Source organism: Micromonospora sp. CNZ296 (assembly GCF_007827635.1).
In genome coordinates this window covers 1-43,050 of sequence record NZ_VISW01000034.1, presented here as the reverse complement: position 1 = coordinate 43,050, position 43,050 = coordinate 1, and the positions used below count along the sequence as shown (strand labels likewise).

Annotated in this window: 46 protein-coding genes and 1 pseudogene; 18 read left to right on the top strand and 29 right to left on the bottom strand. The window is 68.8% G+C overall.

Translation table 11 applies throughout. The annotated features are described in order from the left end of the window. Positions 1–323, top strand: a 323-nt coding sequence (locus FB455_RS32495; RefSeq protein ID WP_486481630.1) for a nucleotide disphospho-sugar-binding domain-containing protein, incomplete at its 5' end; no start/stop codon positions are given. A gap of 43 nt (positions 324–366) precedes the next feature. Here the strand turns inward: FB455_RS32495 and FB455_RS32490 are convergent. Beyond that, positions 367–1,584: a class I SAM-dependent methyltransferase gene (locus FB455_RS32490; RefSeq protein WP_013287160.1), complete on the bottom strand. Its 1,218-nt coding sequence runs from the start codon at positions 1,582–1,584 to the stop codon at positions 367–369. Positions 1,585–1,648: 64 nt separating this feature from the next. Continuing rightward, positions 1,649–2,854 (bottom strand): aromatic ring-hydroxylating oxygenase subunit alpha, encoded by a 1,206-nt coding sequence (locus FB455_RS32485; protein ID WP_036311887.1) that lies wholly within the window; start codon positions 2,852–2,854, stop codon positions 1,649–1,651. Positions 2,855–3,058: 204 nt separating this feature from the next. Here FB455_RS32485 and FB455_RS32480 point away from each other — a divergent pair, with 204 nt between their 5' ends. After that, complete coding sequence (locus tag FB455_RS32480; protein WP_232236803.1) at positions 3,059–3,820, top strand: phytanoyl-CoA dioxygenase family protein; 762 nt, start codon at positions 3,059–3,061, stop codon at positions 3,818–3,820. Here FB455_RS32480 and FB455_RS32475 read toward each other — a convergent pair. The 7 genes from FB455_RS32475 to FB455_RS32445 all read right to left on the bottom strand — a co-directional run bounded on the left by FB455_RS32475 (position 3,810) and on the right by FB455_RS32445 (position 9,989). Continuing rightward, positions 3,810–4,550 carry an NAD-dependent epimerase/dehydratase family protein gene (locus FB455_RS32475; RefSeq protein ID WP_030275177.1) on the bottom strand — a complete coding sequence of 247 codons (741 nt, stop codon included), beginning with the start codon at positions 4,548–4,550 and terminating at the stop codon, positions 3,810–3,812. The two genes, FB455_RS32480 and FB455_RS32475, sit on opposite strands and share 11 nt — an antisense overlap. 14 nt (positions 4,551–4,564) lie before the next feature. Continuing rightward, on the bottom strand, positions 4,565–4,834 hold the full coding sequence (locus tag FB455_RS32470) for an acyl carrier protein (protein WP_030275178.1): 270 nt from the start codon (positions 4,832–4,834) through the stop codon (positions 4,565–4,567). Then, a complete protein-coding gene (locus FB455_RS32465) occupies positions 4,834–6,045 on the bottom strand; it encodes a ketosynthase chain-length factor (RefSeq protein WP_030275180.1) in 1,212 nt (403 codons plus the stop codon). The genes FB455_RS32470 and FB455_RS32465 overlap by 1 nt, the downstream gene beginning before the upstream one ends. Beyond that, positions 6,042–7,313, bottom strand: a complete 1,272-nt coding sequence (locus FB455_RS32460) for a beta-ketoacyl-[acyl-carrier-protein] synthase family protein (protein WP_145755727.1) — start codon at positions 7,311–7,313, stop codon at positions 6,042–6,044. The genes FB455_RS32465 and FB455_RS32460 overlap by 4 nt, the downstream gene beginning before the upstream one ends. Positions 7,314–7,423: 110 nt before the next feature. Next, complete coding sequence (locus FB455_RS32455) at positions 7,424–8,686, bottom strand: activator-dependent family glycosyltransferase (protein WP_145755726.1); 1,263 nt, start codon at positions 8,684–8,686, stop codon at positions 7,424–7,426. 54 nt (positions 8,687–8,740) lie between these two features. Then, a complete protein-coding gene (locus FB455_RS32450; protein ID WP_145755725.1) occupies positions 8,741–9,481 on the bottom strand; it encodes an SDR family NAD(P)-dependent oxidoreductase in 741 nt (246 codons plus the stop codon). Between the two features lie 67 nt (positions 9,482–9,548). Next, positions 9,549–9,989 carry a nuclear transport factor 2 family protein gene (locus tag FB455_RS32445; RefSeq protein WP_145755724.1) on the bottom strand — a complete coding sequence of 147 codons (441 nt, stop codon included), beginning with the start codon at positions 9,987–9,989 and terminating at the stop codon, positions 9,549–9,551. 153 nt (positions 9,990–10,142) lie between these two features. Here FB455_RS32445 and FB455_RS32440 point away from each other — a divergent pair, with 153 nt between their 5' ends. Both FB455_RS32440 and rfbA read left to right on the top strand, forming a co-directional pair. Further along, positions 10,143–10,922 carry a cyclase family protein gene (locus tag FB455_RS32440; RefSeq protein ID WP_145755723.1) on the top strand — a complete coding sequence of 260 codons (780 nt, stop codon included), beginning with the start codon at positions 10,143–10,145 and terminating at the stop codon, positions 10,920–10,922. Positions 10,923–10,938: 16 nt separating this feature from the next. Further along, positions 10,939–11,811, top strand: a complete 873-nt coding sequence (rfbA, locus tag FB455_RS32435; protein ID WP_013287171.1) for a glucose-1-phosphate thymidylyltransferase RfbA — start codon at positions 10,939–10,941, stop codon at positions 11,809–11,811. A gap of 58 nt (positions 11,812–11,869) precedes the next feature. Here rfbA and rfbB read toward each other — a convergent pair whose 3' ends face one another. Then, positions 11,870–12,859, bottom strand: a complete 990-nt coding sequence (gene rfbB, locus FB455_RS32430) for a dTDP-glucose 4,6-dehydratase (RefSeq protein WP_013287172.1) — start codon at positions 12,857–12,859, stop codon at positions 11,870–11,872. A gap of 142 nt (positions 12,860–13,001) precedes the next feature. Between rfbB and metK the strand changes: the two genes are divergently transcribed. Together metK and FB455_RS32420 are read left to right on the top strand one after the other, a co-directional pair. Continuing rightward, positions 13,002–14,192 carry a methionine adenosyltransferase gene (metK, locus tag FB455_RS32425; RefSeq protein ID WP_114920778.1) on the top strand — a complete coding sequence of 397 codons (1,191 nt, stop codon included), beginning with the start codon at positions 13,002–13,004 and terminating at the stop codon, positions 14,190–14,192. 49 nt (positions 14,193–14,241) lie between these two features. Further along, complete coding sequence (locus FB455_RS32420; protein WP_047892984.1) at positions 14,242–14,898, top strand: response regulator; 657 nt, start codon at positions 14,242–14,244, stop codon at positions 14,896–14,898. A gap of 129 nt (positions 14,899–15,027) precedes the next feature. On the opposite strand, the gene FB455_RS32415 is transcribed toward FB455_RS32420, so the two are convergent. The 9 genes from FB455_RS32415 to FB455_RS32375 all read right to left on the bottom strand — a co-directional run bounded on the left by FB455_RS32415 (position 15,028) and on the right by FB455_RS32375 (position 22,793). After that, entirely contained in the window at positions 15,028–15,591 is a 564-nt protein-coding gene (locus FB455_RS32415; RefSeq protein ID WP_030275190.1) for a dihydrofolate reductase family protein, read from the bottom strand. 43 nt (positions 15,592–15,634) lie between these two features. Beyond that, positions 15,635–15,904, bottom strand: a complete 270-nt coding sequence (locus FB455_RS32410) for a helix-turn-helix domain-containing protein (protein ID WP_232236806.1) — start codon at positions 15,902–15,904, stop codon at positions 15,635–15,637. Between the two features lie 419 nt (positions 15,905–16,323). Further along, positions 16,324–17,070, bottom strand: a complete 747-nt coding sequence (locus FB455_RS34480) for a hypothetical protein (RefSeq protein ID WP_030275191.1) — start codon at positions 17,068–17,070, stop codon at positions 16,324–16,326. Between the two features lie 151 nt (positions 17,071–17,221). Continuing rightward, a complete protein-coding gene (locus FB455_RS32400; protein ID WP_486481629.1) occupies positions 17,222–17,647 on the bottom strand; it encodes an HAD domain-containing protein in 426 nt (141 codons plus the stop codon). Positions 17,648–17,688: 41 nt separating this feature from the next. Beyond that, the gene (locus tag FB455_RS32395) at positions 17,689–18,693 is read right to left on the bottom strand and encodes an IS3 family transposase (protein ID WP_145755722.1); all 1,005 of its coding nucleotides are present in this window, start codon (positions 18,691–18,693) and stop codon (positions 17,689–17,691) included. Beyond that, on the bottom strand, positions 18,690–19,103 hold the full coding sequence (locus tag FB455_RS32390; RefSeq protein WP_013285038.1) for a transposase: 414 nt from the start codon (positions 19,101–19,103) through the stop codon (positions 18,690–18,692). The genes FB455_RS32395 and FB455_RS32390 overlap by 4 nt, the downstream gene beginning before the upstream one ends. Positions 19,104–19,160: 57 nt before the next feature. Continuing rightward, positions 19,161–19,439, bottom strand: a complete 279-nt coding sequence (locus FB455_RS32385) for a hypothetical protein (protein WP_486481628.1) — start codon at positions 19,437–19,439, stop codon at positions 19,161–19,163. A 300-nt stretch (positions 19,440–19,739) separates the two neighbouring features. Next, positions 19,740–21,113, bottom strand: coding sequence for a DUF4303 domain-containing protein (locus tag FB455_RS32380; RefSeq protein ID WP_145755720.1), 1,374 nt, complete (start codon positions 21,111–21,113; stop codon positions 19,740–19,742). A gap of 363 nt (positions 21,114–21,476) precedes the next feature. Beyond that, positions 21,477–22,793 (bottom strand): DUF808 domain-containing protein, encoded by a 1,317-nt coding sequence (locus FB455_RS32375; RefSeq protein WP_255367934.1) that lies wholly within the window; start codon positions 22,791–22,793, stop codon positions 21,477–21,479. Here FB455_RS32375 and FB455_RS32370 point away from each other — a divergent pair. Further along, on the top strand, positions 22,759–23,205 hold the full coding sequence (locus FB455_RS32370; RefSeq protein WP_030275198.1) for a hypothetical protein: 447 nt from the start codon (positions 22,759–22,761) through the stop codon (positions 23,203–23,205). The genes FB455_RS32375 and FB455_RS32370 overlap by 35 nt on opposite strands. Before the next feature lie 133 nt (positions 23,206–23,338). Next, positions 23,339–23,662, top strand: coding sequence for a pentapeptide repeat-containing protein (locus FB455_RS32365; protein ID WP_049794834.1), 324 nt, complete (start codon positions 23,339–23,341; stop codon positions 23,660–23,662). 213 nt (positions 23,663–23,875) lie between these two features. Here FB455_RS32365 and FB455_RS32360 read toward each other — a convergent pair whose 3' ends face one another. From FB455_RS32360 to FB455_RS35005, 8 genes and pseudogenes are all read right to left on the bottom strand, one after another. Beyond that, on the bottom strand, positions 23,876–24,214 hold the full coding sequence (locus tag FB455_RS32360; RefSeq protein WP_013287181.1) for a hypothetical protein: 339 nt from the start codon (positions 24,212–24,214) through the stop codon (positions 23,876–23,878). A 92-nt stretch (positions 24,215–24,306) separates the two neighbouring features. Beyond that, positions 24,307–25,302: a hypothetical protein gene (locus tag FB455_RS32355; RefSeq protein ID WP_013287182.1), complete on the bottom strand. Its 996-nt coding sequence runs from the start codon at positions 25,300–25,302 to the stop codon at positions 24,307–24,309. Between the two features lie 96 nt (positions 25,303–25,398). Continuing rightward, complete coding sequence (locus FB455_RS32350; RefSeq protein WP_013287183.1) at positions 25,399–26,928, bottom strand: tetratricopeptide repeat protein; 1,530 nt, start codon at positions 26,926–26,928, stop codon at positions 25,399–25,401. 345 nt (positions 26,929–27,273) lie between these two features. Then, a pseudogene (locus tag FB455_RS34615) lies at positions 27,274–28,392 on the bottom strand (IS630 family transposase). A gap of 86 nt (positions 28,393–28,478) precedes the next feature. Continuing rightward, entirely contained in the window at positions 28,479–28,937 is a 459-nt protein-coding gene (locus FB455_RS32340; protein WP_013287184.1) for a DUF3592 domain-containing protein, read from the bottom strand. A 32-nt stretch (positions 28,938–28,969) separates the two neighbouring features. Further along, positions 28,970–29,611 carry a formylglycine-generating enzyme family protein gene (locus FB455_RS32335; RefSeq protein ID WP_357002107.1) on the bottom strand — a complete coding sequence of 214 codons (642 nt, stop codon included), beginning with the start codon at positions 29,609–29,611 and terminating at the stop codon, positions 28,970–28,972. A gap of 500 nt (positions 29,612–30,111) precedes the next feature. Next, complete coding sequence (locus FB455_RS32330) at positions 30,112–30,522, bottom strand: SMI1/KNR4 family protein (RefSeq protein ID WP_083395210.1); 411 nt, start codon at positions 30,520–30,522, stop codon at positions 30,112–30,114. A gap of 196 nt (positions 30,523–30,718) precedes the next feature. Next, complete coding sequence (locus FB455_RS35005) at positions 30,719–31,048, bottom strand: hypothetical protein (RefSeq protein ID WP_030275327.1); 330 nt, start codon at positions 31,046–31,048, stop codon at positions 30,719–30,721. A gap of 33 nt (positions 31,049–31,081) precedes the next feature. Here FB455_RS35005 and FB455_RS32320 point away from each other — a divergent pair, with 33 nt between their 5' ends. After that, positions 31,082–32,335, top strand: a complete 1,254-nt coding sequence (locus tag FB455_RS32320) for a hypothetical protein (RefSeq protein WP_145755719.1) — start codon at positions 31,082–31,084, stop codon at positions 32,333–32,335. 148 nt (positions 32,336–32,483) lie between these two features. Here FB455_RS32320 and FB455_RS32315 read toward each other — a convergent pair whose 3' ends face one another. Further along, positions 32,484–32,885: a hypothetical protein gene (locus FB455_RS32315; protein ID WP_145755718.1), complete on the bottom strand. Its 402-nt coding sequence runs from the start codon at positions 32,883–32,885 to the stop codon at positions 32,484–32,486. 377 nt (positions 32,886–33,262) lie between these two features. On the opposite strand from FB455_RS32315, the gene FB455_RS32310 reads away from it, so the two are divergent. The 9 genes from FB455_RS32310 to FB455_RS32270 all read left to right on the top strand — a co-directional run bounded on the left by FB455_RS32310 (position 33,263) and on the right by FB455_RS32270 (position 42,276). Continuing rightward, positions 33,263–33,631, top strand: coding sequence for a cyclic-phosphate processing receiver domain-containing protein (locus FB455_RS32310; RefSeq protein ID WP_069089543.1), 369 nt, complete (start codon positions 33,263–33,265; stop codon positions 33,629–33,631). Between the two features lie 212 nt (positions 33,632–33,843). Continuing rightward, on the top strand, positions 33,844–34,551 hold the full coding sequence (locus FB455_RS32305) for a GntR family transcriptional regulator (protein WP_013476197.1): 708 nt from the start codon (positions 33,844–33,846) through the stop codon (positions 34,549–34,551). A gap of 250 nt (positions 34,552–34,801) precedes the next feature. Then, the gene (locus FB455_RS32300; protein WP_013476196.1) at positions 34,802–35,692 is read left to right on the top strand and encodes a dihydrodipicolinate synthase family protein; all 891 of its coding nucleotides are present in this window, start codon (positions 34,802–34,804) and stop codon (positions 35,690–35,692) included. Continuing rightward, complete coding sequence (locus FB455_RS32295) at positions 35,692–36,693, top strand: proline racemase family protein (RefSeq protein WP_030275320.1); 1,002 nt, start codon at positions 35,692–35,694, stop codon at positions 36,691–36,693. Before FB455_RS32300 ends, FB455_RS32295 begins: the two co-directional genes overlap by 1 nt. Further along, on the top strand, positions 36,690–38,096 hold the full coding sequence (locus tag FB455_RS32290; RefSeq protein WP_013476194.1) for an aldehyde dehydrogenase family protein: 1,407 nt from the start codon (positions 36,690–36,692) through the stop codon (positions 38,094–38,096). Before FB455_RS32295 ends, FB455_RS32290 begins: the two co-directional genes overlap by 4 nt. Next, complete coding sequence (locus tag FB455_RS32285) at positions 38,093–39,508, top strand: aminopeptidase P family protein (protein WP_013476193.1); 1,416 nt, start codon at positions 38,093–38,095, stop codon at positions 39,506–39,508. The genes FB455_RS32290 and FB455_RS32285 overlap by 4 nt, the downstream gene beginning before the upstream one ends. Continuing rightward, the gene (locus FB455_RS32280) at positions 39,505–40,653 is read left to right on the top strand and encodes an NAD(P)/FAD-dependent oxidoreductase (protein WP_030275318.1); all 1,149 of its coding nucleotides are present in this window, start codon (positions 39,505–39,507) and stop codon (positions 40,651–40,653) included. The genes FB455_RS32285 and FB455_RS32280 overlap by 4 nt, the downstream gene beginning before the upstream one ends. Further along, positions 40,640–40,894: a (2Fe-2S)-binding protein gene (locus FB455_RS32275; RefSeq protein WP_013476191.1), complete on the top strand. Its 255-nt coding sequence runs from the start codon at positions 40,640–40,642 to the stop codon at positions 40,892–40,894. The genes FB455_RS32280 and FB455_RS32275 overlap by 14 nt, the downstream gene beginning before the upstream one ends. Beyond that, complete coding sequence (locus FB455_RS32270; protein ID WP_030275316.1) at positions 40,891–42,276, top strand: FAD/NAD(P)-dependent oxidoreductase; 1,386 nt, start codon at positions 40,891–40,893, stop codon at positions 42,274–42,276. Before FB455_RS32275 ends, FB455_RS32270 begins: the two co-directional genes overlap by 4 nt. A gap of 39 nt (positions 42,277–42,315) precedes the next feature. On the opposite strand, the gene FB455_RS32265 is transcribed toward FB455_RS32270, so the two are convergent. Then, positions 42,316–43,050: L-serine ammonia-lyase (locus FB455_RS32265; protein WP_145755717.1), on the bottom strand; the 735-nt coding region annotated here is incomplete at its 5' end.

Below are 43,050 nucleotides of genomic sequence, written 5' to 3'. Positions count from 1 at the left end.
TGCTCCTGCCCACCTGCGCCGCCATCATCCACCACGGCGGATCAGGCACCTCCCAGACCGCACTCATCCACGGCGTACCCCAGGTCATCGTGCCGTACAAGCTGTGGTGCAACGGCCCGCGGGCCGAACGCATGGAGCGTGCCGGGGTGGCGGTGTGCGGGGTCGCGGGACGGTCCGCGGCGAGCGAGGTGCGGGCGTTGATCCGATGCGTCCTCGACGAGCCGTCGTTCCGGGCCTGCGCCGGCGACCTGCGCCACGAGATGCTCGCCGCTTCGACGCCGGCAGAGCTGGTACCGGTGCTGCGGCGGCTCGCGCAGACCTGAACCGGCCGCCTCCCTGTCGGCGGCGGCCGGTTCACGGCCGGGCTCAGACCACCCGGACTTCCGGCACATACAGGATCCACTTGCCGCCGGCCTTCCGGAACTCCTGCTCCTTGGCGATGATCTCGTCGGCGTGGTTCCAGGCGAACAACAGCGCATAGTCGGGGTACGGGGCGGCGAACGCATCCCGCGACCGCACCGGGATGTGCGAACCGGGGGTCAGCCGGCCCTGCTTGTTCGGCGTCGTGTCGGAGATGAAGGAGATCAGGTCGGGTCCGATGCCGCAGTAGTTCGTCACCGTCGCGCTCTTCGCGGTCGCGCCGTAGCCGACCACCGTCTGGCCGTTGGCCTTCAACTGCCGCAGCAGCGTGGTCAGTTCCTCCCTGGCCTGCTCCACCCGGCCGACGAACTGCTTCAGCGTACCTTGCCCGGCGAGGTCACGGCCGTGCTCCTCGGCCACCAGCGCGGCGACCCGAGCGGAGGCTGGACGGGCGCCGCGCCGCGCAATCGTGTACCGCACTTCGCCGCCGTGCACTGGCAGCCGCTCGACGTCGACCAGTTCGAACCCGAACCGTGCCGCCATCGCCTGCACCGACACGGCCGAGAAAAAGTAGAAGTGCTCGTCGTAGATCTGGTCGAACGAGGTGCGGTCGACGATCTCGGCGAGGTACGGGTCCTCGAACACGAAGATGCCGTCGGGTGCCAGCAACTCGTCGACGCCGCGGAAGATCGAGTCGAGGTACGGGATGTGGCAGATGGTGTTCGCGGCGTAGATCACCTGCGCCGGCCCGGACGCGGCCCGGATCTGCTGTGCGGAGGACTCCTGGAAGAATTCGGTGGTCACCTGTACGCCGTAGGCGCGGGCGACCGCGGCGACGCTCTGCGAGGGCTCGACGCCCAGGTGCCGGATCCCGGCGTCGGCGATGACCTTCAGCATGACGCCGTCGTTGCAGCCCAACTCGACCAGAAACGCGTCGTCGCCGGTCAGCTCGGTGTCGATGAAGTGCTTGGCGGTCTGCTCGAAGTGCTTGCGCATGGTGGCCGAGCCCGACGACAGGTACGGGTAGTGCCCGTTGAACATCAGGTGCCGCGGAACCTCCTCGATCAGCTGCACCATCGAGCACTGCCCGCACACCCCGACGGCCAGGCGGAAGAAGAACTCGTCGCCGACGTAGTCCGGCTCCAGAAAGCCGCTGGACAGCGGCTGCGGGCCGAAGTCACAGAACTCGCGCAGTTCCCCACCGCACGTCCGACAACTCAACATGACCGGTACCCCATTCTCGTGCGGCTGCTGTCGATCCGGTTACCGTCGGCCAAGGCGCTGGTCGTCAGCTCAACGACGACTGGACGGCGGCTAGCGGGCCGGCCTCCGCCGGTTCCCGGTACTCCTCGGCAAGCAGCGCGGCGGCGAGCTTGCGGTAGAACACCGGCACCGCCGGCTCCTTCGGACTGAGGTGACCGCGTCCGGCAAAACGGGATCCGACGGCCCGCTGCACCTCTTCGAGGCCACGCTGGTCCTCGCCGTTGATCACCGCGGCGTAGGCCTCGTTCCCCTCGCGGATCTGCTGAAGCTGCTCGGCGTCGGTGCCCTCGACGGTCTGACTCGGCGCCAGGATCCCGCCGCGCACCTCGGTCCGGTCGATCGCGGTCGGGATGAAGCTGAGCCAGATCACCGTCTCGCCGGCCGCGGCGAAACTCGTGCAGGGAAAGACCGAGACGTTGTAGACCTGGCGTCGCTCCTGTTCGGTCAGCCGGAGGAACTCCACATCCTGCGGCTCCTTGAACGGCACCGTGAACCGCAGCACCAGGGGTGAATCGTCGCGCACGTCGGTGTCGGAGCCGCCCGGCGTCGACGGCTGGATCGTCTCCGGGTGGAAGCCCATGACGTGATAGTTCTCGTGGACGTTCTCGACGGCGACCTTCCAGTTGCAGTGCCAGTCCTCGACGAACGAACCCACCTGCGTCATGGCGCCCAGCTCGTAATTACCCAGGTCCTCGCCGATGCGGCTCAGGTGGGTGCGCAGCGGCGGTGCGCCGCTGTCGAGGTTGACGAAGACGAAACCCTGCCACTGTTCGACGGCGAACCCGGGAAGCCGGCAGGTGCCGGGGTCGAAGGCGGGGTTCCCCCGCATGTGCGTCGCAGCGATCAGCTGGCCGTCCAGGCCGTAGCGCCACAGGTGGTACGGGCAGGTGAAGTGCTCGGCCCGCCCGGTACCGGCCGCGACGACCGGCATCATCCGGTGCCGGCAGATCGGCGACATCGCGTTGAGTGCGCCGGTGCGGTCGCGGGTCAGCAGCAACGGCTCCCCCGCGATCGTCAGCGCGAGGTAGTCGCCGGGCCCGGCGAGCTGGTCCGCCCGGGCCACCATGATCCACGAGCGGCGGAAGATCCGGTCCAGTTCCAGCTCATACAGCTCGGGCGAGGTGAACGCTCGTGGCGGCAGGCTGATCCACGGCGGCTGCGGCGTCACGTACTCACGTAACTGGTCCAGCAGGGCGTCGAGCTCGCCGCTGCCCCGGTTCGGTGTCGTCATCAGAACCCGACTCTCTTCCCGGTCGTAGGGCTGGAACTCCGGACGATCCCAGGCTGCGCTCGAAACGGACTCGGGCAGCGAGCACGCCGGGCCGGTGCGGGTCTACCGGCTGACGCGAAGGACTCGAGCGGCGCGCCGCACCCTGTGGGCGGCAGTCACCGTGACGGGAGGACGTAGTCCATGGGAGACACAGGCGCGCGAAGCATGATCGATCCGATTTCTGACGAGACCATCCGCCGCTACCGGGAACAGGGCTTCGTCCACGTGCCGGGCGTGCTCGACGCCGACGAGGTGGCCCGGTATGCCGAGGCGGCCGCCCAGCTCCTCGACAGCCACATGGAGATCTGGGACGGCGTCAACGGTGTCGAGGTCAACTACGTCGCGCAGGCCTGGCGCAAGAGCGACACGATCCGGGAACTGGCCCTTCACCCGGCGATCGGTTCGATCGCGCTGCAGCTCGCCGATGGCCCGATGCGGCTGTACACCAGCGAGGTGCTCGCGAAGGAGCCGCACAAGGCGGCGCCGACGCTCGTACACGACGACGAGACCGGGCTGCCGTTGTCGTCGTTGTCGCGGGCCTTGACCGCCTGGGTGGCGCTGTCCGACGTCCCGGTCGAGCGCGGCTGCCTGTCGTACGTGCCCCGTTCGCACCTGCGACCGCCGGAGCACCGGCAGGAGCACATGACGAGTTTCGAGGAGTTCGCCGACATCACCGACATCTGGCCGGAGTTCCCGTGGCAGCCGCGGGTGACCGTGCCACTGCGCGCCGGTGACGTGACGTTTCACCACTGCCGTACCGTGCATCTGGCCGGTAGCAACACGTCCGACGCACGTCGGATGGGCCACGGCATCGTGTACGTCAATGCTGACGCCACCTACCGCCCCGGCGTCCAGGACGGGCACATGGCGGGATTCGAGCCCGGCCAGCCGCTGGACGACGAGGGATTCCCGCTCATCACCCTGTAGCGCGGAGGGAGGAGAGGTAGCGGGCCAGGGCTACGCGATGGTAGCCCGGCCCGAAACCCAACGCCGTCACCTCCGGTACGAGCGTGCGCAGCTTGGCGATCGACGGGCAGTGCGACACTGTCGAGTCGAGGAGCACCCGCTCGGCCGTCACGCCGAGATGCCGCTCCAGCACGTCGATCACGGCCGCGATCTCAGCGCAGTCGCCCGACGCCACGTTGACGACCTCGTCGGTGACGCCGGTGGCGAGCAGCCGGTCGACGACCGTCATCCAGTCCTCGACGTGGACGATGTCGCGCCGGGCGCCTGGTTGGACCGTGACGCGTCCGGCGCGAAGCTGCCGGATGATGGCGGGCACGAGCCGGAACTCCGGTTCTCCGGGACCGAGCACGTACCCGAGGCGCAGGATCAGGTACGGAACGCCGCAGTCGCGGATCATCCCTTCCAGATCCAGCTTGTGCCGTCCGTACGGGAGGGCCGGCTCGACGGGGTCGTCTTCGCGTCCCTGGCAACCCGGCCCGCCGTACATGCTGACGGTCGAGAAGAACACCAACTGCCGGCCGTCGCGCACACAGTCCCGGAGTGTGTCGGCCACCAGCCGAGCCTCACGCTCGTGCTCGGCGTCCGGCAGCGGGTGCCTCGGTACCCCGGCAGCGAGCACGGTGACGCCGGGGTACGCGTCCGCGAGCGGCCGCAGATGCCGGGCGAGGAAACCGCTGCCGATCAGACGCATCGGGTCGGCACCGGTCACCGGACCTGGGCGAGGCGGTCATTGACCAGGTCGCCTAGCTGATTCAGCGTCCGCACCTCGGCCACCTCCTCCTCGGGCAGCGAGATACCGAACCGCCGTTCGACGGCGCTCGACGCTTCGAGCAACGCGAGGGAGTCGTAGCCCAGGTCGGCCAGCGGGACCTCGCCGAGGTCTTCGGCGGCCGCGTCGACGGGCTCCGCTGCGCCGGCGCAGGTGGCCAGGATGGTCATCAGATCGGGAACGCTCAATCGGACGGATTGACTCATCAGTTTTCCTTTCGTGGGGCACGTACAACCAGTGCGCTGTTGAAGCCCTGCCGGCCGCGGGCCAGCACCAGGGCAACCGACGCCGTCAGGGGCCGGGGGGCCTCGACCAGGTCGAGGGCGTAGTCCGCGACGACGTTCACGGTCGGCGGGATGACCTTGTCGCGCAGCGAGAGCAGCGCGGTCGCCACGTCGAGCGGGCCGGCGCCGGAGTACAGGCGACCGGTCATCGTCTTGGGCGCGGTGACCGGGACGCCACGCGGGCCGAAGAGGTCGACGATCACCTCGGCCTCCGCCCGGTCGGCGTCCGCGTCGCCGGCTGCGTCGGCGAAGACCACGCCGACCTCGTCCGGGCCGACCCCGGCGTCGGCGAGGGCCGCCCGCACGGCACGCCCGAGGTTGCCCGGACGACCCGAGCCCGGTGAGGGATCGAACGTGGCGGCGTACCCGGCGATCTCGCCGTAGACGTGGGCACCACGCTCGCGGGCACAGTCGCCGTCCTCGACGGTGAGGATGGCGCCGCCCTCGCCGGGCACGTGGCCGTTCGCCCTGCGGTCGAAGGGAAGGTAGGCATGGCGCGGGTCGTCGGCGGTGGACAGCATGCCGCTGGAGATCAGCGCGGCCAGCCCGTACGGGGACAGCGCGGAGTCCATCCCGCCGGTGAGCACGAGCGGCGCGCCCTTTCGGACGGAGCGGCGGGCGTGCGCGATGGCGTCGAGACCACCGGCCTGGTCGGCGACGAGTACACCGATCGGGCCGCGCATGTCGTGCCGGATCGAGATCTGGCCGGAGTTGACGGCGTAGAACCAGGCAAACGACTGGTAGACGCTGACGTGGCTCGGTCCGTCGGCGCACAGGTGCTCGAGCTCCTTCTGTCCGAACGCGAATCCGCCCGACGCGCTCGCGGTCGACACGCCGAGGTCGGTCGCGGCCAGCGCCGACCGGTCGATGTCGGCGTCGGCGACCGCCCAGTCCGCGGCGGCCAGCGCGAACCTGGTCATGCGATCGGTCTGCGGCAGCAGCCGGCTGGGCAGGTGGTTCCCGGCGTCGAAGCCGGTGACCACGCCGCCGAGGCGGCTCGGGTAGTCCTCGACGTCGAACAGGTCGATTCTCCCGATCGCGCTGCGGCCCCGCAGGGTCGCCGCCCAGTAATCCCCGGCACCGACGCCGTTGGGCGCGACGACGCCGAGCCCTGTCACCACGGCGGTGCTCATGCTGCCACCGCCTCGGGCGCGGAGAGCACCATCGCGCTTTGGAATCCGCCGAAGCCGCTGCCCACGGTCAGCACTGTGGAGAGCCTGCGCTGCCTGGCCTCGCGTGGCACGTAGTCCAGGTCCAGCTCCGCGTCGGGGTGGTGGAGGTTGGCCGTCGGTGGCACGACGTCGAACTCGATCGCCATCGCGCTGGCGGCGACCTCGATCGCTCCGACGGCGCCGAGCGAGTGTCCGATGACCGGCTTGATGGAGCTGATCGGCACGTCGTAGGCGTGCATGCCGAGGCCCCGCTTGAGCGCCTGGGTCTCGTGGCGGTCGTTCTGTCTGGTCGCGGTGCCGTGCGCATTGACGTAGTCGACGGCGGTGGCCGGGATGCGGGCGGTGTCGAGGGCGGCGCGGATCGCCGCGGCCATCTCCTGCCCGTCGGGCCGCAGGCCGGTCATGTGGAAGGCGTTGCCACGGGAGGCGTACCCGCGGATCTCGGCGTAGATGTGCGCGTCGCGGCGGCGCGCGCTCTGCAGTTCCTCCAAGACCAGGACCGCCGAGCCCTCGCCGAGCACGAACCCGTTACGCGTACGGTCGAACGGCCGCGCGGCGGTGCCTGGATCGTCGTTGGTGTTGGACGTGGCCTTGATGGCGTCGAAGCAGGCAACCGTGATCGGCGCGATCGGCGCGTCGGTGGCGCCGGCGATCATCATGTCGACCGATCCGTCGCGGATGAGGTCCCAGGCGTGTCCCACCGCGTCGATGCCGGAGGTGCACCCGGCCGACACGACGGCGTTGGGTCCTTCCGCGCCGGCGGCCCAGGCCACCTCGGCCGCCATCGAGCTGGGCACGAAGTAGTCGTACAGGTCGGGGCCGGCGAGCCGGTGGTCGACGAGCCAGTCGCGCCCTTCGTGGCTGACCGCGCGGTAGCGCTCCTCCAACCGCAGCGTGGCGCCAACGGCGGTACCGAGACTCACCCCGACCCGGTGCGCGTCGTCGCGGTCGACGACGAGGCCGCTGTCGCTCATCGCCTCCCGCGTGGCGGTGAGCGCGAACAGAGCGGCCCGGTCCAAGCGCCCGATGTCGTGCTCGCTGAAGCCGTACTGGAACGGATCGAAGTCACACTCGGCAGCGATCCGCGACCGGAAGCCGGTGGAGTCGAAGGCGGTGATCAGGCGGGTCATCGGGGTGCCCGCCACGATGCGTTCCCAGAAGGCCTTCGCTCCCAACCCGCCGGGCGCGACGACGCCGATCCCGGTGATGACGACCCGACGTTGACTCACGCAGACTCCCCCGCTCTTGCGGACCTGCTCATTGGTGCCGGTCTCCTACGATCGACGATGGAGTCGCGGGCTCGAGCCGAGGTCGAGCGTGTCTGGAGCGGGTGTCTCTCTCAGCCCGCTGCCGTTGGCCGGTTCGCTGCCGTGAGTCGTTCGAGGAGAGCTACGACCTCGCTCGGCGCGGGCATGGCGAGCGCCTCCGATCGCAGGCGTCGGGCCGCCGCCGCGATCCCCCGATCGTGAAGCGCCTGACCGACCAGGTCCCGCAGCCCGGTCAGGTCGTTGGCGTACAGGCCGGCACCGGCCCCGGCGAGACGGCGTGCCTTCAGACCGGTGTCCCACAGCATGTCCGGCACGACGACCTGCGGAACGCCGTGCACCAGCGCGGTCTGGAAGGATCCCGCCCCACCGTGCGACACGACCGCCGAGCACAGCGGCAGCAACACGTCCAGCGGCACGAAGTCCACGACCCGCACCCCGTCGGCCTCGACGTCGTCGAGGGTGGCGATCACCTCGACGCCGAGGTCCGCGACACCCTGGAGGATCCGGCCGACGGAGAGCCGATCGGTGCCCCACACCTCGCGATGCGCCATGCCCAGCGTGATGCACACGCGTGCGGTGCCGGCCTCCAGCTCGCCGATCCAGTCCGGCACGACGGAGGCGCCGTTGTAGGGCACGTACCGCACACCGACGCGCGGCAGTCCGGTATCCAGCGCGAGCGAGGACGGAACCGGGTCGAGGGTCCACTGACCGACCACAAGGTCCTCGGTGAACCCGGATCCGAACCGGCCGAGCCACTCGGCGAGAGGGTCCTCGCGCAGGATCGCGGGACGGGCCGCGAGAGCCGCGAGGTAGTGCCGGCGCAGGTTGCCGAGGACGTCGAGGCCGAACAGGAAGCGGGCGTGCGCGGCACCGCACGACTTTGCGGCGATCGCGCCGGCGAAGTACATCGGATCCCAGATCACCAGGTCGGGGTGCCAGTGCGCGGTGAAGGCGACGAGTTCGTCGAGCGCCCGGCGCGGCATGGTGTTCTGCAGGACGACGTTCGTCCAGGCGGTCAGGGTGCCGTGGAGATAGTCGTAGGTCAGCGACTCGGTGCGGGTTTCGCTGATGTCGAAGGTGTCGAGCCACGACCCGGCCTCGCCGTCGGCGGGTGGGCGTTCCTCCTCGCGGGCCTCCGCGTCGCGAACGTGCTGCGCGACGTCGAGCATGTCGCCAACCGGCACGGCGGTCAGCCCTGCACCGAGGATGTCCTCGGTCGCGTCGGGTTGGGTCGCCATGCAGACCTCGTGCCCTGCGGCACGCAGCGCCCAGGCGAGCGGCACCTGATTGTTGACGTGGGAACTGGACGGAAACGGCGTGAACAGCACTCGCATGCGCGCACCATGCGGCCGCACGCTCGACGTGACGCTGAGCGACGCTGGAGCCGGTCAGGCCTCCAGGGGCTCCCGGATCGGCGGATCGGAGAGTCCCGCGATCTCCAGGATCCGGGCCGCCGACTTCCTGGTGCTGGCGACCGGTCCCAGCGGCGGGGCCTCGGCTGCCAGGCGGCGCCGCGTCCGGTCGTACACGTCCAGGCGCGGCGTCGACTTCATGGCGTTGCCGAGAGTCGTCGCGTGCGGGCCGGGTTCCAGCATCGTGACCCGGACCCCGAAGTCGCGGCTCTCGTCGGCCAGGGCCTCGCTGAGGGCCTTCAGGGCGGCCTTGCCGGCGCCGTAGAGACCGTAGCCGCCCCGCCCCTCACCGGCTCCCTTCGATGTCACCTGGAACAGGTGACCGGCGCCACGGGCGCGCAGCCGCGGCAGCACCGCCTGCGACACCCACAGCGCGCCGAGGAAATTCACGGCGAGGTGATCATGCACCTGCTCCTCGGTGTACTCCTCGACCATTCCGGCGAGCAGCTCGCCGGCGTTGTTCAACACGACATCGAGGCCGCCGAGCTGGGCGACCGCGCGATCCACCGCGCCGAACACCGCCGCTCGGTCGGACACGTCGGTCGGCAGGGCGAGCAGCCGACCCGGATACTTCCGGTCGAGCGCGGCCAAGGAGGTCACGTCGCGAGCCAGGCCGGCTACCCGGTCACCGGCTTCGAGGGCCTCCTCGGTCACCGCCCGGCCCAACCCGCGCGATGCGCCCGTGACGAGCCAGACGCGTTCCTCGTGTCGTGTCACATGACGACCCTGTCACACGCGGCCGGTGCCGCGCTCGCACCGCGCTCGACGACGACGGCCACGGCCCTCAGGGGAGGTCGTCGCGGGTGACCCGACGGTGCCGCACCAGCAACTCGTCGCCCGCGGCAACGAGTTCGTCCTCGCACACGCACATGATGTCCAACCGCGGCTTACCGCCCTGCGGCGTCACCACGACCTGCGTGTAGCTGCGCACGAAGAGCACACCGTCGGCGCGCGGCTCAACCGCCGCCATCGTCAGCAGGTGCCTGACCTGCTCGCCCTTGTCCGCGAGCGCTGCGGCGGCGCTACGCACGCCCGCCTCCAGCGCTTGGCGGCCACGGATCGGCTCGGGCGCCGACGGCGGGACGAACACGCCGTCCGGAGTGAACATGGCGGCCCACTCGGCCGCCTCGCCGGCATCGAGCAGGTGCATGTGCCGGGCGTAGAAGTCTTGGACCCGGGCGTACGTGGGGGTCGTACCCGCGGTCTGATCGGTGTCCAGCGGCATGGAGTCCTCCATCGGCTTTCTCGGCTTCCGCTCGACGGTGCCCGGTACACATCGAACTTCCCTGGTTCCGGCCGCAAGCGACGCTCGACCGCCGTTCCGGCCGCCGCGCGCAGCATCGAGGCCATCCGACTGACGCGACCGCGGAGGTGCTGTGTGCGGCTGATCGACCTATCCTCAGCGATCGACGCATCGTCTGCCGAGCCCGACCCGGTGGTGCACAAGATGCTCACCCCGCGCGAGGGCGCCGAACACATGTGCGCCGAGATGCGCAAGCACTTCGGTATCGACTTCGACCCGCACGAGCTGCCCGACGGCGAGTTCCTGTCCCTCGACCGCCTCTCGCTGACCAGTCACACCGGCACACACGTCGATGCGCCGTCGCACTACGGTTCCCGTACCACGTACGGCGACGGGACGCCGAGGCACATCGACAGCATGCCGCTGGACTGGTTCTTCCGGCCCGGCATGGTCCTCGACCTCACCGACGCCGGGACGGGCGTGATCGACGCGGCCCGCATCGAGAAGGAGTTCGCGCGCATCGGCCGGCGTCCCGACCCGATGGACATCGTGCTGCTGCACACCGGTGCCGACGCCCGGGCGGGTACCCCGGAATACTTCACCCGGTTCGCGGGCCTCGACGGGCCCGCCACCCGGCTGCTGCTCGACCTGGGGGTGCGCGTCATCGGCACCGACGCGTTCAGCCTGGACGCGCCGTTCGGCGACATCATCGACCGCTACCGCAGGACCGGTGACCGGTCGGTGCTGTGGCCGGCGCACATGGTCGGGCGCGAGCGCGAGTACTGCCAGATCGAGCGCCTGGCCAATCTGGGCGAGCTACCCGCGCCGTACGGCTTCCGGGTCGCGTGCTTCCCCATCCGCATCGCCGGCGCCGGTGCCGGCTGGACGCGCGCCGTCGCGTTGATCGACGACTGAGGACCGAGGTGGACCAGTGAAGGGCATCATCCTTGCCGGCGGCTCCGGAACCCGGCTGCGACCGCTGACGCTGGCCGTGTCGAAGCAGTTGCTGCCGGTCGGTGACAAGCCGATGATCTACTACCCGCTGTCGGTGCTCATGCTCGCAGGCATCACCGAGATCCTGCTCATCTCGACCCCCGCCGACCTCGTGCAGTTCCGGCGGCTGCTGGGTGACGGCGCGCATCTCGGGCTCCGGTTGAGCTACGCCGAGCAGCCGCACCCGGGCGGCATCGCCGAGGCGTTCCTGATCGGCGCCGACCACATCGGTGACGACGAGGTCGCCCTCGTGCTGGGCGACAACATCTTCCACGGGCTGCGCTTCTCCGACCTGTTGCTGGAGACTGCGCGCGAGGTGGACGGCTGCGTCCTCTTCGGCTACCCGGTACACGATCCGGAGCGCTACGGCGTGGCCGAGACCGACGGGGACGGCCGACTCGTGTCCATCGCGGAGAAGCCGGCGAAGCCACGCTCCAACCGGGCCGTCACCGGGCTCTACTTCTACGACAACGACGTCGTCAACATTGCCAAGAACATCGGACCGTCGCCGCGCGGCGAGTTGGAGATCTCGGGCGTCAACCAGGTCTACCTCGAACGCGGGCGGGCCCGGCTGGTCGACCTCGGCCGGGGCTTCGCCTGGCTGGACACCGGTACGCCGGAGTCGCTGCTCCAGGCGAGCCTCTACGTCGGCACGCTGGAGGCCCGGCAGGGCGTGCGGATCGCCTGCATCGAGGAGGTGGCGCTGCGGATGGGGTTGATCGACGCCGCCGCCTGTCACCGGCTGGGCGAGGCGATGGCTGGTTCGAGCTACGGCCGTTACGTGATGGACATCGCGGGTGAGCTGGCCTGAGCACGCCTGAGCCGGCCCGTTCCCGGGCCGGCTCCGCCAGGCGTCAGGACGGAGCCGGTCAGCGACCCAGTCGCCGGTAGCGCTCCTCCGTCGCGTCCTTCTGCGGCTTCCACCACCACCCGTTGCGGCGGTACCAGTCGATCGTGCCGGCCAGGCCGGCGGAGAGATCGGCGTACCGGGGCTTCCAGCCCAGCTCGGTCCGCAGCTTGTCGCTGTCGTTGGCATAGCGCGCGTCGTGCCCGGGGCGGTCCGTGACCAAGTCGAAGTCGTCCGCGGGCCGGCCCATCAACTCGAGGATCAGGCGCACGATCTGTCGGTTGTCGCATTCCTGCCCGGAGCCGACGAGGTAGGTCTCACCCATCCGGCCGGACCGCAGGATCGCGTCTATCGCCGTGTTGTGGTCGTCGACGTGGGTCCATTCCCGGACGTTGTCGCCCCGCCCGTAGACCTTCGGCCGGTCACCGGCGAGGACGTTGGTGATCTGCCGGGGGATGAACTTCTCGACGTGCTGGTAGGGACCGTAGTTGTTCGCGCAGTTCGAGATGGTGGCTCGCACCCCGTAGGAGCGCACCCAGGCGCGCACGAGCATGTCGGAGCCGGCCTTCGTGGCCGCGTAGGGGCTGGAGGGGTCGTAGCGGCTCAACTCGGTGAACCGCTCGTCGGAGTCCAGCGGGAGATCACCGAAGACCTCGTCGGTGGAGATGTGGTGTAGCCGCCGATCGTAGCGGCGTACCGCCTCGAGCAGGTTGAACGTGCCAACCAGATTCGTCTGCACGAACGGCGCCGGATCCAGCAGCGAGTTGTCGACGTGGGATTCGGCCGCGAAGTGCACGACGGTGTCGCTGGCCGCGACCAGCCGATCCAGCACTTCGGCGTCACGGACGTCGCCGTGCACGAACTCGATGTGATCGAGGATCGGCCGGAGGGAGCTGCGGTTCCCTGCGTAGGTGAGCGCGTCCAGCAAGATGATCCGGTATCCGGGATGACATCGGCGGACGTGGTGCGCGAAGTTCGCGCCGATGAAGCCCGCTCCGCCGGTGATCAGCATGGTCGTCATACGGGCACGCTAACGATCCCGGCCGCGACATCACTGGAACGCCGATGGACGCATCGTCCGCCCGCTCTTGAGCCTTCCTTGAGCCGGTGCCGCCAGGCTTCGGCGACCGAGTCCGCCACCCCCGAGGAGCACCGTGACACGTCGCCTCTTCACCTCCGAGTCGGTGACCGAAGGCCACCCGGACAAGATCGCCGACCAGATCAGCGACGCCGTCCTCGACGCCCTGCTCGCGCAGGATCCCCAAAGCCGCGTGGCGGTGGAGACGCTGATCACGACAGGTCAGGTCCACGTCGCCGGTGAGGTGACCACGCGGGCCTACGCGGACATCCCCCAGATCGTCCGGGACACCATCCTGAACATCGGGTACGACTCGTCGCGGAAGGGCTTCGACGGGCTGTCCTGCGGCGTGAACCTCTCCATCGGCGCGCAGTCGCCCGACATCGCACGCGGCGTGGACCGGGCGATCGAGCGGGTGGCCGGCGGCTCGGTGCACGCCCTCGACACCCAGGGCGCCGGCGACCAGGGGATGATGTTCGGCTACGCCTGCTCGGAGACACCCGAGTTGATGCCGCTGCCGATCGCGCTGGCGCACCGGCTGGCCCGCCGGCTCGCCGCCGCGCGCAAGGATCGGACGATCCCCTACCTGCGGCCCGACGGCAAGACCCAGGTCACCATCGAGTACGACGGCTCGCGCCCGGCCCGCCTGCACACGGTGGTGGTGTCGTCCCAGCACGCCGCGGACATCTCACTCGATTCACTGCTGGCCCCGGACGTGCGCGAACACGTGATCGAGCCGGAGCTGACCGGCCTGGGCGTGGACGTCGAGGACTACCGGCTGCTGGTGAACCCGACGGGTAGATTCGAGATCGGCGGGCCGATGGGCGACGCAGGCCTGACCGGCCGCAAGATCATCGCCGACACCTACGGCGGATACGCTCGCCACGGCGGTGGCGCGTTCTCCGGCAAGGACCCCTCCAAGGTGGACCGCTCGGGGGCGTACGCGATGCGCTGGGTCGCCAAGAACGTGGTGGCGGCCGGCCTGGCCGAGCGTTGCGAGACGCAGGTCGCGTACGCGATCGGCAAGGCGCGCCCGGTGAGCTTCCTCGTGGACACGTTCGGTACCGAGAACGTCCCGACGCACCGGATCGAGCGGGCGATCGACGAGGTGTTCGACCTGCGGCCGGCCGCGATTATCCGCGACCTGCGCCTGCTCCGCCCGATCTACCGGCAGACCACCGTCTATGGCCACTTCGGCCGGGAACTGCCCGATCTGCTGTGGGAGAACACCGATCGCGCACAGGACCTCAAGGACGCCGCGGCCTGAACAGAACGGCGGGAAAGCCTGCCACGCTTCCTCGGACAGCGCGCGCGTCATGACCATCCGCGTGCTGGTCGCTGACGACCAGGACATCGTCAGAGCAGGGCTCTGCATGATCCTGAACGCCCAACCGGGCATCGCCGTCGTCGGCGACGCCGCCGACGGCCGCCGGGCGATCTCCATGGCCCGTTCGCTGCGTCCCGACGTGTGCCTGCTGGACATCCGCATGCCCGAGGTCGACGGGATCGAAGCCACCCGCCAGCTCGCCGGAGCCGACGTCGCCGATCCTCTGGCCGTCGTCGTCATCACCACCTTCGACCTCGACGAGTACGTCTACGGCGCGCTCAAGGCAGGCGCCCGAGGCTTCCTCCTCAAGGACGCCGGCGCCGAGATGCTCACCCAGGCCATCCATGCCGCCGCCCGCGGCGACGCCCTGATCGCACCGAACATCACCGCGAGGCTCCTGTCCTCCTTCGCGAACAGCCGCCCGCGCTCGGTGCCACCTGAACCTGTCGAGCCGCTGACCGCTCGCGAGGAACAGGTCCTGCTGGCTGCCGCTCGCGGGCGGACCAACAGCGAGATCGGCGATGAGCTGTCCATCAGCCTCAGCACCGTCAAGACCCACATCGCCGCCCTGATGCGCAAGCTCAACGCCCGCAACCGCGTCGAGATCGTGATATGGGCCTACGAGACACGCCGCGTCGGCACCTGATCGGCCCCCGCAGGCTCGAGGTGCGGAAACCAACGCTGACCACTTCGGTCTTCCTGGGAGGTCTCCGGTCGGATCAGCCGTCAGCGCTCCGCCGCCATGCAAGCGCTGGCGATCCGACAGGGCCGTCGCTCACTGCCCGAGAGGGCGGTAGCGAAGGTGTACGACGCCGTTTCGGAATCGGCGCTCATCGAGGAGCTCAAGGTCGACGCGCATGCCGGTCGGCAGGCCCGGCTTACCCCCGCCGACGACCACGGGCCAAACGAACAGCTGGCACTCGTCGACCAGCCCGGCCTCAAGAGCCTGCGCCGCGAGGTTTGCACCTCCAACGGTGAGATCGCTGCTGGCCGTGGCCTTCAGTTCGTGTACCGCCTCGGGGTCGAAGCGGCGTTCGAGTCGGGTGTCTGCGGTCGACACCGCCGCGAGGGTCGTGGAGTACACGACCTTTCTCGCTGCCTGCCAGGCGCTTGCGAAGTCGGCCATGAGGTCGGACTGCGCGGCCAGAGCGGCGTCGGTCTCCCAGACGGCCATCGCCTCGTACAGCCGCCGCCCGTAGAGGAACGTGCCCACGAAACGCAGGAGATCGGTGTAGACAACGAATAGTTCGTCGTCCATCGGCAACCAGGCGAACGCGCCGCGTTCGTCCTCCATGTAGCCGTCAAGCGACACGTTATTCACATAAATCAGCTTTGCCATGCCCCTACCTCTCGATGATCAACCGCAACAGCCTGGACACTCATCAGCGTGGTACCGCCTGAAGCCGGGCCACCGGCTCCTCCGGCACAGCGAGCGCCCGGAGCCCGCATACAGAGCCCGGCCCGCGGTCGGCGCGCTGACCGCGGGCCAGGTGGCAAGGTCGATCGGCCACCCGCAAGTTGTCGAAGACCGCGTGCATCACCTGCGCCGGTGCCAGCCCCAGCAGCGCGGCCCGGCCCGCGAAGTAGCCGTCCCAGTAGTCGCGCATACCGAGGGCCAGGAACGCCTCGTTCGGCACCTCGGAGAAGGTCACGGTGGCAATGGGCCGACGAGATCGAGCATGCAGTGGACCTTGACGCACGGGCGCATCACCCATCACCTCCTGTGACCGCGACAGCACCCTCGTAGGCTGTCCCTCACACTGACTACGAACGCCCCTGCCCGAATCCGACAGCCGCTGCCCTACCTGTCAGGCTTCCCGCGTCCGCCACCCTGCAAGCCAAGCGGGCCCGACGACCCCACCTACCCGGCGAGGATGCACGCCGAGCCCAGGCCGTGGCCCAGCACAGGGCCAAAGCACGGTAACTGGTGCCCCGGCTGGCGTCGACCAGCACACGAGGCCACCGACCTGACCGCAGACCACCCGCGGGCAGTCGGCCGGGGCGGAGGCGAACGCCAACCCCTCGCCGTCCTCTGCGTCTGTACGGTTCCCACACTCAGGGTGACGTCGCGCTAAGTGCGAATGCGGCGCGACCGATCGTCGTACAGGCGCCAGCCGGCGGCGGTCATCGAGACGGCGAAGAACACGGCGAAGAACAACGTCTTCGGGTCCGCGGTGATCTTCAGGTGGGCGAGGCCAGAGGGTGCGCCCGGGATCTCCTCCTGGCTGACCACGTTGATTGTGGCCCAAAGGTCGCCGTGGGCGATAGCGCTGCACATCTTCCACGTGAGCACGAACGGCACTCTGCCGCCCGGCATGGTGTCGCCAGCTGCTTCGACGACTTCCCCGTACGTCAGCCGGCGCACGGCGGTCTTCGGATCGACACCTCTCCGCCGCGCGATTTGTTGCTCTATGCGGGCCTCCGCGGGTTTGCGTCCCTCCGGCGCACCGAGCAGTTCCCTGACCGCCTCGCCGCCCTTGATGTCCAGAGCAGCGAAGCGCAACCGCCGGCGGACTCGCTCGGCCCGGTCGTCCGGCGCGAGCAGCCATACCGCAGCGCTTGCGTTCTCCAAGGCGGCTCGGGCCAGCGAGTACGGGGCGTACATGTGCATGACGTGCGCGTCTTTCAGGACGGTGCGCAGGCAGTGCAGGTGGTCGACGGCGTGCGAGAGGGCCTGCCAGGCAGCCTGGCTGAGCTGGTACGGATGCATCTCCTTGTTGTCGCGGCTCAGCGTGCTGCGCTCCTGGGGGCGTTCGTGCGGCCCGGCAGGGTCCATGCGCTTCAGCCAGGGATCGATGCGGTCGAGGTGCCGGAACATCTCGGCGGACGGTGGCCCGCTACTGCCGGGCGATGGTGCGGGCCGAGTCGCCGGACGCATCGGCGGCGATCATGGGGCGGGCCACCGCGGTTACTCAGCGACACGACAACCGACTGGAGCCTGAGGTCGCTGGCACACCCTCTAGAGCGTCCTAGGACGTGGTCTCCTCGTTCATGCATGTGGAGCCGTCTTTCATCAGCCATCCTGCGATGGTGTTGTAGTCCGCATCGGTGAGGCCATGGCGTGGGTTGACACGATGCAGGAGCGCGGGAGAGCTGTGGTTCGCGGCCACCCAGGACCGGTCGGCGTCGGTAATCTCGTCGTCGACCCAGACGAACCGGCGTCCCGCGGCCCATTCGACGAGGTGGCGGGTCTTCCAGTGCAGCCGACCGTCGTCGTCATCTTCGTCCGGCCAGTCGACGATGGGCAGCTGAGGCAGACCGAGCCGCGGCGCGAGTACCTCGTTCGCTTCGGCCATCCAGGTCGTGGCCCAGACCATGTCGCACGGCAACGCGGCCAGGCGACGGCCGTGTTCAGGGCTGAGTCCGGCCAGCAACGGGTTGGGTTCGTCGTCCATCTGAAGCGGAACCTGTCAAGTCAAGTGAGACGTTTTCGTGGTCAGGTGTTCTGTAGTTCGGTGGGTTGAGCTGTGGGTTTGTTGATCCAGACGGTGTCGGGCAGGGCTGGGGGTCGGGGGCGGCGGGTGAACCGGTCGGGGTGGGCCCGCCAAGCGGCGTCGAGAATGCGTTGCCGCTGGTCGTGCACGTCGCTGGCGGTGCCGTAGTGCACCGAGGCGGGGGTGTGCAGACCGATACCTGAGTGGCGGTGCTCGTGGTTGTAGTAGGTGAAGAACTCGGTGCAGAACTCGCGGGCATGGTGCAGGGAGGCGAACCGGTCGGGGAACGCGGGGCAGTACTTCAACGTCTTGAACTGTGCTTCGGAGTACGGATTGTCGTTTGACACCCGGGGCCGGGAGTACGAGCGGGTGACGTCCAGGTCGGCGAGGAGTTCGGCGACGGGTTTGGAGGTCATCGACGAGCCGCGGTCGGCGTGCAAGATTTCGGGTCGGGCCTGGTTGCGGGTGATGGCGTCATCGATCACCTCGCGGGCGAGCATCGAGTCCTCGCCGGTGGCGACGTGCCAGCCGACGACGTACCGGGAGTACACGTCGATGATCACGTACAGGTGGTAGAACACGCCCCGCACCGTGGTTTTCAGGCGGGTGATGTCCCACGACCACACCTGCGACGGCCCGGTCGCGGCCAGCTGCGGAATCGTGCGTGGCGGGTGGGTGGCCTGCCTGCGGCGTTCCCGGCTCTCGCCCGCCTGGCGCAGGATCCGGTACATCGTGGACTGCGAGCACCAGTACATACCCTGGTCGAGTTCACGGGCCCATACCTGCGCCACGGACATCTCCGCGTACTCATCCCGGTGCAACACATCCAGCACCTGCTGGCGTTCGGCTGGGGTCAGCGTCGACGGCGGCGGTGTTTTCGGCCGCAGTGGTCGGGACACCACGGGCGGCTGCTGACGCCGGTAGTGCGTGGCGCGGGACCGGCCGGTCAACCGACACGCCCCGGCCACACCCAGCAGCGGCACCAACTTGTCGAACGCCTCACTCAGCGCCGGCGTGGCCGCGTCGGGGTGTCCTCCGCGCTCTCGGACAGTGTTTCCAAGAGCGCGTGCGCTTTTCCCATGATCTCCAGGGCGGCCTTCGTCCGCGCCAGATCCGCTTCCAGACGTTCGTTACGCCGCCGCAACCGCTCCAACTCGGCCGCTTCCGCGCTACGGCGCCGGTTTTCACCCACCGGGCTCTTACGGGCGCCCAACGCGGTCAACGCCCCGGCGTCCCGCGCGGCACGCCACTCCAGGATGTGGGAGTGGTACAGGCCCTCCCGACGCAGGATCGCCGCCCCCTCACCCGTAGCCTTCGCCGCGTCGTACTCCGCCACAATCTGCAGCTTGTACTCCGCGGTGAACGCCCGCCGCTTCGGCCGTCCGCCCTGCTCACCAGGCGTGTTGGGTAGTGTCACGATGATCCTCTTCCTGTCTCCCGTCGAGCCTAGCTCGCTCGGGAAGGCTGTCTTATCTCAGCCTGGCAGACAGGGAAGCGCGGCGCCGGCGAACGGCAGGAGTGTTCCGTCCACGTCCAGGAACAACAGCGGACGCGTACCGATCCCGTGTGCGGCGAGGCGGCGTACGCTCGCCTCACCGAAGTCCTCATCCGGCCAGATCTGGTCCGCGGCCCAGTCCAGCCACTGGTGCGGCGGCTCGTCAGCCTGGAAGTACGCGATCCGCGCCGCCTGGTCCATGGGGGCGGACTCCCACCAGTGCCACCAGAGCATCAGGTGCCATTCTCCGTAGCCCATGCGCCAGCCGATGCTGTACCGCTCGATCTCCGGGTGCGCTCGCCATGGCGGTAGAACCCGGCTGTGAGTGTCAAGCTGTTCGCGCACCGCGGCGTCGAGAAGTTCGCGGGTCCGTTCGTCCACTAATTAACGCTCCTTCACGGTCCGGCAGCTCAACCCGGCTCCACCCCATGGTGGGGGTCATTGCTTGTCCGACGTCCGCGAGGGCCAGGTCGCGATTCAGCAGCTCTCACGAGTTGGTCGCGGCAGCCAGGCATGGGCGCGCCAACGGCTGCCCACCCCACGTGAGCACATACGCGGTCACGCGGGTCGCCCGTTCTGTTCCCGTAGCCAGTAGGCGGCGGTTTCGCGGACGTCTTCGTTTGGGTCGTTGAGCGCCTCGCTGATCACGTTCGCGTGCCGGTAAGACTCCTTGCGCCAGCCACGCAGGGAAAGGATCGCCAGCCGTCGCACGGTGGCGTCCGGGTCCTGGCTGACCGTCTGTCCGAATAGCGGAAGGACCTGCCTCGCGACGGCGGCACCGAGACGCCATTCGCCGAGCACGCACACCGCGTGCCGGCGGATGACGACGTACGGCGAGGCCAGTCCGCGGATCGCTTCGTCGACCTCGCCGACGGTGATGTCGCAGTACCCCCGCCCTGGCTTGAGCTCCTCGGCCAGCGCCGGCACATACGCCGGCCGGCGCTCGATGACGTCCTGCAAGGGCCGGTAGTCCAACCGCCGTGCGATGACCGCCTGGTTGCGGAAGCTGGTGTACGGGGCGGCGACGGCGGTGATCACAACCTCCTGCGGAAGACGGTGGATCTGGTCGAGCACGAGATCGAGGCGGCCCAGCCGCGCCAGCGCACGGCCCGCCCACGACTGGTCCGGTCCTTCCCGCTCGGTCAGCGCCTCGTGCAGTGCCCGCAGGACGCCGCCGTCGGGTTGGCCGATGTCGGCTAGCAGCTTGGCGGCCCGCCACGCCCGGTCCTTGGCAGAGAGCAGGGGGATCAAGGCGGGAAACGCGGCCAGCCCGAGATCACGCAGCGCCACCTGGGCGTCCTCGCCGCTGATCGGGCCGTCAAACGCGTCCAGCCGGGCGACGTAGTACGCGGCGCGTCCGGCCTCCGGTAGTGCGGCGACCCGGGCCATCACGACCGCCCGCTGGTCGTACTCAGGGATGTGCCGGCTCACCTCACGTTCGGTGAGGACGCGTTTGATCAGCGTCTCGTGGTACTCGTCGTCGAGCAGCAGCACCACGAAGTCCCGGTCGGTGACGCCGCTGGTGCGAAGTGCGACCCTGGCTCGCTTACACACGCGCACGAGCATCGACAGGTACCGGCGGAACGTCGCCTCCCACTGCCGGGTCGTCCCTCGGCAGGCCTCCGCGGCCAGCTGCCGTTCCCAATCCCGGGTCAGGCCCTCGGCGAGCCACTCGTCGTCGTAGTGGTCCCAGTCGGCGGCGTTCCACCGCACATCCGTCTGCTCCTCGGCGGGAAGCTGCGCCAACGCTTCGACACTGTTCATCGCGAGGCTGGGCAGGGTGATCTGGCCATCGGTCTCGCGGTAGATCCGGTCCAACGCCGCGGCGTAGAACCGCTCGTCAGGATGTTCGGCGATGGTCGACCGGACGGCTTGCACCAGGGCGTCTACCAGCACGCGCTCGAAGCTCGCCCAGTCCAAGCCCACCGCCACCCCGCTATCCTGCCCGAAACGGCCGCTCCCCTCCCCGATGGCTGCCCCGCCAATCCCGTCCGGCCCGAGAACCGCCCGGGCCGAACCCGATGTTGGTAGCGCCCTGGCCTGGTCTTGCATCGCTCGGGATGCGGGCAGTAGGCGCGCGTGGAGTCAGTTAGCCGTTGGTCTTGGTGGCTGCGGGGACGCGGCCAAGGGCGCGGTCTTTGTGTCGGTAGGTCACGATGGCGACGACGACACCAATACCGCGTCAGAACGGCCCACTACCAGTGAAGACTCTGGCTCCACCAGGTGCGGCTGGAGTACTGAGCGGTTCAGCACCAGAACGCCTGACCCCCTGGTCGAATTGCGATGATTTTGCGGTCACCCGCGCGGCGCTCGGTCCACAGGAGCGTCGCGACGCTGAGCTGCACGGCTCGGCGGAGCGGGGATGATGCCGTCAGTACGAGTCGCGGCCGCCGCAGTCGCAGTCGCAGGCTTGGATTTGCGGCGGTGGAGCGTGAGAGTCATGACCAGCACGACCAGCGCTCCGACGATCAGCCCGAGGATCGCGCTGGCCACCGTGTTGACGAGCCAGCCGACGAGCCCGCCGAGAACACCCGTGGCGTCGTGGGCGGCCACCTCCACGTGGTGCACGGCCTCGTACAGGAAGTGCAGGTTCAGCTCGTTCGTGCCCAGCAGCAGGATGTGCCCGCCCACCCACAGCATCGCCGCGGTGCCGACCACCGTCAGCACGGTGAGGACTACCGGCATCGCCCTCACCAGACCGCGGCCGAACGTGGCGACGGCGCCGGAACGTTGCGACAGGCGCAGTCCGGCGTCGTCCATCTTTACGATCAGGGCCACCACGCCGTATACCAGGACGGTTATGACGACGGCGACGACAGCCAGGATCGCCAGGCGGGACCAGAACGCCTCATCGATCACCTCGTTCAGGGTGATGACCATGATCTCCGCCGAGAGGATCAGGTCGGTCCGTACCGCCCCGGACACCAGTGTCGTCTCGTCCTGCACCTTCTCCTCGCCCGCGCCGTGGGCATCGTGATGGGCGATCTTGGCCCACACCTTCTCCGCGCCTTCGTAACAGAGGTAGGCGCCGCCGAGCATGAGGATCGGAGTGAGCAGCCAGGGCACGAACTGACTGAGCAGCAGCACCGCCGGCAGGATGATGAAGAACTTGTTGCGCAGCGACCCCAGGGCAATGCGCTTGATAATCGGCAACTCACGCTCGGCCGCCAGGCTCCGTACGTACTGCGGCGTGACGGCAGCATCGTCGACGACGACGCCCGCAGCCTTGGCGCCGGCCTTCGCGGCGGCCGCCCCGATGTCATCGATCGACGCGGCAGCGGCTCGGGCCAGCACCGCCACGTCATCCAGCAGGGCTACGAGTCCACCGGCCAAGGGAGGGGTCCTTCCAGGGTTGCGCAGAGTTCGAACTGGCCCATTCTCGCTCAGGTCCTTGCGCGCGGCACGCCACCGCCCGGGTCTTATATCGGGCGAGAGCTCGACCCAGTACGTGGCCGTAGAAGTACCTGCGTGTACTTCTGCCTCCAGTTCGCGGGTAAGGCCGTGTTCGGCGAGCAGTTCGGCGAGGTCTCCGGCGGCGAGTTCGTTGCCGGCGTCCAGGCGTTTGCGGTGCAGGCCGATGGCCTCCTCGATGCGACCGTGTTCGGCGAGCAACTTGGCCACACTTGCGGCAGCGCCCACCGCCGCCCCGACGGCGCTCGAAGGACCCACAATCGCCGGGTGCGACGCCAAACTGGCGCGCTACCGGGCGGCGCTCGACGCCGACGCCGACCCAGGCGTCGTTGCCGGCTGGATCGCCGAGACCCAGGCAGAACGCGAACACGCCGAACGGCACCAGCACACGCCAGCCGAAGAGAAGACCAACGCCCCTGCCCGCTACAGCGAGGAGCAGATCATCGCCGTCGTCGAGGAACTCGGAGACCTCGTGGCCGCCCTACGGAACGCACAGCCGGAACACAAACTGGAGGTCTACCGCAGCCCGTTACAAGATCATCCGTTGCTTCAGGCTCCGCCGGAGGCGGATCGCAGAGAAGAGACTCTGTGGCGGCCTGAGGTCTACGACTAACGGTCAAGCTCGGGTTGGCGCCCGCGCGTCACGACGTGCGGGCGAAGTAGCGGTCCTGCGCTACGGACTGCCCCGCAAGTGAGTGGGCAGAAACCGCTGGTTCGGCGACGGGCGACCACGCTACGGTTCGCGGGTGAGCACCCCGCTCCGCGCGACGAGGCAATCGTTCGCGGGTCGCGATCTTCGGCACCGCACCCTGGATGGGCACTCGTTCAAGTTGTGTGACTTCCGTGGCGCCGACCTTCGGGGCGCGTCTCTTCGCGGTGTCAGCTTTGCCGGCTGCGATCTGCGGGGCGCCGACCTGCGTGACACCGACCTGTCCTACGCGCGGTTCGGCTACGTCAGGACGCACGATCCGGAGTACGGACGCACGGACGTCACCGGGGCACGGTGGGACGGAGCCGACCTTCGAGGCGTCACCGCCGAGCGCGTCATTGGGTGGCCGAACGATCTCTAGATTCCGGGGTTACGTCCAGTTGATGTTGGGCCACCGAGCTGTCATCGCGTTCACCCGCCTAACCGCGCTACCCCAGCTAGCTGGCCCTGTTGCTGGACGTGCGCATCGTTGGGTGGCGTTTGACGGCCTAGAACGGATTGAGTAAGGGCTCAGCAATCTCGTGCTGGCTTGGCCGTGACGCCAGCGCGTGGACGCCATCCGCGATGGCCGTCACTACAACTCACGCCATCCTCCTGCCCGGCCAGGGTCGCCCGTCCGGACGAACTCCTCGACGACCTGCCAGGCGCCTTCGAGGTCGAGAATGAAGTCCGCGGCGAACTCGACCAGGTCGTCCAGCACCAGTACCTGCGCATTCATGCTCGCAGGTTCGTCGGCGGCCAGCAGGGATATGGCGTCCTCGCCTGTCATCAGATGGACGACCGCCGCGGACTCCGTGAACCCGAGCGTGAGCACAGGGAAAACATCGCCGGCCCGCACTTCGACGTACCCGCGCCCCTGGGTCCGCAGTCCATCGAACCGCTCGATGAGGCCAGCGATGCCCGAGCGCTCCACCGCTGCGAACGTCCCTGTCGTCGGAGACGTAGCACTCCACGAAATGTTCACCCGGCAACCCCCTCGATGATCACGACGACCCGCGCCCGTAGCTATTTCTCGTAGGGGTCCCAGTGAGCGGCGTAGTGCAGCAGCGAGCGTGCCAGCTCGGGATGGGTCGCCGCCCAGCGATTGTCGAACAGGATCCACTGGTCGAACCCGAAGAAGCCGTCGATGTATCGGGCGACCTGCGCGATGTGCGCATCCAGCCGTATCAGCGATTCGGCGAGACGCTCCGTGTGCAGCAGGTCGGTTATCTCCTGAAGAACGGCTTCATGCGCGGGGGCTCGGTCGAGACTGGCAGGTGATGGGGCGTAACCTGGCAGCTGGGCGTAGCGCTCCAATGCCCGACCCATATCGTGTTCCCCGGGAGCGACAAGCGCCCGTAGCAGCCGGACGTCGTGTGGCCATCGGTGGCTGCCGGGGCCATCGACGGCCAGGTGGGTGGCGAGGTCCGGCAGGCTCACGCCGGGAAACTGGATGGCACCGGTCAGATCCAGGTTCCGGTATAGGTCAGGCGACTGCCAGCACAGGCGGACCGAGAAGGTGCAGTCCGTGCCGGGCGGGGCGAGCCGGACGCTGCGGACGGGAACGCTGTGGCGGAAGACGGTCTCCGACCCGCCCGCGCCGGTGGGCAGCGGCCACGTGTCGTGCAGGAGGAACGCGAGCCGGTCAGGTGAGGCAGACGCCGCGTCGTCATCGACGAAGTAGTACGCGAGATCCACCTCGTCGTCATCGGTGCGAACCCTCAGGGCGTGCTCACCGAGCCGAATGAAGTCGCCCTTGTCGTCGCCCTCCACCCACAGGTACTCGGTCAGCAGCTGCCGCAGCTCGTCCACCGACTCCGGCGGCGGCAGGTTACGCTCCCCGGCCGCCTCAAAGATCGACTCCAAGCCGTACACATCGCCGCCCAGCTCACTGTCGATCCACCCCGTCGGGTCGTCGTGCTTCCAGCCGCGGCGAAACCAGTCGAGCACGTTCGCATCAGGCAGGGTGACAACGCGCTTACTGTATGGAGAATCCTCTCGCCAACGGCACACGAAGTACATGCGCTGACCCTAGGCAGCGGATCCGACAGGATCTTCCCGACCGCACCGAACGGCCGCTCCGGAACCACCACGCGATGACGCACGCTGTGGCGTCGCTTAGCCGGAGGCCGACGCACCTTGCTGGTACTCCGCCCACAACTCCTGCGCCTCGCGCGCCATCACCTGCGCACGGCGCGCCTTCTTCTTGCTGAAGCTTGGCGTGCCCCCGGGCCGTCGCGTCTGCCGCGATCCGCGACCGGACAGTTTCTCGAGCCGTGCCGCCTGATCCTCCAGCGCATACGACAAAATCTTGAGATTGGCGGCCCGGTTACCGGCGACGGCCTCGCGAGCGACCGCGATCGCTTCCTCGCCGAGCGCCAGCGCCTCGACCGTACGGCCGGCGTCGTCCAGCCACACCGCCTGCCGCCGCAGCATCTCCGCGTGTCGCGACAGGATTGCAGGCCGGTCGACCGTCGCTACCTCACGCTGCAGTTCAAGGGTCTCCTCGCCAACGGCCAGGGCCTCGTCGAGCCGGCCGGACCTGGCCAGGCCGTTAGCCAGGTTCAACAGCGACAGCGCCAGGTCCCGCAGGTGTCCGGCCCGGTTGTCCGCAACGAGTTCCCGACGCAACTGCACTGCCTCTGTCGTAAGGGCGAGGCTGGCCTGTCGATCCTCGGTGACGGCTCCCTGATTGCCCACCGCCTCGGCCAGCCTCGACAGGTATACCGCCCGGTCGACAGCGGCCAGAGCGCGATACAGCTTCACCGCCTCATCGGTCGCGGCCGCGGCCTCCGCCCGCCGGTCCATCTCGCTGAGCCGCCCGCCGTACGTGTCCAGACACGAGGCGAGGAGCGGATGATGCACCTCGGGCTGGGCTGCGACAAGTTCACGACTCAGTTCGACCGCCTCCGCGGCCGCCGCCAGAGCCTCCGCCGTCCGTCGTACTCCCGCCAGACAAACCGCCTGGTTCTTCAGAGCAGTCGCCAGGTAGCCGAGACGCCGCGGCTGGCTGCCCGTCATCGACTCACGGAAGTGCGCGACCGTCTCGGCGCCGACGTCGACCGCTTCCTCCCACCGCCCTGCCTCGAACAGCCGGTTCGCGTGCAGGCTCAAGACCCTGCCCAGGGCGTCGTGCATTTGCGAGCCGACCGGTTGATCCACAGCCAGCCTGCGCAGCAACTGCAGGGCACGGTCGCTGACCTGCAGCGCCTCGGCGTGCTGGCCGGTCGCCGCCAACGCCATCGCGTAGGGCTCAAGCAGGCGCGACAGCAGGACGTCAGGACATACGTCCATCAACGCCAACGCCTCACGGCCAGCAGTCAGCGCCTCCGGCGTTCGGCCACAACTCATAAGTCGCCTGGCGAGCGCGTCCAGGGCCTCCGCGAGCTGCTCCTCGTGACGGCGGTCGATGGCGTAAAGCTCCCGGGCCAGCCGGACCGCCTCCTCCGCACACTCCAGCGCCTCCGTCGGCCGGCCAGCGTCCGACAAGTAATAGGACAGGTTGCTGCATGCCAGGACGAGAGTGGGCAGAACCGTGCCACGGTCCCGTGCTGTCAAGCCAGACAACATCTCCACAGCCCGGCGGCCCGTCTCGACCGCATCGTCGAAACGACCAGCGCGCGACAGCTCCACCGCCTCATCGACCACCGCCCCGACCTGGCGCAGCGAAGCGTCAACCCGCGTCCCCCGCCGCAGCCATCTACGCCAACCCGTCGACTTCACTAGGGCGAATATAGGCCCAAATGATCAGCCCGTCGGCCCCCGTATGCCGAGCCGCAGACACTTCGGGCACGCCGAAGAGGTCACCGAGCAAGTGCCCTAGCCAGCAGGTATCCGGTGGGATTCGAGTCTCAGCGCGGACTACCACCCTTCCGCCATCTACGAGTTGACGACTCTCCGCGCGGAACAGCCGCCCCGATCCGCGGCCGGGGGGCGCCAGTCGGGTTCCACCAGCCCACCTAGTGCTCTGACCACAAACGTTGGCCGGGTTGGTCATGCGGCTCGGGTGGCGCGTTGGCCCCAGCGGCGTTGTCGTTCGCTGCGGATTTCGGCACGGTGGCGGCGTTGGGCGGTCAGGACATCGGGGTGGCGTGCGTTGGCGTTGCGCCAGCGCAGGTAGGCGTGCAGGTTGCGGGCCAGGACGGTGTGGTTGGGGTGATCCGAGCCCGCAATGACGAAGGTTCGTAGCGGCCCGAAGTGCGCCTCGATGGGGTTGGCACAGGAGGCGTAGGTCGGGGTGAAGCACATCTCGACCTTGTTCCGGGCCGCCCACTGCCGGATCTTGAACCCCTTATGGGCGGACAGGTTGTCCAGGATGCCGTAGATCGGTGCGCCGTCCGGGCGAGCGGCCCGGATCGACTTCAACGCGGCCAGGGTGTTCGCCGCGGACTTGCGGGTGCGAATGACGCCCCACAACTGGTCGTCGCCGATGCTGTAGCAGCCGTGGGACTGCCGCACGCCGTGCAGCTTGTGGTAGTTAGCCGGCAGCCTACGCGGGCGACCTTTCGGCGCCCAGCCGACGCCGCCGTGCGGTCGGACCGCCAGCGGCCCGAACTCGTCGAAGGCGAACGTGCGGTGCGGAAACTGCTCGATCACCTGCTCGATACGGGCCAGCTTGGCCTCGCGGTCGGGGTCGGTGGACTCCTTCCACGTCTTGGTGCGCTGGAAGGTGATCTCGTGTTTGCGCAGTAGTTGCCGCAGCCGCTCCCGGCCGACGACCACCCGCCGGTCCGGGTTGTGCGCCAGGTGCTCGGCGAGCTTGCGCACGCTCCATCAGGTGAAGGGCCGCCCCAGCTTCGCGGGGCGGGTGTTGGCCGTCACGACGATGAACGCCTCGTCGTCGCTACTGATCCGGCGGGGACGGCCACCCGCCCACTGAGGGTCCAGGCTGGCCATGCCGATCTCGTTGAACCGGTGGATCACCTGCCGCACGGAGTCCTCGTCGGCCTGCACGAGCCGGGCGATGACTGGCACGCTGTTGCCTCCCGCAGAGGCAAGCACGACCATCGCCCGCCGCAGCCGCACGGCCGAGCCCGTGCCCCGGCGCACAAGCCGTTGCAGCCGCTGTCCTTCTTGATCACTTAATCGACGTACCCGAACCGGCTCTGCCACCCCGACAGCCTGACGCCGCAACCCCAGCCCGACCGCCACCCAGGCCCGGCGTGTCACCAACACCGCGAACGTTTGTGGTCCGAGCACTAGCCGCGCCGAGGGCCCGTTCTGATAAGCGCGAGCGAGATCACGATCATGACGAGGCCGAGGCCAGCCAGGACAGTCGGCGCCTGCAGGAGCAGATCCTCCGTCGCGTACCCGTCGGGCGTGGCAGCCCGGGTCGGATCCGTCCTGTCGACGCGTACGTCGAGTAACTCCCCGACGCGGAACTCACTCTCGTCGAGTTCGCTGGAGAACCGCTCCCGATACCGCACGCCGTCGAACGTGTAGTCCACAGTCAGCCTCGTGGCGGAGAACGAACGCGTGATCCTGAACCGTTCGACGTGGACCACTTGGCCTGTCGTCTCGGCGCCGACGCGAACCCGCTCGTCGATCGCCTCGTTCAGCCGAACGGTGAGCAGCATCCCCACGCCGATCAGAAGGGTGCCGAGGACAACCGCGAGGACCAGCTTCAACTCTCGCCAGCCGAACGGGCTCTCCACCACCGGCCCTCCTCGCGTCTCGTCCGGCGGCCTGGCTAACTCCAGGGCGGCAGTGGTGCGACCGGGCGGACCGCGGTGAACTGATCGTGCTCATACCGGGTGGCGGCGAGCAGCAGCAGCCATTCGTCGCAGCCCTGCCACGGGTAGAGGTCGGCGGCACCGCCGCGTACGGCCCTGGGCCCGTCACCGGTGCGTGGGCGGGCATCCGCCGGGGCGCCCACAAAACCGGGAATCCACACGTCGGCGCAAATCTCGGCTGCCGAGCCCATCGCGGCCAGCCCGAACGCGTTCTCAGCGGCGGCTGTCCGCCGCTCATCGCCGAAGTCGTCGAGCAGATGGCCCTCGCCGGGTTTCTCGTCGCCGCGGAAGGTCAAGGTGGTGGTGCCGGCTCGGGCTGCGTACTCCCATTCGGCCTCGCTGGGCAGCCGGAATGGCACAGCTCGTCCAGGTCGTTCTCGGGCCGGGCCGTGCCGGAGTCCGCGTTGGCGTAGTCGTCCTCGTACTCGGGCAACCAGTGCTGGACCTGCGCGACCGTCAGCGGGTGCCGAGCAATCAGGAATGGTTCGACCCGCACCTACAGACCCATGCGAAAGGTCCCGCCCGGCACCGCCCGAAAGACCACGCCGGACGGGATATGCCGCCAGGCCGGCCGCCCGGCCACGATCTCTTCGGTCCACACGACGCCGAACGCTAGCAGTCCGGCATCACCAACCGCGCCGCCTGGTACGAGTACGAGCGCTCGGTCGGCACGGGGTCACGCTCCGGCGGTGACGGTCACCAGGCCGATGGTTACCGGAACGGTCGTCTCCCTCGCTGGGCACGGTCTTGCTGTTGGGTTCACGATTGCCCTGGCCACCGCCGCTGGTGGCGGCCGAATTCGGACTTGGATGCCGGTGGGAGGTTCGCGGCGCTCTTCTTCGGCGTACTCACGTACGGCATTGCCCAGCTGGTGTTGCTGGGCAGCTGCTTCGCGCTGTCCGGACGGCTCGACCGTGGGTCATCGTCTGGCCTCGTAGCTGGCTGGATATTGGGACTGGCCACGAGCCTGTACTACCTGTGCGGCGGGTTCGGCACCTAACGAATGCCCGGCCACCTGCACGCCATCACGCATACGGTAGGCGCGACCGAACGTTGCGCCCGGTCGGCGGCAGAAGATCAAAGGGATCCCTCCGCACAGTCAGATCCCGAGGCGTTCGATCAGCATCTCGATGTTGGGCGCAACCTCGATCCAGTCCGCCGCTGTGCTGAGGTAGATCACCGACGGTGCGGCCGACGAAGGTCTGTAGTCCAACGCAAACGGCCGGTCAGGTCCGAGGTCACCGATCAGGAGAGACCGGTCGGGATCCACGTCGCCGGGCGGGCTCTGCCGGTCCGGTTGACCGAGGTAGAACCCGCGATAGTCCTCAGGGATGTCATCGAGCCAGCGCCTGTTGGCCGTCATCCGACTCAAGGGAAGGAACTGCGGCGCTACGGCGTCATCACCGAAGACTTCCCGGTACGTCGACGACGAGCGGTCTGGAGCTACCCACCGCCCCTGCTGCAGCACCCGGAGCAGCGCAGACGGGACCGGCAAGCTGTCAATGATCATGTAACTATCGTCGGTGCTCCGAGCAGTCCCCCCACAAGACATCGACGCACACCACCAGCGGCATGAGCGGGGGGAAAAGCCGGCGAGCACAACTGCAGAGAGATTCAGGTGAATGCCAGCGGATGCCGAGCCAGCAGGGCCGCAGCGGCGATGTAGGTGAGTTAGCGCATGGTGCCTCCCGTGGACGGCTTCGCGGTCAGGCGACGCGGCGGATGCGGCGGATGGCGAGGTAGAGCAGCAGGGCGGCGACGGCGACGAAGATGCCGGTCTCGATGCCCTGGAACAGCCAGTACCGTGTTCCGGGCTGGTAGAGCTGCCAGTTGTAGGCGCCCGAGGTGATGCCGAGGTCGGCGCCGCACGCGAGGTACTGGGACCGGCGGTCGCGGTCCCTATCACGCAGGCCGGTGCCCGGGTTGACGCTGGACGCGCGGTGCCAAGTCCTCGGCTCTGACGCGGTTGCCGCCTCGCTTTGCACCTGGTCCCGCAGCTCCCAGACCGCTCCCAGGGGATGCCGGGCATGGTCCACTGTTCCGGCGCGTAACACGGGGGGTGCGGTGGAATGCCTGGTACGACGCTTCTGCCCTGGCAGGCGGGTCTCTGGGTGGCGGGTTGCCTCGAGCGTCTCGCACCGTACGTGCACGCGTGCGGCACGCTACGAGCGGCCGCGTTCTATCGAGACAGCGTCGACGCGTTCTGGACGGGGCACGGCGAGCTCGCCGCGCCCGACGCGGAACGGATCGCGGCAGTAGGCGCGAAGCTCAGAGCCCTGTGCGATGAGTACAGCGCCGAGGCGCAGATCTTCGAGGTTATGGTCAGGGCGGCCGAGGCTGCTCGGCAGCCCATGGCCGAACCCATGGAACAGCTTGTCACGTGGACGGTGGACCTCTGGTCGGAGCTGGGGTCCGACGACGACTCGGGAGACCGGGAGGCGCAGGCGCAGCGGGACACCCTGGCGATGACGCAGCAGCCTCCCGCGCAGGCGGCGGCCCAGATCCGGATCGTTTCCGCCCGGCTCGGCGCCGAATGGGCAGCCCGACTTGCCAACCACGGCCTGCTGAACGCCGACCCTGAGCGACCGGAGATCGTGATACCCCCGCACGATCTGACCTACCAGGTCGGTGACGTGGTGGCGGTGTCATGCCCGTGGACCCCAACGGTGACCACACGCGCCGGCAAGTACTACGCGGCGGTGCGCTGGCCGTGGGGGGCCGTGCTCGATCCCGACTCGGCGTACCTGCCGAACGGCAGCGTCGCCTTCCCCGTCGACGAATCTACCGAGCCGTGGTGGCCGTACCAGCTGCGCCCGCCGGCGGCCGAACTCGACGAGGGCGACCGGTGCGCGGTTGGCGTACCGCCGACCCGGTGCTACGTGGTGCGGTCCAACCGATACGACCCGCCGATGGACGACGGCTTCCTGCCGAGACTGACAGCGAGCATCGCGCTGCTGCCGGTCGGCAGCGGATACGCGGACGCGGCAGACGTGTGGCTGGAGCGTGCCGAGCCATTCGAGATGAAGCTGCTGCACCGCCCATACGGTGCGCTTCGCTCCGGTGACACCGTCGATGACGCGGACGGTCGCCTGCTGCAGTTCGTACCGCCGTTCCTGTTCTACGCCGACGGTGCTCGAGTGCGGCCGTCGTGGCCACTAGCTTTGGCGACCCGGGACGGGGTCACGCCACCCCCGGACGCGGTCGACGCCGTCGCCACCGCGACCGCCCTCGGCAGTCATGCCAACGAAATCGAGCGCTGGCTTACCTACAGCGAGGCTCCGTACACAGCCACGATCGCCGAAGAACTCTTCGACGAAACCTGAGCCATCCACGACAGCGAGCGACCGACGCCGCGCTGGTCGACGTGCACCCGACGCCCGCCTCCGGTCATCGGTTCAACGGTCGGACGCCCGGGCAATGACCGAGATCAGGTGCACTCATCTGCCGTCGGTAGGTCGGTGCCGCCCGAGGTCAGTTGGCGCCGGATTCAATCGGTGGGCTCGGCGGGTCGGCGTTTGCAGTTTTCCCCTTTGGGGTGGGCCGTTCGGTGGCGGCCTCAGTCAGCCAGCGGTGATCGTAGTTCAGGTGGTCCCAGCGGGACCGCAGCCACTGACGCTTGGTCGCGGTAGCAGTTCGCCAAAGGTATCGCAGCCCGTCGGCGAGTTGATCGCGTCGCTGCGGCGCAAGAAGCCCTGGAAGCTGGTGACAGAGGTCGGCGATCATATTGGCGCGCTCACGACGTCGGTCGAGTGCGTCCGCCGAATGGGCATCCAGCAGTGGCGCAGTGAGGAACCGGATCTCCAGGAAGCCCAGATGGAGTAGGTCCGCCGTCACCGCCTCCATCGCAGCCTGGGGCGGCTGATCCGACTCCATGACAACCTCCTCTGACGAGGAGAACAAGGATGCCTCACGCCGTCCGCTTCTGCCGCGATTCGCGCGGTCATGCCGCGATCCGGGTGGTTGCAGTTGACGACCCCGCCCCCTGGGGAGCGGGGCGCTGTCCGGCCCGCCACGTCACCGGACCTCGAACGTCGCCAGCCTCGCCCGCCGGTCCGCCGCGCTGGTCCGCCACCAGGGCACCGAGCAGCACCTCGACACCTGAATCAACCGCGCCCGCCACGCCGGATGCCCCGAATCCGCGGCTTCGCCGCCGGCCTGGATCACCGCAACACCCCCCGACAGCTCTCGGAGCCTGCTTCGCCGGCGAAACCGGATGGCGACGTGTGGCGGCGCCCGCGCATCATGACCGGGTGGACGCCCGGCGAGCGATCGCTCTGATCGATGACCTTCGGTCATTCGTTGATGGCCGCCGCGCGGAGGTGGCCCGTACGAGCGCTGCCGGAGTCGAGCTTCTTACCCGCTACCGGGATGGTCGGCTGGACGAGCTGTGGCTGGACCACGACCTGGGCGGCGACGACACGATCTGGCCGGTGGTAGAGGTCCTGGAACAGGCCGCCTTCGACGACCGCCCCTTCAACATCGGTGTGGTCGTCGTCCATTCCGCCAACCCGGGCGGTGCCGCAAGAATCGCGCTTGTCCTGAGGCGCTGGGGTTACCGGGTCCGCGTCGCGTCGGGTTGCTCAGACGTCGGCTACGACAAAGGCCCTCCGGCGAGCTGATCGATCCGGCCACGCCGTCACGTATAGCAGGCTGCGACCCACCGGCTGTCGCCCGGTAGATGTCGAGGCGATACCCACTGGGTAGGCTCCGAGATCGGCGCGGTGGTTGACGGTGGCGCTGAGAGACAGGGCCGCCGTCAGCAGGGATGAAGGGCGGGCCCCGGGCGGCTTGTTCTCAGGGTTGGCTCGACGGGACCGGAGCGGATGCAACTGTGAAAGGCAACCAGCGGACTGGCGATGCGAGCGCTGCCGCATCCACGCTGGACCTGAAGCCGCTTCAGAGTCGGCAGAGCCTACGCGAGGACGTAGCGCACGCCCTGCGCGCGGCTATCGTGGCTGGCAGCTTGAGGCCGGATTCGACCTACTCCGTCCCGATGCTGGCCGGACGCTTCGGCGTCTCGCCCACGCCGGTTCGCGAAGCGATCCTCGACCTGGCCAAGGAGGGCTTGGTCTCGATCGTCAAGAACAAGGGGTTCCGCGTCAAGGCCCTCAGTGAGCGGGATCTGGACGAGATCACTCAGATTCGGGAGCTTCTCGAGATTCCGGTGGTGGCCGACCAGACGGGCAGACTGTCGGAACCGCAGGTGCGGGAACTGCGGAGGTTGGCGGACAACATCGTTTCTGCTGCCGGACGTGGGGACCTGGTGGCGTACATCGAATCGGACAACGCCTTCCACCTGACACTGTTGCATGCCGCCGGGAATCAACGGCTGGTCGAGACGGTTGCCGACCTGCGCAATCACACCCGTTTGTACGGTCTCGACGCGCTGGTGGAGAGTGGAGGTCTGGTCGACTCCGCGAACGAGCATCTCGAGTTGATCGAGCTCATCGCCGGGGGTGACCGTGAGGCCGTGGTCGGCCTGATGCGGCACCACTTGCGGCACGTCCGAGGTATCTGGGCGGCCCGTCGTGAAGACTAGGACCAACGTGTTCTGTTGACACGTCCGGCCGGTCGGCTCCCGCTACGCCGCCACCGTGGCTCCTTGGAGTCAGCACCGGCACACCGAATGTGCTCGCCGGCAGCAGCTCCGGGCCCCGCTATCGCATACGGTCACGCCCTCAGCCGTTCATCGACTGCTTCGAACGGCGCCGAGCCGGGGCGATTGCACCTCTTGACGGGGCGGGCGCAGCCACTATGGTGCTATGTAACATATTACTGATGGAGGCCGCATGGAAATGGCGCCGTGGCGTGGGGTTCTCGTAGCGACCGCTCTTCCGTTCCACGCCGACCAGGGCATCGATTTCGGCGCTTACGCTGCACATGTCGGATGGCTCGCTGACAACGGCTGTCATGGCGTTGTCCCCAACGGTTCCCTCGGTGAATACCAGGCGCTCAGCAGCGAGGAACGGGCTTCGGTGGTGCGAACGGCGGTGCAAGCCGCCCCTGATGGGTTCGCCGTCGTACCAGGCGTCTCGGCCTATGGTGCCGACGAGGCACGGCGCTGGACCGAGCAGGCTGCGGAGGAAGGCTGCCCGGCCGTCATGTTGCTGCCACCGACGACGTACCGCGCTGACGAGGCAGCAGTGCTGGCCCACTACCGTGAGGTGGCGAAGGCAGGTCTACCGATCGTCGCCTACAACAATCCGATGGACACGAGGGTGGACCTGACACCCGACCTGCTGCGGCGTCTACACGACGAGGGTTTGATCGTCGCGGTCAAGGAGTTCAGCGGTGACGCCCGCCGGGCGTACCAGATCGCCGAGACGGCGCCTGGTCTCGACATCCTCGCCGGCGCGGACGACGTCGCGCTCGAATTCCTGATCGCGGGCGCGGTGGGCTGGATTGGCGGCTACCAGAACGCCATTCCGGCGAGCTGCGTTCGTCTTTACGAGGCCGCGACGGCGGGTGATCTCAGGACGGCCGTCCTCCTCTACCGGGCACTGCATCCGCTGCTCCGTTGGGATTCGCGCACTGAGTTCGTTCAGGCGATCAAGCTTTCCATGGATGTCGCAGGTCGTCCCGGTGGCTTCACGCGCCAGCCGCGCCAGCCGCTGGCCCCCACCGACGCCGCGGTCATCCGTACCACGACCGAACGGGTGCTCGCGGCAGGGCACCGCTGATGCGCAGTAGCCGCGTCATTCACGTCGTCGACTCCCACACCGAGGGAATGCCCACCCGGGTGGTGACCGGAGGCGCGCCGCTCCTGCCGGGCGACACCATGGCGCAACGTCGGGAGTACCTGACGAACCACCGGGATGACCTGCGCACGTTTCTGATGTACGAGCCGCGCGGGCACTCCGCCATGTCGGGTGCGATCCTCCAGCCGCCCACCCGCCCGGACGCCGATGTCGGTGTGGTCTTCATCGAGGTGTCGGGGTGCCTGCCGATGTGCGGACACGGTGCGATCGGTGTGGCCACCGTACTGGCGGAGACCGGGATGGTGCCGGTCACCGAGCCGGTGACCACGATCCGCCTCGATACGCCGGCCGGACTGGTGGTGGCGTCTGTCAAGGTCGAGCAGGGCCGCGCCACCGCTGTCACCATCCAGAACGTTCCCTCCTTCCTGGTGGAACAGGACGCCTTGGTCGAGGTCCCCGGCTACGGCCACGTCCGTTACGACCTCGCGTTCGGCGGCAACTTCTATGCGATCGTCGACCTGCCGGAGTTGGGCCTGCGACTGGACCGCATGGACAAACAACGGCTGCTGGAGGTGGGGCTCAGCGTGATGAGAGGCGTGAACGACACCGCCCGGCCCGTGCACCCCGAGCAGCCGCACATCTCCGGATGCCACCATGTCTACCTGGCTGCGGAAGGGGCGACCGCCCGGTTGTCACGCCACGCCATGGCCATCCATCCCGGCTGGTTCGACCGATCCCCTTGCGGGACCGGCACGTCGGCGAGGATGGCGCAGCTGCACGCCCGCGGGTTGCTCCCCCTCGGACAGGAATTCGTCAACGAGTCCATCATCGGCAGCCGGTTTTCCGGTCGGCTGGTCGATACGACCACCGTCGCCGGTCGGCCCGCGGTGGTGCCGACAGTCACCGGGCGGGCGTGGCTTACCGGTACCGCCCAGTTCTTCCTCGACCCCGAGGACCCTTTCCCGGCGGGATTCATGTTGTGAGTCTCATTCAGAGCCGTTCCCCTCAGAAGCCGGACGATGTCGTCGCGGAGCGTGTCCCGGTCACTCCTGATGGTGTGCGGAAGCTCGCTGATTCGGTCCGTGTCGCGCAGGACGCCTGGCGCCGTCGGGATCCCTCCGGCCGCGCCGCTGCCCTGAGTGAGGCGGCGGACCGGCTGCGGGCTCGGGCCGGTGAAGCGGCTGCTCTGATCGTCCGTGAGGTGGGCAAGCCGGTCGTGGAAGCGAACGCCGAGGTCAGCCGGGCCGCTGCGATCCTCGACTACTACGCCCAGTCCTGCTTCGCGGCGATCGGCGACCTGCTGGCGCCGACGCTGCCGGCGAATCAGCCGGGACTGCTGTTCACCGAACGTCGGCCGCGGGGCGTGGCTGGTCTGATCACGCCGTGGAACTTTCCACTGGCCATCCCGCTGTGGAAGGCTGCACCGGCCCTCGCCACTGGTAACGGAGTGCTGCTCAAGCCGTCGCCCGAGGCGCTGGCTTGCGGCGAGTTGGTGGCGGGCCTGTTCGACGGGCTGCTGCCCGACGATCTGCTCCATGTGGTGCCGGGAGGTGCGGACACCGGACAGGCCGTCGTCGAAGCGGCTGACGTCGTGTCCTTCACCGGCTCCGCGACGGTCGGCAGGGGTGTCGCCGTCGCCGCCGTTCGCGCCGGGCTACCGGTTCAGGCGGAGATGGGCGGACAGAACGCAGCGGTCGTGCTGCCGGACGCCGACCCTGCCACCACTGCCACGATGCTGGCAGGTGCCGCCATGGCATATGCGGGCCAGAAGTGCACCGCGACTCGGCGGATCATCGTGGTGGGCGATGCCACCGCGCTCACCGAAGCCCTGGTGGCCGCGGTGGCGGGGCTACGCGTCGGCGACCCGGCCGATGCCGGCGTCGCAGTCGGTCCCGTCATCACCGACGTCGCGCGCCGTCGAGTTCTGGACGGCGTCGCGGCAGCCCGCGCGGCAGGAGGCCGGGTTCTCACTCGTCTCGCGTCCCGGGCTGACGGCCTCTATGTGGCGCCGGTGCTGCTCGATTCGGTCGACCCTGGCCATCCGGTCGCGTGCGAGGAGACGTTCGGCCCGCTGGCCAGCATCTTCACCGTGTCGGACCCGGCCGCCGCGGCCGCTCTGGTCAACCACGTTCGGTACGGGCTGGTGACGTCCGTCCACGGCCGCGACATCGGCCGGTTGTTCGAGGTGGTCCGGGCCATCGACACCGGTCTCATCCGGGTCAACACGCCCACTACCGGAGTCGATTTCCACGCGCCGTTCGGCGGTGAGAAGGCGTCCAGCCAGGGCCCTCGAGAACAGGGCACAGCCGCACTGGACTTCTACACCTCGTTGCGCACCATCACCCTCTGTACTCCCCCACCCAGCCCCGCCGAGGAGGCCGCATGAAACGGGTCGACCTGCACACCGGTAGTCATGATCTGCCGGTCAGCCCCGCGTTGGAGGAGTTCATGCTCTCCGGGTGGGCTGACAGCGAGCGGCACGTCACACAGGTCGACGAGGTCGCCGGCTGGGCGGCGGTACGCCGGAGACAGCTGCACTGCCGTTTCTCCGGGGAACGGCTCGTCGTCCCGGCCGGAAGCTTCAAGAGGCGTTCCAACGACCAGCACTATCGGTTCCGCCCGCATTCTGCCTATGTCTGGCTGACCGGCGACCAGTCCTCAGACGGGGTCCTGGTCATCGAGCCGGACGGTGAGGAGATGCTCTTTCTTCGCCCCCGATCCGACCGGAGCACGCCCGAGTTCTTCCGTGACCGGATGTATGGGGAACTGTGGGCCGGACGCCGGCCCACCTTGGGAGAGAGCCGTCGGCGGCTGGCTGTGACGACCCGTCATCTGGCCGAGCTGGAGTCGGTCCTGTCCGGGCGGGGCGTTCCGACCCGCGTGCTGCGTGGAGTCGACGTGCACGTGGATGGGCTGACGGCCGACGCCGCGGGGCCGGGCGACCTGGAATTCGCCGCGGTGCTGGATGAGATGCGGCTGGTCAAGGACGACTGGGAGATCGGCCAGCTGGAAGAGGCGGTGGCCATCACCACCCGCGGTTTCGAGGACATGGTGCGTGCCTTGCCGATGGCGAAGCGTACGTCCGAGCGTTACCTGGAGGGGGTGTTCTGGCAGCGAGCCCGCCTGGAGGGCAACGACGTCGGATACCACTCGATCGTGGCCGCCGGTGCGCACGCCGCCACCTTGCACTGGATCGACAACGACGGCGCGGTCCGCGACGGGGACCTGCTGCTGCTCGACGCCGGTGCCGAGACGAGGTCGCTCTACACGGCAGACATCACTCGTGTTCTACCGGTGTCCGGCCGGTTCAGTCCGCTGCAACGCGATCTGTACGAGTTGTGCCTGAAGGCGAACGACGCAGCTCTGGACTGCCTCAAGCCGGGCGCCGACTGGCGTGCGTTCCATCAGGCGGCGATGACCGTGCTGGCGTACGGCCTCGCCGACCTGGGCGTGCTGCCCGTGTCGCCGGAACGCGCCTTGACCGAGGAGTCCGGGCTCTACCGGCGGTGGACGCTGTGTGGATCAGGCCACATGCTCGGTCTGGACGTCCACGACTGTGCGGCTGCCCGCGCTGACAGCTACCTGCACGGACGGCTGGCTGCCGGCCAGGTGCTCACTGTCGAGCCCGGCCTCTACTTCCAGCCTGACGACGAGTTGGTTCCGGCTGAGCTGCGCGGAATCGGGATTCGGATCGAGGAGGACGTTCTTGTCACCGACAACGGCTGTCGAGTCCTCTCCTCCGGGCTACCTCGACGTCCCGACGAGATCGAGGCGTGGATGCACCGGGTGTCGTCGTGATCGACGCCGACGCGGACGTGGTGGTGATAGGCGCCGGGATGACCGGTGCCGCCTGCGCCTACTACGCCGCACGGGCCGGCCTGACGGTGACAGTGGTGGACCGGGCCGGCGTCGCGTCCGGCACCACCGGGGCCGGCGAAGGCAACATCCTCCTCTCCGACAAATCACCCGGCCCGGAACTCAGCCTGGCGCTTCATTCCGTCGCGCTGTGGCGCGAACTGGGCGAGACCATGGGCGATGCGCAGATCGAACTGGAACGGAAGGGCGGCCTGGTGGTGGCGGCCTCGGCGACAGAGCACGACACACTGTCGGCGTTCGCGGACCGCCAGCGTGCTGCGGGCGTCGAGGCGCACGCCGTCGCCTCGCATGAGTTGCCCAGCTACGAGCCGCACCTGTCCCCCCATCTCGTCGGTGCGGTGCACTATCCCCAGGACATGCAGGTCCAGCCCATGCTCGCCGCCGCACACCTGCTCCGTGCGGCCCGGGCAACGGTACTGACCGGCACCTGCGTTGTCGGCCTGCTCCGGGACGGCACCGGGGGGATTCGAGCTGTGCGGACTGATCATGGCCTGCTGTCAACGACCAGGGTGGTGAACGCCGCCGGCGTATGGGCTGGCAGAGTCGCCGCGTTGGCGGGCGTCGAGCTGCCGATCCTGCCTCGACGTGGCTTCGTCCTGGTCACCCAGCCGCTGCCGGAGCTCGTGCGGCACAAGGTCTACGCCGCCGGTTACGTTGCGAACGTCGAGCGCAGCACCGCTGGGCTGGAGATCTCCCCGGTGGTGGAGGGGACTCGCGCCGGCACGATCCTGATCGGGTCCAGCCGGGAGCATGTCGGCTTCGATCCGGCCATGTCTCTGCCGGCGCTGAGAGGGCTCGCAGCGGCTGCGATACGCCTGTTCCCGATCCTGGGCGGCGTCTCCGCGATTCGCGCCTACCGGGGTTTCCGGCCGTACAGTCCGGACCATCTGCCGATCATCGGCGCGGACAAGGACGTGCCGGGGCTCTTTCATGCCACCGGCCACGAGGGCGCCGGTATCGGCCTCGCCCCGGCGACCGGGCACGCCATCGCCGCACTGCTGACCGACCGCCGCCCGCACGTGGATCTACGACCGTTCGCACCGGAGCGTCACCATGTTCACCTTTGACGGCCGCTCGATCCCTCACGACGGGCGGCAGAGCGTAGCCGCGGCCCTTCTCGCCGCCGGGATCCGATCCTGGCGGAGCACACGGGTCGAAGGGCGACCCCGGGGGGTCTTCTGCGGCATCGGCGTGTGCTTCGACTGTCTCGTCACGGTCAACGGTGTGCCGTCGCAGCGAGCCTGTCTGGTGGTCGCCCGCAGCGGTGACGTGGTCGAACCTCAGGACGAGCTGCGGGAGGGGACATGAGCACGTACGACCTGGTGGTGATCGGTGCAGGACCGGCCGGTCTGGCCGCGGCGGTCACGGCGGCCGATGCCGGCTGCCGGGTGGCCGTCCTGGATGCCGGGTCGCGTCCCGGCGGACAGTACTGGCGGCACCGATCCGGTGCGGACGCCCGCAGCCACACGGACTGGGCGTTGTTCGCCGGTCTGCGCGCACGGTTCGACCAGCTCGATCACCACCCGGACGCGGCAGTGTGGTTCGTCGAGTCTCGCCCGGACGACGTCGGTCCGCAGTTCGCCGTCCACACGCACTCCACGGTCGTGTACGGCCGGCGACTCGTCATCGCCACGGGAGCTCATGACCGGGTTGTCCCTTTCCCAGGTTGGGATCTGCCGGGGGTGGTCACCGCCGGTGGAGCTCAGGCCCTGCTGAAGGGTCAAGGGGTGGTGTTCGCGCGACGCGTCGTCGTCGGGGGGACGGGACCGTTTCTGTTGCCGGTCGCGACCGGCTTGGCCGACGCCGGCGCCACGGTGGTCGGCGTGTACGAGGCGAACGACCCGGTCCGGTACGCACGGCACGTCGGTGCGGTTCTCGGCGCAGCGAGCAAGTTGACCGAGGCAGGCCGGTACGGCTGGCGGATGCTGCGTCGTCGGGTGCCGTATCGGCGGCGTATGGCTGTGGTGGCCGCGCACGGCGACGATCAGCTCGCCGGGGTGACAGTGGCGGCGATCAGCCCGCTGGGCTCGGTGGTGCCCGGCAGCGAGAGACACGTCGGCTGCGACGGTCTCGCCGTCGGCTTCGGCTTCACCCCGCAGGTGGAGGTGGCTGTCGCCCTGGGATGCGAGACATTCATGGACCGCGACGGCAGTCTCGTGGTGAGGATCGGGCCGGATCAAGCGACCTCTGTACCGGGCGTGTACGCAGCGGGCGAGGTGACCGGCGTCGGCGGGGCGAGGCTGGCGCTCGTGGAAGGGCACCTCGCCGGGGACGCGGTCGCCCGGTCTCTCGGTCGCGCGGGGCCGCTGCGTGCGGGTGAGCGCAGTAGGTTGCTGCGGATCCGGCGTCGACTGCGTCGTTTCGCCGCCGCTCTGCATGCGGTTCATCCCGTGCCGGCCTTCTGGCCCGATCTGTGTGACGACCAGACTCTCGTCTGTCGGTGCGAGGAGGTGTCGGCAGGCGCTGTTCGGCAGGCGGTGCGTGAACTGTCCGCGGGCGATGCCCGGGGCACGAAGCTGTTGACCCGCGCCGGCATGGGCTGGTGCCAGGGGCGAATATGTGGTTACGCCACAGCATGCCTCACCGCCCGAGAAGCGGCCCGGCCGGTGAGTTCGGTGGATGTTCAGGGACATGCGTCTCGTACGCTGATGCAGCCGATCACGCTTGCCGACCTCGCCGGCGACGACTGATCTCGCGCACGACGAATCACGGCCGGCGCGGAGGTGCCCTCAGCATTCGATGACGTTGACGGCGAGGCCGCCCCGCGCGGTCTCCTTGTACTTGACCTTCATGTCCGCGCCGGTCTCCCGCATGGTCTTGATGACCTTGTCCAGCGACACGTGGTGCACCCCGTCGCCCCGCAACGCCAGCCGGGCCGCGGTGATCGCCTTGATGCTCGCCACCGCGTTGCGCTCGATGCACGGAATCTGCACCAGGCCACCCACCGGATCGCAGGTCAGCCCCAGGTTGTGCTCCATGCCGATCTCGGCGGCGTTCTCCACCTGCTCCGGCGTACCGCCAAGCGCCTCGGCCAGCCCGGCCGCCGCCATCGAGCACGCCGAACCCACCTCACCCTGACAGCCCACCTCGGCCCCGGAGATCGACGCGTTCTCCTTGAACAACACACCGATCGCGCCCGCCGCCAGCAGAAACCGGACCACGCCCTCCTCGGAGGCACCCGGCACGAACCGGGTGTAGTAGTGCAGCACAGCCGGGATGATCCCGGCGGCACCATTCGTCGGCGCGGTGACCACCCGCCCGCCGGCCGCGTTCTCCTCGTTGACCGCCAGCGCGAACAACGTCACCCAGTCCATCGCGCGCAGCGGATCCCCGCTGCCGGTCTCCGCCTCCAGGCCGCGCCGCATCTCCGCCGCGCGCCGCCGGACCTTCAACCCACCCGGGAGTACGCCGTCACGGGTGCAGCCGTTCTCCACGCACTCGCGCATCACCCGCCAGATCTCCAG

Excerpts from the sequence above, each read along its gene's own strand:
- FB455_RS32490 (WP_013287160.1), bottom strand. The coding sequence starts at position 1,584 with ATGTTGAGTTGTCGGACGTGCGGTGGGGAACTGCGCGAGTTCTGTGAC.
- FB455_RS32485 (WP_036311887.1), bottom strand. The coding sequence starts at position 2,854 with ATGACGACACCGAACCGGGGCAGCGGCGAGCTCGACGCCCTGCTGGAC.
- FB455_RS32480 (WP_232236803.1), top strand. The coding sequence starts at position 3,059 with ATGATCGATCCGATTTCTGACGAGACCATCCGCCGCTACCGGGAACAG.
- FB455_RS32475 (WP_030275177.1), bottom strand. The coding sequence starts at position 4,550 with ATGCGTCTGATCGGCAGCGGTTTCCTCGCCCGGCATCTGCGGCCGCTC.
- FB455_RS32470 (WP_030275178.1), bottom strand. The coding sequence starts at position 4,834 with ATGAGTCAATCCGTCCGATTGAGCGTTCCCGATCTGATGACCATCCTG.
- FB455_RS32465 (WP_030275180.1), bottom strand. The coding sequence starts at position 6,045 with ATGAGCACCGCCGTGGTGACAGGGCTCGGCGTCGTCGCGCCCAACGGC.
- FB455_RS32455 (WP_145755726.1), bottom strand. The coding sequence starts at position 8,686 with ATGCGAGTGCTGTTCACGCCGTTTCCGTCCAGTTCCCACGTCAACAAT.
- FB455_RS32445 (WP_145755724.1), bottom strand. The coding sequence starts at position 9,989 with ATGCCGCTGGACACCGATCAGACCGCGGGTACGACCCCCACGTACGCC.
- rfbB (WP_013287172.1), bottom strand. The coding sequence starts at position 12,859 with ATGCTGATCACCGGCGGAGCGGGCTTCATCGGCGCGAACTTCGCGCAC.
- FB455_RS32420 (WP_047892984.1), top strand. The coding sequence starts at position 14,242 with ATGACCATCCGCGTGCTGGTCGCTGACGACCAGGACATCGTCAGAGCA.
- FB455_RS32415 (WP_030275190.1), bottom strand. The coding sequence starts at position 15,591 with ATGGCAAAGCTGATTTATGTGAATAACGTGTCGCTTGACGGCTACATG.
- FB455_RS34480 (WP_030275191.1), bottom strand. The coding sequence starts at position 17,070 with ATGTTCCGGCACCTCGACCGCATCGATCCCTGGCTGAAGCGCATGGAC.
- FB455_RS32400 (WP_486481629.1), bottom strand. The coding sequence starts at position 17,647 with ATGGACGACGAACCCAACCCGTTGCTGGCCGGACTCAGCCCTGAACAC.
- FB455_RS32385 (WP_486481628.1), bottom strand. The coding sequence starts at position 19,439 with ATGGGCTACGGAGAATGGCACCTGATGCTCTGGTGGCACTGGTGGGAG.
- FB455_RS32370 (WP_030275198.1), top strand. The coding sequence starts at position 22,759 with ATGGCCTCCTCGATGCGACCGTGTTCGGCGAGCAACTTGGCCACACTT.
- FB455_RS32355 (WP_013287182.1), bottom strand. The coding sequence starts at position 25,302 with ATGTACTTCGTGTGCCGTTGGCGAGAGGATTCTCCATACAGTAAGCGC.
- FB455_RS32330 (WP_083395210.1), bottom strand. The coding sequence starts at position 30,522 with ATGATCATTGACAGCTTGCCGGTCCCGTCTGCGCTGCTCCGGGTGCTG.
- FB455_RS32320 (WP_145755719.1), top strand. The coding sequence starts at position 31,082 with ATGCCTGGTACGACGCTTCTGCCCTGGCAGGCGGGTCTCTGGGTGGCG.
- FB455_RS32315 (WP_145755718.1), bottom strand. The coding sequence starts at position 32,885 with ATGGAGTCGGATCAGCCGCCCCAGGCTGCGATGGAGGCGGTGACGGCG.
- FB455_RS32300 (WP_013476196.1), top strand. The coding sequence starts at position 34,802 with ATGGAAATGGCGCCGTGGCGTGGGGTTCTCGTAGCGACCGCTCTTCCG.
- FB455_RS32295 (WP_030275320.1), top strand. The coding sequence starts at position 35,692 with ATGCGCAGTAGCCGCGTCATTCACGTCGTCGACTCCCACACCGAGGGA.
- FB455_RS32285 (WP_013476193.1), top strand. The coding sequence starts at position 38,093 with ATGAAACGGGTCGACCTGCACACCGGTAGTCATGATCTGCCGGTCAGC.
- FB455_RS32275 (WP_013476191.1), top strand. The coding sequence starts at position 40,640 with ATGTTCACCTTTGACGGCCGCTCGATCCCTCACGACGGGCGGCAGAGC.
- FB455_RS32270 (WP_030275316.1), top strand. The coding sequence starts at position 40,891 with ATGAGCACGTACGACCTGGTGGTGATCGGTGCAGGACCGGCCGGTCTG.